This is a genomic window from Mesorhizobium sp. LjRoot246 (genome assembly GCF_964254115.1).
In the GTDB taxonomy this organism is placed as follows: domain Bacteria; phylum Pseudomonadota; class Alphaproteobacteria; order Rhizobiales; family Rhizobiaceae; genus Mesorhizobium.
The window spans coordinates 1566790-1623444 of sequence record NZ_CAXUSN020000001.1 but is presented as its reverse complement, the minus strand read 5'-3'; the positions used below and the strand labels follow the sequence as shown (position 1 = coordinate 1623444).

Below are 56655 nucleotides of genomic sequence, written 5' to 3'. Positions count from 1 at the left end.
CGCGATGGTCTCGTTGAGGATTTCGACGCCGCGCGCGGCAATCGCCTTGTCGGCGCTCGAAATGTCGCCATCGCGAGGCAATCCGATGCTGATCGCGACGCCGAGGCCAAGATCGGCGATGCGCCTGGCGAGCCCGCCGATGTCGACATTGGCGGGGTCGAGATAAGAGAATTCGATGAGGTCGAAGCCGGCCTCTTTGGTGTTGGCCAGCGTCCGTTCGAGATCGGCCTGTGCCGAGCTCGCCGACCAGACGAAAGAATGGATTCCAACACGCGACATCATCGTCTCCGGCTTCTGCGCATCGGCCCAGAAGCGGAACCGATGCCTGGACAAGACGCGCGGCCGGGGATCCCGGCCGCACGCTGCTGAGGGACGTTTAGCGGGCCGCGGTCCAGCCCTTGTAGTCCTTCAGGTTCTCGGCCGTGATCAGCTTCGGATCGAGCAGCACGGTCGGCTCCGCCGGCTTCTTGCCGGCCAGCAGGTCGGCCGCCATCGTCAGCGACTGGCCAGCCATCACATAAGGATCCTGCGAGGCCGAGGCCTTGATCATCGAAGTGCCGGAGGAGAGTTCCTTCTCGATATCCGGCGCGCCGTCGACGGCGGTGAAGATGAATTCCGAGCGGTTGAGCTGCTTGGCCGCGAGCTGGGCGCCGATCGCCGTCGGATCGTTGATGGCAAACACCGCGTCGATCTTGTCGAAGCGGGTGAGCAGCGACTGGAACACCTTCAGGCCGCCGTCGCGCGAGCCTTCGGCATTCTGGTCGTCGGAGAGGACCTTGATGTCGGGATGCTGCGCCAGCACGTTCTTGCAGCCCTTCACCCGCTCCAGGATCGACGACGATGCCGGCCCGTTGAGGATGACGTAGTCGCCCTTGCCGCCGGTATTGTCGACCAGGTACTGGCAGGCCTCTTCGCCGGCCTTGACGTTGTTGGTCATCACGGTCACGTCGGCGCCCGGCGCCGAAACGTCGAAGGCGGCAACAATGATGCCTGCCGCCTGTGCCTTCTTCACCGCCGGTGCGATCGCCTTGGCGTCGACGGCATTGAGCATGATCACGTCGACGCCGGCGGCGATGAACGAATCGACCTGCGAAACTTGCTTGTTGAGGTCATAGTCGGCCGACACCGAGGTCACCTCGACCTTCGGGTTGATCTTCTTGGCCGCGTCCTCGATGCCCTTGATGGTGGCGACGAAGAAGGGGTTGCCGAGCAGGCCGACCGAGATGCCGACCTTGTTGAGGTCCTTGGCCGAAGCAGGCGCGATGGCGAGCGACGCGAGTGCGACGCCGCAGAGCAGTTTGGCGATGGTCTTCATTGCTTTCCTCCGATTGCCCCGCGCCTCTCACGGTGCGTTACACAAACCGGTCGTTGACGCCGGCGACTAAGGTCAATCACGTTCTTGCTCCGGCCTGGAGCCTGTAGCGGTCGAGGGCGACCGCCACGATGATGACCAATCCCTTGATGATGTACTGCCAGATGTCCGAGACACCGGCCAAGATGAGCCCATTGGAGAGCACCGCGATGATCAGGCCGCCGATCAGCGTGCCCCAGATCGAGCCGACGCCCCCGACGAAGCTGGTGCCGCCGAGAATGACCGCGGCAATGGCGTCGAGTTCGTAGGACTGACCAAGCTGCAGGCCGTTGGCGGCGTAGAGCCGGGCCGCCGACATGGCGCCGCCAAGGCCGGCCAGAAGGCCCGAAACGCCATAGACGAAGAGCAGCACCAGCGGCACCTTGATGCCGGTCAGCCGGGCGGCCTCGGCATTGCCGCCGACGGCATAGATCCAGGTGCCGAGCACGGTGCGCTTGAGCACCAGCCAGGACAGCACAACGACCGACAGCGCGATGATGACCAGCCACGGAATGCCGAACAGCGAACCGTTGCCGATGAAGTCGAACGGCAGGTCCGAGTTGAACACCGTCGTGTCCTGGCCGAGCAGGCGGGCAACACCGCGCACGGCGGTCAGCGAACCCAGCGTGACGATGAAGGGCGGCAGCTTGATGTAGGCGATGAGCAGCCCGTTGATGAGGCCGAAGCCGAGGCCGACCAGAATGGCCGCCGGCACGCCGAGCAGACCCCAATCCGGCACCAGCGACACGATCACCGCCACCATCGCCGAAGCGGCAAGGATGGCGCCGACGGAAAGGTCGATGCCACCGGTCAGGATCACGAAGGTCATGCCGGCCGCCAGCACGATGTTGATCGACGACTGCTGCGTGACGATCAAAAGGTTGGTCTCGGTCAGGAAGCGCGGGTTCAGGAACTGGAAGCCGGCCGCCAGCAGGATCAGCACCGGCAGCATGCCAAGGGCAGCGATTGCGGTGCGCAACCGCCGGCTCGTGCCGGTGGCCTGGCCGCCTGCGCTGATCTCGGTCGCCTTGTCGGTCATCGCTGAGCCGCTCCCGTTGCAAGTTCCATGATTTTCTCCTGGCTGAGCGGTTGGCCTTCGGATGCCGTCACCTCGCCCGATATCGTGCCTTCGCGCATCACCAGCACGCGGTCGGCGACGCCGATAACCTCCGGCAGTTCGCTGGAGATCATCAGGATGGCGATGCCCCGCTTGGCGAGATTGTCGATCAGCCGGTAAATTTCCGATTTCGCCCCGACATCGACGCCCCGGGTTGGCTCGTCGAGGATGACAACCTTCGGCTCGGTCTCCAGCAGGCGGGCGAGCAGCACCTTCTGCTGGTTGCCGCCCGACAGCGATCCGGCATTGGCCTGAACCGAACCGGTGCGGATGGAGAGATCGGCAACAGCCTTGGAAGCGCGTCTCTCGGCGGCCGCGAAGTCGCGCAAGCCGCCGGCGCTCGCATCCCTCGCCAGAACGCCCATGCTGATGTTGTCGGAAATCGACATGTCGAGAAACAGGCCGAGTTCCTTGCGGTCCTCGGTCAGATAGGCGATGCCGGCATCCAGCGCCTCGCGCGGCGAGCCGATGGAAATAGGCTTGCCATCGAGTTCGAGCGTGCCTGACGTGCGCTTGTCGGCGCCGAAGATCAGCCGTGCAAGCTCGGTACGGCCGGAGCCGACAAGGCCAGCCAGCGCCAGCACCTCGCCCTTGTGCAGCTCGAGCGAGCAGTTCTTAAGGAGACGGCCGTCGGACATGCCGCGCACCGAGAGCGCCACCGCGCGCTTCTCGTCCGGCGGCCGGTGGTCCTTCTTGTAGAAAGCTGACAGATCGCGGCCGACCATCATCGAGACGAGGCGCGAGGCGCTGAGCTCGGCGCGCTCGAGCGTGCCGACATAGCCGCTGTCGCGCAGCACGCTGACGCGGTCGGCAAGCTGGTAGACCTCTTCCATGCGGTGGCTGATGTAGATGATCGCGATGCCTTGCGATTTCAGCGTCGCGATGACCTCGAACAGCCGGTCGGTCTCGCGCGAGGTCAGCGACGTCGTCGGCTCGTCCATGACGATGATGCGCGCATTGGTCGACAATGCGCGGGCGATCTCGACCAGCTGGCGCTCGCCGAGCGACAGGCCGGAGACCATGTCGCGGGCCGAGAAGGAGACGCCGAGCCGCTGAATGATCTCCTTGGCGCGGCGAGTGCACTGGTCGCGGTCGACGATGCCGAAGCGTCGCGGCTCGTTGCCGAGGAAGATGTTCTGCGCCACCGTCAAATTGGGCGCCAGCGACAGCTCCTGATAGATCACCGCGACGCCGCTGGCGCGCGCCTTGATCGGATCGCCGGTCGCGGCGGGCGTGCCGTCGATCAGGATCTCGCCGCCGGCATCCGGCCGGTAGGCGCCTGAAAGCACCTTCATCAGCGTCGACTTGCCGGCGCCGTTTTCGCCCATTAAGGCGTGCAGCTCGCCGGCATGGACGCTGAGCGAGACATCCTGCAAGGCACGGATCGCGCCGAACGTCTTGGAGATGTGCCGCATTTCCAGCACCGGCTGGCGCGCCGTCTCGGCCTTGGCAGCCACACTCATCGCACACCTCCCGCCGCGGCACCAGCGATACCTCGGTCCACAGCGAAGGCACGCCAATTGCTTCGATAGCCGGCTAACCCGTTGAAACGCGAAACGCGCACCGGCTCCGGCACCTCGGCGGCAAATTCGCGCCCGACGCTTTCGAAGGCGAGCGCCGCGGCGCCAGTGGCGCTGCCCTCCAGCGTGGCGCCCTGCAGGAAAGCCTGGCCGGGACGCAACTGCGCCAGCAGCCCGGCGAGCAGGCCGCCACTGTTCAGCCCACCATCGACGATCACGGTGTTGTTCGAATGGATGAGGTCGAGCGACAGATCGACCATCAGCGCGACATAGAGCAGCGCCACGGCCGCGCGTTCCTCGGCATCGGGCCTACGCCCGACCAGCCGGCCGGACTGGCCGGACATCGGCCCGCCCGGCGCGAAGCTCGGCAGCGCCATGATGCGGGCGTCGATCACCCGCTGCACCACCGGGCCGGCGATCTCGCCTTGCCAGCCGCCGCTGACGGTTGCGAATTCGCGCCCGCCCATGAAACGGATGGTCGGCACCGGACCGCCGTCGACATCGACATTGACCAGCATGTCGCGATCCCGGTCGAGCGCGTCGAGCGGGCAGTCGGGATTGAGCACGATGACCCATGTGCCGGTTGAAACGACGGTGACCGGGCCAAGCTGCTGCCGGCGATAGGCATGCAGCGCCGCATTCGAGTCGTGGACGCCATTGTGAATGGCGACCGGCCGTGCCGCGCCGCCGAAGTGCCCTTGCCCGATAACGCTGCCGGCGCGCTCGAAGGCAGGCATCCGGTCACGCCAGCCCTGCGCGTCGACCAGCGAGGAAAAATCTTGGCTGCGCGGCGCCCACAGATGCGAATGGCAGCCGAGATAGGACACTTCCGAGACCGCTCGCCCGCCAAGGCGCCAGCTCCAATATTGCGGATAGCCGAGGATCGATTTCGACGCGGTGAATGCGTCGGGATCGACCTCCTGCAGCCACAGCATGTGGCGACCGTAGTTGAAGCCGAGCGGTAGCCGTGGGGAAAATGTCTCGGCAAAGTCCGGAATGCGGCGATCGATCCGCGCGGCAATCTCGGCCGGCGGCTCTTGCTCGTAATCGAGGATCGGATGCGTCAGCGCCGCCTCGTCGGTCAAGGCGAAGGTGCAGCCATGGCCCGACACCATCAGCCCCTCGACACCATGGCTGTCGACCGCATTGGCGACAGCACCGAGTGCCCAATCGTGGAGCGTTGCCTCGTCGAGCACGCTGAAGCCGCCCTGGCGCACCCATTTCGGCTGTGTCCGGCGCTCGTCGAGAATGCGCCCGTCCTGGCCGAAGACGAACAGCTTCGAATTGGTCTTGCCGAAATCGAGGACCGCCACCTTCACTGGATGGCTCCCGAGGCTATCCGCACCATGACGCCGGCGTCCTCCAGCATGCGCGCATCGGTGTCGGAGAGGCCGTCGTCGGTGACCAGCGTCCCGATGCGGGAAAGCGGCAGCGCAACGTTGCGTGCATGGATCGACAGTTTGCGGCTGTCGGCCAGCACCACGATCTGGTCGGCGCAAAGGCTGAGGTCGACGATCGAGCGCACCAGCAGCGGATGCGATTCCAGCACACCTTCCTGGCCAATGCCTTGCGCGCCGAGAAAGAATTTCGAGGCGTAGAAGGGCACGGCCTGGGTGAGCGAATGGATAATGCCGGGCTCGCGATGCAGATCACCCCCCGCAACCGTCAGGCTGCAATGGCCGTGGTCGCTGAGATAGGCCGCCAGCGGCATCGAGTTGGTGTAGAGCCGAATGTTGCGCTCGGCGAGCTTGACCCCGAGATGGAAGCAGGTCGAGCCGCCATGCACGATGACCGCATCGCCGTCGCGCACCATGGTCGCCGCGAGAGCGGCGATCTGCCGCTTGGCCTCGACCGCAAGGTCGCGGTTCTCGTCGTAGGGCCTGGCATAGGCGACACCGGCCTGGGAAGCGCCATCGAGCGCCGAGATGCCGCCATAGACCTTCCGTGCTTCGCCGGCTTCGTCGATCCTATCGATGTCACGCCTGACCGTCGCGGCTGAAACGCCAAGCCGTTCCTGCAGCTCGCGCACCGAGGCGAACGGGCGATCCCGCAGCAGTTCGACGATCTGACGCTGGCGGCCGGAGTCGCTCAACTCTTTCCTCCCGGATGCCCTTTTCCATGGCAATTGGCGCAACTTACTCAACATTAGCCAGATTGCAAGCGAGTTTTGATGATAGTAGATCACTGTTGACGTAGATCACTCGTATCTGCGATATCAGCGCCAATTCGATCCCGGCAACGGGATTTCGCGCAGGACACGGCCGAGCCGTTGGAGGAAAAGCGCCATGGCGACCCAAGCTGACGCGCAGGAACTGGCGGCCTTGCGAGCGCTTTCGGCCAGCATCGGGCAGAGCCCGCATCTGACCCAGGCGGCGGGTGGCAACACCTCGCTGAAAGCTGGCGACACGTTGTGGATCAAGGCCTCCGGCACCTGGCTGAAGGACGCGCTCACCGATGACATCATGGTGCCGGTGGCGATGGCACCGCTGCTCAGGGCTGTCGAGCAGCGCGACCGCGCCGCCGACCAGCCGCAGGGTTTCACCATTGCGGCACTCAACCCGCGCGGCCTGCGTCCGTCGATCGAGACCACGGTGCACACCCTGATGCCGCAGCGCGTGGTTCTGCATGTCCATTGCGTCGACACCATCTCGCTTGCGGTGCAGGCCGATGCCGAGGCGGAGGTCGCCAGGCGGCTCGATGGCATCGAATGGGCCTATGTGCCCTATTTCCGGCCGGGCCTCCCGCTTGCCCGCGGCATTGCCGAGAAACTGCGGCCTGATGTCGATGTGCTGATCCTTGGCAATCACGGGCTGGTCGTCGCCGCCGAAACCGTCGCCGGGGCGGGGCTTCTGCTGAAGCGCGTCAGATCGCTGCTGGCCCGGCCGGCGCGCGCGACCGCCGCGCCCGACCTGGCCGCCTTGACGGCGCTTGCCGGCGACAGCGGTTACAGATTGCCGGCCGATGTCGAAGCACATGCGGTCGCGCTCGACCCGGAGAGCCGCCGCATGGCGCAGGCCGGCAGCCTCTATCCGGACCACGTCATCTTCCTCGGCCAGGGCTCCGTCGTGGCAAGACCCGGCGAGAATGTGGCCGATGTCGTCGCACGACTGGGCACGCCGCCGGCCGCGATCCTGTTTCCCGGCACTGGCGTGCTGATGCGCGGTGACGCCAGCGCCGGCGCCGATGCCATGCAGCGCTGCCTTGCCGATGTGACGGCGCGCATCGACATCGCGGCGCGGCTGAACTATCTCACCGCCGCCGAGAATGACGAGCTGATCAACTGGGACGCCGAGCAGTATCGCCAAAAGCTCAACGCGGCCGGCGGCTAGCAAGGTCAGACCTATGCTGCCACTCGTCATCGGCATCGATATCGGCACATCCGGTGCGCGCGCCGTCGCCATGCGTCCGAATTTCTCCATTGCCGGGCATTCGGCTGTTCCGCTCGACAGGTTTGGCCACGATGGCCGAGACCCAACGACATGGTGGCAAGCGGTCGAGGCGGCGTTGACGGAAGTGCTTTCCGGCATCGACCGCACGGCGGTCCGCGCCATCGCGGTCGACGGCACATCGGGCACGCTGCTGCCGGTCGACGCCGCCGGGCGGCCCTTGGCCGAGCCGCTGATGTACAACGACAAGGTCGCCGACGACGACATTCTTGCCGCGGTCGCCCGCGAGGCGCCGACAGCAAGTGCCGCGCACGGAGCGACATCCGGCCTCGCCAAGGCCCTGCGCTTCCAGAGCGTGCCCGGCATTGCGGCGGTGCTGCACCAAGCCGACTGGATCGCCGGAAACTTCTCCAGCCGCTTCGATGTCAGCGACGAGAACAATGCGCTGAAGACAGGCTATGATGTCGAGGCCCGCCGCTGGCCGGCCTGGATCGCGGCGACCGGAATGCGCATGGATTTGCTGCCGCGCATCGTCGAGCCGGGCGATGTCACCGGCGCCCTCACCGCTGCCGCTGCGGAGCTGTTCGGCTTGCCGCGCGATGTGGCCATTGTCGCCGGCACCACGGATGGCTGCGCCTCGTTCCTGGCGACGGGTGCCATGGCCATCGGCGACGGCGTCACGGCGCTGGGATCCTCGCTCACCATCAAGATCCTGTCCGACCGGCCGATCTCGGCACCGCGCTTCGGCATCTACAGCCATCGGCTTGGCAACGCCTGGCTGGCGGGCGGCGCGTCGAATTCCGGCGGCAAGGTGCTGGCACAGTATTTTCCGCTCGCGCGTATCATCGAACTCAGCGCGGCAATCGACCCGGGGACGCAAACCGGCCTCGATTACTATCCGCTTCCCGCCACGGGCGAACGTTTCCCGATCGCCGATCCAGCGCTCGCGCCACGCCTTGCGCCCCGGCCGGCGGACGACGCCGACTATCTGAAAGCAATCTTCGAAGGCATCGCCGCGATCGAAGCGCTCGGCTACGGCAGGCTTGCCGAGCTCGGCGCGCCCGCGCTGACATCGGTCAGGAGCGTCGGTGGCGGCGCCGCAAACCCGGCCTGGACGGCAATCCGGCAGCGCAGGCTCGGCGTCGATTTCCTGCCCGCACTTTGCGACGAGGCCGCCGCCGGCACGGCGCGGCTGGCGCTGATGGGCGCAAGCCGGGCGGGACTTCTATGAGCGCGAAGGGAGTCGAGCGTCTCGACGGCATCGGGCCGCTTGTAGAGCGCTACGATGTGTTTCTGCTCGACCAGTTCGGCGTGCTGCATGACGGCACGCGGCCCTATCCAGGCGCAGTGGCGGCGCTATCGGCGCTGAAGCGCGCCGGCAAGACCGTGGTGCTGGTTTCGAACTCCGGCAGGCGGGCACAGCCCAATGAAAGCCGGCTCATGAAACTCGGCTTCGAACCGGGAAGCTGGGATCATTTCGTCTCTTCCGGCGAGGTGGCGTGGCGATCTTTTAGTGACATGGCGGCGTTGGGGAAGCTGCGCCCTGGGACAAAATGCCTGCTGATCAGCCGTGACGGCGATCGCTCGGCCATCGACGGCCTGCCTTTTGTGCTGACCGGGTCCGGCGATGAGGCCGAGCTGGTCCTGATCTCGGCCAGCGAGGGTGATCGCTACGATCTCGACCATTATCACAGGCTGTTTGTGCCGGCAGCAGCGCGGCAAGTGCCGTGCTTCTGCACCAATCCTGACACCATCATGCTAACGGCCAAAGGCCCTCGCTTCGGCGCCGGCCGTCTTGCCGACCTCTATGAGAGACTGGGCGGCAGCGTTACCCGCATCGGCAAGCCCGACAAGGCGATTTTCGACGCCGCACTGGCGCTGGCCGGTGAGCCGGACCGTGGCACCGTGGTCTGCGTCGGCGACAGTGTCGAGCATGACATATCGGGAGGAAACAGCGCCGGCGTCGCCACGGCGTTGGTGCTGAGCGGAATCCTCGCAGATACGCCCGATCTCGCCGCTGTCTTCGACGAACAGCGGGCCTGGCCGAACTACATCACGGATAGCTTCAGCTTCCGCTGACCGCGTCCAGCATGCGCCGCGCGCTCTCCTCGTCGGTGATCAGGATGGTCGGAGCGATCAGAGTCATGGCGCCGAGCAGCGCCTCGGTCTTCTCCTCCCCACCAGAGGTGAGGATGCGGATTGGCGCCTTGCGCAGACGGTCGACATCCACCGACATCACGTGGCTGTTGACGGGATGGTCGACCAGATCGCCGTTGCGGTCGAAGAAATGGAACAGAAGGTCGCCGACGGCGCCACGCGCAAGCAAGGCCTCCCGATCCGCTTCCTTGAGAAAACCGCCTCGAGAGAAGGTGGTGGCCGAGGCGATGCCGCCGACGCTCAGCAGGACGGCATCGAGCACGTTGGCCATTTCAAAAACCTCTTGCAGACCGCAGCGCTCGACCAGCGCGATCTTGGTCTCGACGCTGTCGACAACGGCCGGCGTCGGGATCAGATAGCCGTCGCCCTGGAAGATTTGGGCGAAACGCCAGGCGAACTCGGCCGGGTTGAAGCGGCGCACGACGCCGACACCGCCAAGCAGCGAAATCACCTTGAAGTCGGTAAGCGACTTGGCGCTGATGAAGGGCAGGCTCGAGAACAGTGTCTGACCCCAGCCGACGCCGACCCGCATGCCGGACTTCATCGTGTCCGACAGGAAACTGCCGGTCTTGGCGCTGATCGCTGGTATCGGATCGGCATTGGGCGCGGAAAGAGGCGCCACCAGCGCCTGCTGCAGCCCGAATGTCTTCTCCAGCGCGCGCTCCAGCCGCACGATTTCCGACAATTCGCTCTCGATGGTGATCTTCACTTCGTTGCGCGCCCGGGCGTCCGCCAGCATGCGCACGATGGTGACGCGGCCGACGCCGAGCACGTCGGCGATCTCGTTCTGCGTCATCTGTTCGACGAAATACATCCAGGCGGCGCGGATCCTGAGGCGATCCGTCCGGCTTTCGCTGGCGACCTGCTCGGTTGCCTCGCCGCCGCCTCGACGGTCTTCGCTTTCGCCCTGTCGTCGTCTGCCCACGCCTATCTCTCCCCCTGCGGCGACGGACGAGCGCGCCGCTGCCGATTCTGCATGCTGGTCTAGTATCGCCTATTGATCTACCTATCGATAGGAACAATGTAGAGGTGGTGGCCGCTCCTGTTGGCGGCCATCCGCAGCAAATTTCAAGGCGATCCGCGATGCTCCGACAAATCTCCGAAGATGTCCGCGTCAATCTGAAGGACCGGCTGCGGGAAGTCCGCGAAATCATCCGCCAGAGCCGCCATGACGGCAGCGGCGATGCCAGCATCCTGCGCGAAGCAACCAGCCATCTGCCGCCGTTTCCAGGCAAGGGCATCGAAGGCCTGCTCAGCCATGCCGCGAGTGCCGTCGACGAAGCGCTGTCGATCGCTGAATCTCTCGTCCCGCATGAGCGCCCGATCAAGGTGGACGGCACAACGGTAAAGGGTCTCGGCACCTATTTCCCGACCGGCAACGAGGATCGCCAGCTGAGCGCGGAGCGCCTGTTCCGACGCGATATGTATTATCTGACCAAGACGGTGCTTGCCGGCCTGAACATCGACAATGCCCGCATACACGAAGCCGATTTCGCCGCCGTCCATGCCACGATGCGCAAGCGGCATGGCGATCTGCTGGCTGCCTTGGCCGCGCCAGGTGCCGGATTGCAGGCAATCGCGGCCATTTGTTCGGCGCTGCTGGTCGAGTGCCTCAGCCAGCGTCCCGTTCGTTTTGCCGAAACCACGCAGGAAACGCCTGCGATGGCGGACGGCCGGGCGCTCGACATCAGCTGCCTGGCGCCGCTCGCTTTGGCCTGCGGCCTGGCGACCACCGGCAGCGACGGCGCACCGGAGCCGGATATGCTGGAGATCGCGATCCTGGCGGCAGATATCCGCCACGACCGCATTGTTCAGGCCTGTGCCAAGGCCAGCCCGATCAGTGAATTGACGCCCGTTTTCGCCACTTTGCTTGCGCATCTGCCGTAATTATCGGGACTTCGGCTAGCCCTCAGCGGCCATCGCCATGATCGCTTTCTTGGCGCGCTGGATCGAAGCCGGGCTCATCGAGAGTTCGGTCAGCCCCATCTTCACGAAAGTCGCAATAAGATCCGGCCGGCCAGCGGCCTCACCGCACATACCGACCATGATGCCGGCATCGACGCCGGCTTTTGCCGTCATTTCGATCGCCGACATGACGGCCGGATTGGTGACATCGTTGAGCCTCGCCACGGTCGGGTTGAGCCGGTCGGCGGCCATAATGTACTGGGTGAGGTCATTGGTGCCGATCGAGAAGAAAGCCACCTCCTTGGCCAGCGCCGGGGCGATCAGCACGGCGGCCGGGGTCTCGATCATCACGCCGAGATCGAACGTTGCATGCGGCACGCCTTCGGCTTTCAGCTCCGCCGCGCATTCTGCAACCAGAACCCGCGTCTGCCTGATCTCTGATATGTCAGAGACCATCGGCAGCATCACCTTGATGTTGCCGTGCACGGCGGCCCGCAGCAGCGCCCGCAGTTGGCGTTTGAAGATGTCGGGCCGGTCGAGGCACATGCGAATGCCGCGCCAGCCGAGGAAGGGGTTCTCCTCGTCGGGAAATTCGATGCCGGCAATCGGCTTGTCGCCGCCAATGTCGAGCGTGCGCACGATGACCGGATATGGCGCAAATGCCTTGGCCAGCGCCGCATAGGTCTCCGCCTGCATGTCCTCCGAGGGCAAGTGCATATGGCGCATGAACAGAAGCTCGGTGCGGAACAGGCCGACACCCATCGCGCCGGCCTCCTGTGCCGCCTCGATTTCCTCAAGCGAGCCGATATTGGCCGCGACCTCGATTGTCCTGCCGTCGGCGAGCTTCGGCGTCACCGTCTTGAAGACGGTCAAGCTGGCGCGCTCCTTTGCCGCCGCTTCGACGCGGCCGGCGAAATCGGCGCGGGTCGCCTCGTCGGGGTCGACGATCACATGACCGCCATTGCCGTCGAGTGCGACTTCTCGCGCAGTGCGCAAGGCATTGACCTGACCGCCGAGGCCGAGCACCGCCGGAATGCCGTGTGAGCGGGCGATGATGGCGATGTGCGATGTAGCGCCGCCATGGCCGCACACCACTCCGCCGATGCGCTTCAGCGGCGCGCGCGCCAGGTCCCAGGCGCCGATGTCGTCGGCAATCAGGATGGCCCCTTCGGGGATGTTTTCGAGGCTGAAATCGTCCTGCCCAAGCAGCACCAGGCAAATCTGCCGCCCCACCGCATGAACGTCGTCCGCCCGCGCGTTGAGATAGTGATCGTCGACGGCGCTGAAATCGGCGGCGATGGTGGAGGCGGCCGTGATGACCGCCGAGATCGCGTCGTTGCCGCCCTTGATCAAGGTCTCGGCTTCGCTGGTCAGGCTGTCGTCCGCGGCGATGTCACGGAGCGCGGCGACGATGCCGCGGTCTCCAGCCGACAGGCTGTCCTGCGCCAACGCATGATCCATGCGGGCCTGGACCGCGCTGACCGCTGCGCGGAACCTGTCGATCTCGCCCCCTATCTCCTCGGCCTGCAACACCCGGCCCTGTCCGGCGATATCAGGCGGGAAATGAGCGAAGGCCGGGCCGATGGCGAACCCTTCGCTTGCGGCGACGCCGCGCAAGCCGGTTGCTCCCCCAGGTGCCGCCGGCGCGGATGCCGCTTGCTGGCCGACATCATTCGCCGGGCTCTGCGACTCAGCTTCGTCATCCAGGCCAGCCCTCGGATTTTCGAGATAGCCGATCAGCGCCTCGATCGCCTCGATAGCGTCGGCGCCGTTAGCCCGCACTGTGACTTCCTGGTTCTCCTTGACCGCCAGCAGCATCAGCTTGACCGAACTCTTGGCGCTGACCGCCTTGCCGTCCTTGACCAGTTCGACATCGGATTCGAAACCCTTGGCGAGCTTCACGAACCGCGTCGCGGGACGGGCATGCAAACCTTCATGCACTCTGACGATGGTCGAGCGTTCCATGGCAAATACTCTGGTCTTGGGCGCCATTCCCAACATAGGCCGTGGCGCGAATACTGTCAGGCGGCGATGGTGATGATCGCGCCCGTTTTCAGGGCGGCCACAAGCGCTTGCGGGTCGACTTGCGATGCGCAGATTTCGCCCGGCCTCTCGGCCTCCGTGGCGCCGTTGAATGAGATGACGACATGGCCCATTTCCAGCACCTTGCTCCAGGCGCTGGAGCCTACCGCCGTTATAACAGCGGCAACCGGGCCGAGGGTGATCGACGCGCCCTTTTCAGGCGCGCCGTCGCTGGGTCCGTGCTCCGTCTTGTGAAGCACGGAGACCTCGGCAAGCTCCGGCGGCGAGCCATCCGCAAACAGGATGACCACGCCCCCTTCGGCAAGGTCCGCCACTTCGGGTCCGATGGCAGTGACCCGTGTTCTCAGAAGAACCGTCATATGGCGAACCTCATTTTTCAATTGTCTTAGAACACGATCAGGCTGACGATCCAGGCGATCAGCACCGAGACCGGACCCATGATCTGGCGGCTGATGAGCACCGCCGGAACGCCGATTTCGATTGTCTTCGGCTTGGCTTCACCGAGCGCCAGGCCGACGGGGACGAAGTCGCAACCCACCTGGGTATTGTAGGCAAACAGCGCCGGCAACGCCATCGCCGGCGAAATCGTGCCATTGGCGATCTGCGGGCCGATGATGGCGACGCCGATGACCTGCGCGATGACAGCGCCTGGCCCGAGGATGGGCGACAGGAATGGCAGGCCGCAGATCGCCGAGATGATCAGCAGTCCGACGATGTTGTTGGCCAGCGGACCCATCGGCTGGGCCAGCACATCGCCGATGCCAGTGTACAGGATCAGACCGATAAGCATGGTCACGAAGGCCATGAACGGCAGCACGTTGCGGATGACCTGATCGATGGTGCGGCGGCCGGCATTGAAGAAGATGCCGACGATACGACCCATGACGCGACCGATCGTGCTGATGAGGCCGATCAGCCCGCCCTCGCTTGGCAGCGGCTGTGGTGCCGCGGCCGCATTGTTGTTGCCTAGACTCATCGCTGCTGCTCCCCCTGCAGTCGTGATCGTTTCGGATCCGTCCGCCATTGTGATGTTGGCCGGCTTCACGCCCGAAACATAGATGTCCTCGGTGATGAACTGGGCCAGCGGCCCGGACTGGCCGACCGGCGTCAGATTGACGGTCGGGATGCGCTTGCGCGGATAGACGCCGCATCGTGCGGTGCCGCCGCAGTCGACGACGACAACCGCCATCTCGCTTTCGATCGGCGGCGCCCTGAAGCCGTCGACGGCTTCGGCGCCGGTCATGTCGGCGATCAGCTGTGCCACTGGGTGAATGCCACCGCCGGTCACCGAAACAACCTTGTTTCGCTGCGCGGTCGGCTCGATGACCAGCGGGCCACCCCAGCCGGTTTTGCCCTGGGAAATCCTTACGGCTTTGTATGTCTTTGCCATGATGTCCTCCCCGCCCCTACAGCTCGACGCCCTGGCGGCGTGCCATGATGGCGGTGATGCGTTCGGTCAGCATGCCCTTGAGCAGGATGACGACGAGGCCGACGATGGCGTACCAGATCGCCACCTTGACGTGGTAGCCGGCGACAACGACACCCTTCTTCTCCAACTCCAGCAAAGCGACGAGAATGCCGCCCCAGACGAAATATTCGCCGGGATTGATGTGCGGGAACAGGCCGAGCGGCGGGTGCACATAGGATACGGCCGCGTCGTAGAAGGCCGGCTTGTGCTTTTCTTCCAGGAACGATCCGAACGTATAGGCCATCGGATTGGTGAGGAAGAACACCGCCAGGAGTGGCAAAAGCGTGTAGCGCGTCAATGCGATCCGGCCGGCGCCGCGCGCCAGGCCATGCACGCGCTCTTCGCCGACCAGTTCGGTGACGGCGTAGAAGGCCGTCATCAGCACCACCAACGTCGGAATGATGCCGGTGACGAAGCCGGCGAAGACCTCGCCGCCCTTCTGGAAGATACCGATGAAGTACTTGCCGATGGCGGTCAGCCAGCCGAGCTGCTCTTCCTGCTGGACGTCCTTGAGCTTTTCCTTGAACTGATCGACGGTGATCGGTCCGCTGTCCGCCTGTGCGAGGACAACGAGATGGTCAGAGGCATGCTCAACGGCGAGCTTGCCATGCAATGCAGCATCCGAAACCATGGCACCTGCGACATGCAGATTGTGCACGGCCATGTCGGCATGCTGCGCCAACAACGAAAATACAGACATTTCTCCTCCTTATGCCGCCCGCCGGTTGATCCCAGTCGGTGCGCGGCGTCCTCTCGTCCTCTAGGCCCTTGCTATGTTCAAGCCGGACAGACCCGGCTTCTTTCCCGGCTCCGACCGTGTTTTGTCGATCTGTTCGATCGCCCGCTTCACGGCCTCGGCCACACCGGGTTCCCCCTCCCCCATGATTGCAGGGTTGGACCGGAGTCGATCGAGGGGAACACCCTCGAACTCTTCATGTCTTTTGAATTTGGTGAACACGGAACGGCCGCTCATCACCATCAGGCGGCGCACGACCAGATCGGGTGTCACCACGACGAGCGCGATGGTGCCCTTGGCCAATCGACCGCGAAAATTGCCGGCTCCGACAAAGCCATCCTTGTACTGGTCGGTGACGCCCCGGAAGACATCCGAATAGTGCCGCATCTGCAGCCAGACGCCGAGCGACTGCAGCGCCCACACGATAACGAGCAGAAGCAGTCCCCACTGCCAAATCGCCATTCGGTTCTCCTCCCGAAGCCTCAGTTGGACCGCACCTTGGACTGACGCGTGCCAACAGCAAAGTGAGAACATTTGTTTCCGAGAATGTCAATATGTATGATATTAGCCTTGGCTGCCGTCATCCACAGGACGCTGACAGATTTCGGCGGCGGCGCCGTTGTGCTAGCCTGACCGGGAAACAGGATACGAGGAACATGGAGCTGCCCTTCAGGGACGAACTGGCCTTGATGCCCGACCTCCGCCATCGGTTGCGGCAGTTGCGCTGGTTCCGCGCCACCTTTCGCGGCAGCGCCAGGGTGGTCTCGGACACGTTCGGCGTGCGCTTCGAGATCGACGAGGCGAAGCTCACCAGGGCCTTTCTCGACTGGGTCGAGGTCATGGAGGCGCAAAAACGCTTCGCCGCGATCGACCGCGCCGACTTCATCGTCTTTGCCGCCGGCCTCGTGCTGCGCGAACTGATCAAACAGGCGCCGGCAAGGGAAATCTCCGGCCTCACGCAGCTGATCGAGACGGATGCGAATGCCGGCACGCTGGAAATCGTCCGCTTCTGGCCGGAGGGTTTCCTCTACACCAACTACTGCGTCTCGGTGATTTCGGCGATCCACGAGCAGGAATTCGGCACGGCACCGGGCATCGATAAATGCGCCGACGATTTGCGCACCTGGTGGTCCTATCGCGAGAATGTGACCGAGATGCCGGCCTATGCCGTGGCCTTCCTCGACCGCTTCCTCGGCGCCGAACCGAACTGGATCACGCCGGATCGCGCGCAGTCCCGGCAAGCCATGCAAAGGGCGCTCGGGTCCACGCGCGCGAGCGACGCATTGCGCCAGCTTTGAGCCCGCCGGCTTTGCGCGCCAACACCCCGCTATTGAACATTTGATTTTTTGACGATAGCGATGTGCGAAATTGACTCGGGAGGCAAGCGCGTGGCGCGATCAAGACCTATCATTTTCGATTGCGACGGCGTTCTTGTCGACAGCGAGCCGCTGGCCGCCCGCGCCTACGAGCGCGTCTACGAAAAGCACGGCATGCCCGGCGTTCATGGCGGCATCATCGCCCAATGCATCGGCATGAAGCAGTCCGACATCATCGCCAAGATCAAGGAATTGACCGGCCACCAGTTTCCAGCGGTGGCGGACGGCGACATCTGGGCCGAGACCAAGGTGCTGTTCTCCGAGGAGTTGAAGCCGACACCGGGAATTACCGCATTTCTGCAGGCACTTGCCGGCGACCGCTGCGTTGCCTCGTCATCCTCCGTCGAGCGCATAAACCACAGCCTGGCCGTGACCGGGCTGGCGCGATTCTTCGACGATGCGATCTACAGCTCCTCGATGGTCAAGAACGGCAAGCCGGCGCCGGACATCTTCCTGTTCGCCGCCGAGAAAATGGACGCCAACCCCGCCGACTGCATCGTGGTCGAGGATTCGCCCTTCGGCATCCAGGGCGCGGTCGCCGCCGGCATGACGGCGATCGGCTACATCGGTGGCGGCCACACCTATGCCGGGCACAGCGCGCGGCTGACAGCGGCCGGTGCCGATTTCGTCTGCGCCGACTGGCATGACGTTAGCCGGCAATTGGCCGGGCTCGGCGTCCCCGCCTAGGCTCTTAGCGAACAGGCAGCCCAAGGCGGACCCATTGGTCGGGTGGTATCACAGGCCCGACACGGAAATTGAAGGACAACACCCTGGTCGCATCGGTGTCGACCTCGCACCGGAAACCCAGATGGTACCATGTGGTTGTGGTGCGGAAAGCTACGTCCGGGGCGTCGAGGATATTGCCGGCCTTCAGCGGAACACTCGGGATCAACTCGGGAAAATAGGAGGCGTCCAGCAATTGCTGCTGCAATGCGCTGGCGCAAAGTTGGGCAGCCCGCTTGCCGCGAGGCACACCGGCCATCGAGGTCGCGGCCAATGCATCGCCGGTAGCGCCCTGCGAGTAAAGCTTGCGGACGCCCGGGAGGCCCGAATATAGCCGCGATTTAGCAATGGCCACGTCCGTCGAGCTTGGATTCCCGGCGCTCCCGCTTCCAGATTTGGACACCTTTGAAGGGCCGGATTTCGGCGCATTTGCAGGTTTAGGCTTCGGCGCTTCTGCTGACATCGGAAGCTCGATCTCACCTTCGTCCGCAGCCAATGGCGCTGGTGACGCTTCCGGCTCTTGTTTGTCGGCGTTGTGCGCTTCCGGCTTTTGTTTGTCTGCCTGCTGTTTATCCATCTCCTCGGTTGAAGTTGCCTGCTTCTCCGCATCCGGTGTGAGCTCGGCCGATTTGTTCTCTGCCTGCTTCGGCTCAGCAGGCGGCTTCGACGTGTCATCCTTGGCCGGCGACGGCGAGCTGTCCTGAGCGCTGGCCCCATCCAGGGATTTCCTCGGGCCGGCGTCCTTCTCGCCGAACTGAAAAACAGGCTTCAGGACTTCGATTGGCGGAGATTTCTGAGCCTGCTTTTCCGGCGGAGGTGGTTTTTCAACTCTCTGCTCGGGCGGTTTTTCAACCTTCGGTTCCGGCGGCTTTTCGGCTTTCTTTGGCGGCGGCGCAGGAGCAGGTTTCGGTTTCGGCTGATCGGGCGGAGGCACGAGCGCGACATTGACAGGCTGCTCCTCCTGCGGCTGCTGGGGAGGCACCGGCAGGCCATAGACCAGGAACGCCGCGATGAGCGCATGCAGGACCAGCGATGCGGGCAAAGCCCACAGCAGATGCCGCCGCCGTTCTCCTGTCTCGCTCTTCATACTGATCGATGTGGAATGAAATAGCGGCGGCTTCAAGCATAGGTAGTGGATTGGCTTAATTTAACCACTGACAGGTTGCTGATCGGATGACGATGCGCAGAGCAGCGCCAGTCAGGCACGGTGCGACTCAACCAACTCTACGATCGATTCAAAATCTGAGATCAGCCAGTTTGCCGTTGGCTCGAAATCCCATCCAGAAACCGTTCGTCCAGCCGCGTTTCGCCAAACCAGTTCAGCCGGTTGATGCTGACGAAGCCGGCATCGATCGCCTCATTCTCGTCACCCGGCTGGCTCGCATGGGCGCGGCCTCGGGGAATGGTGATGACCGTGCGCTCGCCATCGCTCTCCACGATCTCGGCCGTGCGGGCGATTTTGTCGCGGCCGACGCGCGGCTGGCGGATTTCGGCCGGCAGCGCGGTGGGTAGATTGACGCTGAGCCAATGCCCCTCCGCCCCCCAGTCGACGCGCGATCGCCACAGGGACGCGATCAGCGCACCAAGCCATTGGTCGTCGCCGCCGGTGAAATCGGGATTTTTCACGCGCGAGAAGCCGATGGCCGGCAGACTCCAGAAAGTCGCCTCCCGCGCAATGCCGAGCGTGCCGGAATAAGCAAGGTCTTCCGCAACATTGCGGCCATCATTGACGCCCGACAGCACCAGATCCGGTTTCTGCGCATCGGCAAACAGCCACGTCATCGCGCTCACCACGCAATCTGCCGGTGTGCCGGAACAGGAGTACCAGTTCGGTTCGACGCGCCGCATCGTCAAGGGCCTGGCGATCGTCAATGACGAGCCGGCAGCGGTGCGCTTGCCGTCGGGCGCGACCACCCAGACATCGTCGCTCAACACACTGGCAGCGTTGACGAGACGAGCAAGCCCCGGTGCTTCGATGCCGTCATCGTTGCAGATCAGAATTCTCATGGCTTTCTTGCCTCCGGCACGGTGATGCGCTGGCCGGTGCGGCATTGCGTGCGCAGCGACGGGATGTGGTTCTGCAGATCGCCGAGAAGCTCGGCCGCGCAGGAGTGGCCGAGTGCCGCGGGACGCCCGGCCTTCTCCCAGATATCGACATTGCCCGGCAGTGTCGGATGGGTCGGCATGCGCACCCAGTCCGCCCGCCCGGCCTTGTGCAGCAGATCGCCCGGGGAGCCTGACGGCAGATGCCCTGTGAGCAGCACCGGAAAACCAGCCTGGTCGGCACGCGGCAAGAGGCGCGACGATGGGCCGGCCTCACCCATGCCGTCATCCGCCAGCAACGGCATGGACGGCAGGGAATCGGCATCGGTCCAGTCGGCGGCATCCTGCAAGCGGGTAAGCAGGAGCTCGGAAACGCCTGGCAGCAAGGCTGCCGTAGCGCCGATCTGCGCTTCCAGGGACGAACGCATGCCGGCATGGACGGCAAACGGCCCCGGCAAGGCCGCGATCAGTTCCAACGACCGCCCTGAGAGCGGCGTCGGCAAGAGACATCCGTCTGAATGCCTCGCCACCCATTGCGAGATTTCGCGCGCCCGGACCGCCCCCGGCACCGGATCGGCACCGTAGGAAGCGTCGAGAACAAGAAGATCGCACTCGGGAATCGTTTCCATGACGAAGACATTGCTGTCCGGCACCACATCGGCGGAATAGGCAACGCGGCTTTCGCCGTCGTCGACCGCAAACCAGACGCCGCCGACGACATGCCCCGACCGTCCCGTCCGGATTGAGAGATTGCCGCTCTTCAGCGTATCGCCGGGTTCGAACAATTCGATGCGGTCTTCGGGGAAAGGGAACCACCTTAAATCCTCCGGATCGGCATAGCCGGCAAGCGTGGCCGGAGCCTCGTCGCGGGTCTCGGCCGTCATGTAGATCGGGCCGGCATAGCCGCGCGCCAGAAGCCAGCTCAGCGCACCGACATGATCCTCATGCGCATGCGAGACGAACAGCGCGTCGATGTCGGCGATCGAACCATCCAGCGCCGGATAGTAGTCCGCCCCCGAGGCGCCGACCTTGATGCCGACGTCGAGCAGGATGCGGTCTTTGCCGCTGCTGACAGCGAGGCTTGTGCGGCCCTTTTCGCCAAAACCGCCGAGCAGGTCGAGCATCATCACGATGCCGCCCCCGCCGCCGGGATCAACCAGCCGGACCGTATCCGCAGACGCGCCTTGGTTCCGCTTTCCAGCACGACCGGGTCGGGCTGCTCGAAATGCAAGGTGAGGCCGGGACCGGCGGAAGGCGTAAATTCGATTCGCGCCGAGCCACCCTGATAGATCACCCGCTTGACCAGGCCATCGAAGCCAGGGCCATCGGGCGACACGTCGAGATCCGCCGACCGGCAGCAGATCTTCGCACCGGCCCTCGGCCGCTCGCCAGGCCGGCAGCGGACAACCAGTTCAGCCCCGAGAACCCGGACCTTGCAGTGGCCTCTTTCCTCAGCACTCAACACATCGGCGGGCAGCAAAATGCCTTGCGAAATGAAGGACGCCACCATTTCATTTGCCGGCTCATGATAGAGTTCGCGCGGCGTCGCGAGCTGGTCAAGGCGTCCGCCGTCCATCACCGCGATACGATCGGCCAGCGCCATCGCCTCCGCCTGGTCATGGGTGATGTAGACGATGGTCGTGCCGGTGCGTTTGTGGAAGGACGCGAACTCGTCCTCCATCGAGGCCCTCAGATGCACGTCGAGATTGGCGAGCGGCTCATCGAACAGCACCAGCGAGGGCGCGGCGACAAGGCAGCGCGCCAGCGCCACGCGCTGACGCTGGCCGCCGGAAAGATTGGCCGGTCGGCGCTCGCCCAGCCCTTGCAGATTGACCAGGGCGAGTGCGTCTTCGACCTTCTGGCGCGCGACGGCCTTGTCGAGCTTCGCCACCTTCAGTGAATAGCCGATGTTCTCGGCCACCGTCATATGCGGCCAGAGCGCATAGTTCTGGAAGACGATGCCGACGCGCCGCTTTTCCGGCGCGACGCTGCCGCCCTTGCCCGACACGACCTCGCTGCCGATGCGGATTTCGCCCGAGGTCACTTTCTCGAACCCGGCGACGAGCCGCAGCAACGTCGTCTTGCCGCAGCCGGAGGGGCCGAGCACTGCCAGGAACTCGCCGTCGGCGACGTCGATCGACACGTCCTTGACGGCATCGAAATTGGCGAAGCTCTTGGTCACATTGTCCAGGTTCAATCGCGCCATGGCAGCACTCCGCTGGGAAGGTAGGGGGCAAGCAGATTGGTCACCAGCATCAGCGCGAAGGTGACCGCGACCGTGATGACGGACATCGCCGCCGCATAGTTGGAATCGCCGCCCTGCTCGAAGGAAAACATCACCACGCCGATCGTTTCCGACCCCGACGACCACAGCAGCGCCGAAACGGTGAGTTCGCTGAGCGCCGTCATGAAGATCAAAAGGCCGCCGGCGATCGCCGCCGGTGCCACCAAGGGAAGGATAATCGTGCGCATGCGCGTGAACAGCCCGGCGCCCGCCACCTGGGCTGCCTCCTCCAGCGCCCGGTCGATCTGGTGATAGCCGCTGATGGTCGGCCGCAGAGCCAGCACCAGGAAGCGGGCGAGATAGGCGTAGAGGATGATCCAGACGGTGTTATAGAGTTGGATGCCTGTCAGCGGGATCGGCCGCAGGAACAACAGCAGCGAGGCGATCGCCAGCACCACGCCGGGCAAGGCATAGGGCAGTTCGACCGATAGATTGAGCAGCCGCACCCAGCGCTGTTTGCCCCAGGCGATCAGGTAGCCGATTGGCACGGCGATCATGACCGCGAAGAAGGCGGCGGCGATCGACAGCCGGAAGCTGTTGAAGAACGCGCGGCTGGCCGCGTCATGCTCGAACAGCACGAAGCGGTAATTGTCGAGCGTCGCCGTCTTGGCGGTGAGCGCAATGCCGTAGCCCGGCACCAGCGATGTCAGCACCAGCCCGAACAGCGGCAAGACCAGGACCACGATAATCAGCAGCCACATGCCGGCCTGGACCGCAGGCCGCCAGCGGCCGAGCTCGTAAGGCTCGGCTGAAAGCGACGTGGAACTGATGCGATAGTCGCGGCGGCGGCTCATGACCTCCTGGGCAAGAATGCCAGCCATGGCAATGACGCCGATCAGCACCGACAGGAACGCGGTTTCGCCCAGCACGGCAGGACCGCCACCAGCCAATTTCTGATAGATCAGCGTTGGCAGCACCAGATAGTTGGCCGGAATGCCGAGAAAGGCCGGAATGCCGAAATTGCCGACGCAGGACACGAAGGCGAGTGCCGCGGCCGCCATGATCGACGGCGTCATCAGCGGCAGCACGATGGTGACCAGCACGGTGAACCAGCCAGCGCCGCCGGCGCGCGCCGCCTCGACCAGTTCGCGCGGCAGCTTGCGCAGGCCGGCGCGCACCAGCAGGAAGACCAGCGGGCCATACTGCACGCCGAGCAGCAGGATGATGCCCGATGTGGAATAGAGCGGGTTTTTGGTGCCGAGCGGCGGTGCCGCGCCGAACAGCTTGAGGAACGGGCTTGCCGGGCCGAACAATTGCAGCCAGGCGAGCGCCGTCACCTGCGGCGCGATCATCAACGGCATGACGTAGCAAAGCACCAGGGCGCCGCGGCGACGAATGTCGGTCAGCGTGATGAGGACGGCCACCAGCGTCCCCGACAGCACCGCAAGCAGGGTGCCGCCGACGCCGACGACCAGAGTATGCCAGGTCGCGATCCAGGTCGCCGGGCTGGCGAGCCCGGTCTTTATCGCGACGGTCGACAGCGTGCCGCCGGGTGCCACGATCTCCTTGATGAGACGCAGCATCGGCAGCAGCGAAAGCAGGACGATGACGATGGCTACCGCCGCCGTCAGGGCCATTTCCTGGCCCCGGCTTTGCCTGATCCGTGTTGACATGATTGCGCTTCCTGGGATCGATCGGGTTTCGCCCGAAGCGGTCTGGGATGCCGTTGAAACGGCACCCCGCCGAGATTGCCGGCTCAGCCGCCGAACAGCTCCGAGAACTTCGCCTTGTCGGCGTCGGTCTTTGCAACGATTGCCTTGGTGTCGAACGGCATCAGCTTGACCTTGACGCCTTCCGGCAGCCATTCGGGGCGGCCGACCGAAGCACGCGCCGGCAGATAGCCCATCGACAGGGCCAACTTCTGGCCCTCATCCGAGAGAATGAAGTCGACGAACTTCTTGGCGCCGTCGACATTCTTGGCGGTCTTCATGATGGCAACCGGTTCGGTCACCGCCGGCACGCCTTCGCTGGGGAACACGAACTCGATCGGCGAGCCCTTCTTCTTGGCGTTCATGGCCATGAAATCAACCAGGATGCCATAGGGCTTCTCGCCTGATGCCACCGACTTCAGCACCGCGCCATTGCCGCGCACGCTGACGGTGTTGTTGGTCTTCAGCTTCTGGAAGAAATCCCAGCCATAATTGGCGTCGCCGACGAAGCCCGAAAGCAGGTAGGCGGCCGCACCCGAATAAAGCGGGCTCGGCATGACCAGGCCGTCAGCATAGGCCGGCTTGGCGAGATCGGCCCAATGCTCCGGCTTTTCGGCCGCAGCGGTGTTGTAGACGATGCCGGTGGTGATCAGTTTGCTGCCGAAATAGGTCTTATCGGCGTCATAGGCATCCGCCTCGATGCCATCGAGCTTGGCCTCGGGATAAGGCAGCAGCCGGTCGTCCTTCTTCAACAACTCCATGCTGACCGCGTCGGCGATCAGAAGCACGTCGGCCTGCGGGCTGCCGGCGGCGAATTCGACCGCCATCTTGGTGAGGATGTCGCTCGTTCCCGAACGATAGATGGTCACGTCGATGCCGGGTTGCGCCTTCTTGAAGGCGTCCACGGTCTTGGCCGCGTCGGCTTCCGGCTGTGATGTATAGAGCGTCAGTGTTTCGGCGTTTGCCGCGCCGGCAAACAAAGTTGCCGCGAGCGCCAGCTGGCTGGCCAGCAGCTTGATGAAGTGCGTCTTCATGAGACCTCCTATCTTTCTGTGCATGACCGGTCCGGCTCCTGGCCGGCTCCCGTCTCTTCCTCCCTGCACGGCGCATATGACTGGTGGATGACACAGCGCGTGCCCGGCCCGATCAGGCAACGGCTTCGCGCGAAATGCGCTCACGCACAACAATGCCGGCCTGCGGAACCAGTGCTCCGCGAGCCTCATGGTGGTCGGCGATTCTTCGACGCAACGGTTGCCGAACTGCCATCGGCACTCGAAGACTCCGGTGTCTCGGGCAGGGGGTCCTACACGAGCATGTCCATCGGGTTTTCGATCAGGCGCTTGAAGGCGACCAGCAGTTCAGCACCCAGCGCACCGTCGACGGCGCGATGGTCGGTCGACAGCGTCACCGACATCACAGTCGCGATTTTGATCTCGCCATTCTTGACCACCGCCCGCTCGTCGCCGGCGCCGACCGCCAGGATCGTCGCATGCGGCGGATTGATGACGGCGGCAAAGTCCTTGATGCCGAACATGCCGAGATTGGACACCGCCGTGGTGCCGCCCTGATACTCGTCCGGCTTCAGCTTGCGGCTGCGGGCACGGCTGGCCAGATCCTTCATCTCGTTGGAAATGGTGGACAGCGTCTTTTCGTCCGCATGCTGGATGATCGGCGTGATCAGCCCACCGGGGATCGACACGGCTACGCCGACATCGGCATGCTTGTGCTTGACCATGGCGCTTTCGGTCCATGAGGCATTAGCATCCGGCACCGCCTTCAGCGCCATGGCCATCGCCTTGATCACCATGTCGTTGACCGACAGCTTGTAGGCCGGTGCATCACCCTTGTCGGTCTTCTTGACCGGAGCTGCCGCATTGATCTGCGTGCGCAGCGCCAACAGCGCATCGAGCTCGCAGTCGAGCGTCAGGTAGAAATGCGGGATGGTGGTCTTGGCCTCGACCAGGCGGCGCGCGATGGTCTTGCGCATATTGTCATGCGGGATGAGGTCATAGGAGCCTTCCTCGAACAGACGAAGCACGTCCCCCTCCCCCTTGAGGGGAGGGTGGCCGGCCGCAGGCCGGTCGGGTGGGGTCGGCTCGACTGGACTCGGCGGCGGGGCAATGCTGGGCTGGGCGGTGCCTTCTGAGGCGACCCCCTCCGTCCGCTTCGCGGACACCTCCCCCTCAAGGGGGGAGGAAAGTGCGGCGTCGATATCGGCCTTTACAACGCGGCCGTATGGGCCTGTGCCGGATACGGTCGAGAGGTTCAGGCCAACCTCCCGAGCCAAACGTCGGGCAAGCGGTGTCGCACGTGCGCCCGACGGCGATTGGCCGATCTCCCCCCTTGAGGGGGAGATGCCCGGCAGGGCAGAGGGGGGCGTGACAGAATGCGACGTTGGCGGGGCAGCGCCCCCCTCTGTCGGCTTCGCCGACATCTCCCCCTCAAGGGGGGAGATCGGCGCCGCGTCCTGCTTGGCCCCATAAGCCTCGCCGTCAGCATAAATCCACGCAACGGCCGCGCCGACCGCAATATCGACACCCTCCTTGCCAGTAACGTCGCGCAGCACGCCGCTGGCCGGGGCGTCGATCTCCATTGCCGCCTTGTCGGTTTCGATCTCGAACAGCACATCGCCTTTCTTGACGTGCGCGCCTTCCTCGGCGAACCAGCGCGAGATCTGTCCGGTCGCCATATCCATGTCGACCTTGGGAAGAATGACTTCGGTCGGCATTTTTCAGCGAACCCCTTTCACGAGGTCGCGCGCGGCGGTGATGATGTCGGGAACCTGCGGCACCGTCGCCTTCTCCAGCTCCGGATTGTAGGGGATAGGCGTCTCCGCACCGCCCAGCCGCACGATCGGTGCATCAAGGTAATCGAATGCCTCGCTCTCGGCGATCATGGCGCTGACCTCGGCCCCGATGCCCAGCGTCTTGACCGCCTCGTAGACGCACATCATCCGCGACGTCTTTTTGACGCTGTCGATGACGGTCTGCTTGTCCATCGGCCGGATGGTTCGGAGATCGACGACTTCGATGTCTATGCCTTCGCTCTCCAGCGCGGCCGCAGCGTCGAGCGCCTTCTGCACCATGATCGAGGTGGCGACGATGGTGAGATCCCGGCCCTCGCGGCGGATATCGGCCTTGCCGATCGGCACGGTGTAATAGCCTTCGGGCACCGGGCCTTTCATCTTGTAGAGCAACTTGTGCTCGAAGATCATGACCGGATCTGGATCGGCGACCGCCGCCAAAAGCATGCCCTTGGCATCATAGGGTGTCGCCGGCTGGATGACTTTCAGGCCTGGCACATGGCCGAGCCAGGCCTCGAGGCTCTGGCTGTGCTGCGCCGCCGCGCCGGTGCCGGAACCGGCGGGAAAGCGCATCACCACCGGAACCGAAACCTCGCCGCCCAGCATGAAGCGCATCTTCGCCGCCTGGTTGACGATCTGCTCCATGGCCAGCGTAGCGAAATCGGAAAACTGGAATTCGAAGATCGGCCGCATTCCGGTGAGAGCGGCACCGACCGCGACGCCCGCACCGCCCAACTCCGAAATCGGCGTGTCGATCACCCGCTCGGCGCCGTAACGCTCGACCAGATCGCCGGTGACCTGGAAGGCGCCGCCATAGACGCCGATATCCTCGCCCATCAGGAAGACGCGTTCGTCCATATCCATGGCGATCGCCATGGCTTCCTGGATCGCCTGGGCGTAGCTCAGTTCACGCACCATCGCGTCCATCAAGCCTGCTCCGTATAGACATAATTGCCGGTGTCGCGGATATCCGGAGACGGGCTCGCCTTGGCGAACTCGATACCGTCGGCGATCTCTTGTGCCACGGCGTCGCGAATGGCCTCGATGGCCTTGTCGTCGATGAAACCGAATTCTCTGAGCTCGCTTTCGAACAGCGTGATTGGGTCGCGGTTCGACATCCAGTCCTCGATCTCCTCCTTGGTGCGATAGCGGTTGCGGTCGCTCTTGGAATGGCCGCGATGGCGATAGGTCTTGGATTCGATCAGCGTCGGCCCCTCTCCCGCGCGGGCTCGGGTGACAGCCTGATGAGAGGCCTCCGCGACCTCGGAGAAGATGTTGCCGTTGACGATGACGCCCGGCATCGAATAGGCGGCGGCGCGCTCGGCGATGTTCTTGACGGCGGTCGAACGGGCGGTCGATGTCGACATGCCGTAGCCGTTGTTCTCGCAGACGAAAATGACAGGCAGCTTCCAGACCGCCGCCATGTTGAGCGCCTCGTGGAAAGCGCCTTCATTGTTGGCGCCATCGCCGAAGAAGGAGACCACGACCTTGCCGGTCTTCATCATCTTGGAGGAAAGCGCTGCCCCGACGGCGATCGGAATGCCGCCGCCGACGATGCCGTTGGCACCGAGATTGCCCTTGCCGACATCGGCGATGTGCATCGAGCCGCCACGGCCCTTGCAGTAGCCTGACGTCTTGCCGAAGAACTCGGCGAACATGCGCTTGACCTCGGCGCCCTTGGCGATGCAGTGGCCATGGCCTCGATGCGTCGAGGTGATCTGGTCATCCTCGGCAAGCGGCATACAGATGCCCATGGCGCTGGCTTCCTGGCCGATCGACAGGTGCATGGTGCCGTGGATGAGGCCGCGCGTGTAGCATTCTTCCGCGCCCTCTTCGAAGCGGCGGATGAGGTACATCTTGTGGAGCACCTCCCTGAGCTGCTCGGCGCTGTACTGGCGGTAGACGAAGGGCAGGTTGGCGCGACTATCAGTGGCGGCTTTGCTGGCTCCGGCCATGATCAGGCTCCCACGGACCCGTAGACGAGTTTGTCCTGGCGGGCGCGCAGCTCGGCTATCTTGGAACCCGGCATTGGCGCTGCGTTTGCGTAGGTGATGAGCTCGCCCTTCTTGATCGGCTGGATCACCGAACCGCCCTGCAGCAGGCCACAGGGAATGGCCTTGGCGGCATGCGCTTCCGGCGCCGTCATGATCCAGGCTCGGTAGCAATATTCGCCGATCGCATCGAGCTTCTCGCCGGGCTTCATGTCCTTCTTGGCCACCGCGCAGACCTCGGCCACGGGTTTGGCCAGCGGCACCATGTCGGCCTTGCCGTAGAGCACGACGCGGGCGCAGGTCAGCGGCACTTCGAGCGAGGTCAGGTGATAGGGACGGTGGAAAGTGAAGTAAGGGCCTTTGCCCATCTTCAGATCTTCCATGCGCTCGGAGATGCGCGGATGCGACATGTCGGCGACGACGAAGACGCCGGGCGCGACACCCTTGCCGATCGAATAGTCGACGACGCCGACCTTCGACAGCACGCCGCCATCCTTCTGCGGCACCAGCACCTTGGACAATTCGCCAAGCGTCGCGGCCGGACCATGCATGCCCGGCTTGTCGGGCACCAGCCCGGTGGCGTTGGCGATCGCCGCCATCTCGACCATGGTTTTCGAGCCATCGACGAATTCAACCAGCATGCGCACATTCATGTGCCGGCGCTTGGCCTCCTCCTCATAATCGGGGGGGATGGCATCGATGTTGAGCGGATTGTTCTTGCCCTTGCCGGCGGCCACGATCGGATGCCCCATGGCCGAGACGAATTCGATCAACTCCATGCAGGAAGACGGCTCGTCGCCCGCACCCAGCGAATAGGTGACGCCGAGCCGGTCGGCCTCGCTCTTCAGATAGGCGCCGATGGTGACATCGGCCTCGACATTCATCATCACCAGATGCTTGCCATGTTCCATGGCGCGCAGCCCGATCTCGGCGCCGACGGCGGGAACACCGGTGGCGTCGATGACGACGTCGATCAGATCATTGTCGATGACAAGGCTGGCATCATTGGTGACCGCGACCTTGCCGGCCTCCATCGCCGCCGTCATCGCCGAAGCGTTCGAGACCTCGCGCGCATGGCCGGTTTCCTGGAAGGCGATGTCGACCGCCTTGCTGGCCGCGGGCAGGTTCAGTTCGGAAATGGCGCCGATCTCGATGCCCGACATATGGGCGACGCGGGTGACGATGTCGGTTCCCATCTCGCCGGAGCCGATCAGGCCGATGCGGATAGGCTTGCCCGACTTGGCGCGTTCCTCGAGATCGCGGGCAAGACCCGTCAACGAAACATTGGAAGCCATACCGCTTATTCCTCCCACATTGCAGGCTTGTTCGATTGCCTGACGGGTATTGAACATCTGTATTTCTGTCAAGACTAATGTCCAAATTCGCGTACGTTTTGGACACTTCCTCGTAGTCCGACGGGACGAAAAAGAGGCTGGAAAACCTGATGCCGCGCAGCCGCCCTCAGTGCGCGGATGGGCATCGGTTGAGGCTGTTCGGCTCGGCAAGGGTGCAGTCTGTTGCGCTGCCGTGCAATAGGCCGGCGCATGCGACTGGCGGCATGTTGGCTCTCGCGGGAAGTCCTACTCAGTGTTCCTCGAAGCCGGCCGGCGACGGGCTACCCCGCCGCGCCGATCGGAAAATCGTGAAAATGCACGACCACGCCATCCGCATCGATGAAGATCACAGCGTAGGCGGGAGGCTCGTGACCCAGACTCCAGCTCTGCGAGAAATCGAGCGCGGTCTGGTGATTGGTGCTGCGCAGCGTGCTGACCGGAATGCCGCGCCAGCTGCCGGCGATCAGCCGATGGACATGTCCGGCGAAGATGTGGCGGACATTGCCGTGGCGCAGCAGAACATCGTGCAACGTATCGGCGTCGGCGAGCATGACACGGTCAAGCTCGGGGATGTGAATCCTGAACGGCGGATGGTGCATGAACAGGAAGACCGGCTGGTCGCGGGCCTCCTGTAACCTCTCGTCGAGCCAGTCGAGGCGCGCCTCGCACAGCCTGCCCTCGTCATATCCGCTGTCCAGCGTGTCGAGCAAGATCAGGCGCCCCTCGCCGCTGTCGACGACGCTCTGGACGAACCCCGTTTCCGCAGCCGCTTCCGGAAACATCTCAAGAAACAGCGCCCGATCGTCATGGTTGCCGAGCATCAGCCGGCAAGGCGGAACCAACCCTGCCAGTCTTTCTTTCAGCGCGCCGTAGGCGGCCCGTTCACCGGCATTGGTGAGGTCGCCGGAGATCACCACCAATTCGGCGTCGACATGGTTTGTGCCGATATCGGCAAGACAGGCTTCCAACCGGGAGAGTGGATCTGAGCCGTACAGAAGACCACCTGGCGCAAGCAGGTGAGGATCCGATACCTGGATGATTTTCATGCCCTGACCGAAGTGCTTTCCTGCTGGCGCCCGGCGGCACCAGCCGGCAAACGGAACGCTTGGATTACCCTCTACTGTGCCGTCCAGCCGCCGTCCATCGGCAACGTCGTGCCGGTGATCTGCTTGGCCGCATCAGAGCACAGGAATAGCGTCAGCGCGGCAAGCTCGTCGACGGTGACGAATTCTTTCGTCGGCTGTGCCGCCAGCAGCACATCGTGCTTGACCTGCTCTTCGGTCAGGCCGCGCGCCTTTATCGTGTCTGGAATCTGCTTTTCGACCAGTGGCGTCCAGACATAGCCCGGCGCGATCGCGTTGACTGTGACGCCGTCAAGCGCCGCTTCCAGCGCCACCGTCTTGGTCAGGCCTGATATCCCGTGCTTGGCCGACACATAGGCCGATTTGAACGGCGAGGCGACCAGCGCATGCGCCGAGGCGGTGTTGATGATACGGCCCCATTTGCGCGCTTTCATACCCGGCAGTGCCGCCTTGATCGCGTAGAACGCGGCGAGCAGGTTGATGCGGATGATGGCTTCCCATTTGTCGTCGGGGAATTCCTCGATCGGCGCGACATGCTGAATGCCGGCATTGTTGACCAGGATGTCGAGACTGCCGAACGCGACCTCGGCCTCATGCACCATGGCGCTCACCGCCGCACCGTCCATCATGTTGGCACCGGAGTAGCGGCATTTGACGCCGAAATCCTTCTCGATGCCGGCCCGTTCCTGCTCGATCGCAGCCGCATCGCCAAGACCATTGATGGTGACATTGGCACCTTCGGCGGCAAAGGCGCGGGCGATGGCCAGGCCAATGCCGCTGGTCGAGCCCGTCACGAGGGCGTTCTTTGAAGACAGGAAACCCATGATGATCTCGCAAGAGGTGGGAGGGAATGAACGGGCGGCTTTGTGCGCCGCACCATGACACTGCCACAGCCATATGTCGGTGCGATTACAGGGTTGCGACGGCGTCGACGGGCCTCTTGGACGGGCTGTCAGGCGGCTGACACGGCACTGTCATGGTGCCGTGCAACATAATCCGAAGCGCATTCGCGCAGTCATTCCTGAACCGATGGGGCACCCGCCTTGCAAATCGCCGATGTCGTGAAGCGCGCCTATGCGATGCCGCTGACCAACCCCTCCTTTCCGCCCGGCCCGTACCGTTTCTTCAACCGCGAATATGTCATCATCACCTACCGCACGACACGCGAGGCGCTCGAGGCTGTCGTGCCGGAGCCGCTGGAAATCGACGAGCCGCTGGTCAAATACGAGTTCATCCGCATGCCTGACTCGACCGGTTTCGGCGACTACACCGAGACCGGCCAGGTCATCCCCGTGCGCTACAAGGGCGAGCACGGCGCCTACGTTCATTCGATGTATCTCGACGATGACGCGCCGATCGCCGGCGGCCGCGAGCTTTGGGGCTTTCCCAAGAAGCTCGCCAACCCCAAGATCGTGCATGAGGGCGAGGTGATCGTCGGCACGCTGCACTATGGCAGCGTGCTGTGCGCCACCGGCACGATGGGCTACAAGCACAAGGCCGCCGATCACGGCTCCGTCCTCGCTTCGCTGGCGGCGCCCAATTTCCTGATCAAGATCATCCCGCATGTCGACGGCACGCCGCGCATTTGCGAACTGGTCCGCTACCACCTCACCGACATCACGCTGAAGGAAGCCTGGACGGCGCCCGCCGCGCTCGATTTGCGGCCGCATGTCATGGCCGACGTGGCGCGGCTGCCGGTGCTCGACATCGTATCCGCCGTCCACTTCACCGCCGATCTGACGCTTGGCCTGGGCGAGGTGGTTCACGACTATCTGGCCGACCGCAATCTGTCCGAAATCAGCGCAACCCAGCCGGAGAAAATTCGTGCTTGAACGCAATCGCAAGAAGGAGGCCACTGCCACCATCGCGGAAATCTCGGCGCAGTATGACCGCATCGCACTGGTGTTTCAGGGTGGCGGCGCGCTCGGCGCCTATCAGGCCGGTGTTTACCAGGCGCTGGCCGACGCCGGCTGCGAGCCGAGCTGGCTTTCCGGCGTGTCGATCGGCGCCATCAATGCGGCGATCATCGCCGGCAATGAATCAAGCCGCCGGCTTCAGCGGCTCGAGCAATTCTGGCAGACGATTTCGGGCCGCAAGATCTGGGCCTATACGCCCGAGGGCGACATCTACCGCGACATCCGCAACCGCACCAGCTCGTGGATGACCATGGTCATGGGGCAGCCGGGCTTCTTCAAGCCGCGCAGTCCCAATCCGTGGATGGAGCAACCGGGCGCCGAGGGCGCCACCAGTTTCTACGACACCGCGGAATTGAAGGAGACGTTGGAAAGCCTGATCGACTTCGACATCCTCAACGATGGCAAGAAGCGGCTGAGCGTCGGCGCGGTCAATGTCAGGACCGGCAACTTCGTCTATTTTGACACCGACAAGGTCCGCATCGAACCGGAGCACATCATGGCCAGCGGCGCGCTGCCGCCCGCCTTCCCGTCGATCCGCATCGAAGGCGAATATTACTGGGACGGCGGCATCGTCTCCAACACGCCGCTGCAATATCTGCTCGACCAGGAAGAGGACCGTTCCTCGCTGGTCTTCCAGGTCGACCTGTTCAGCGCGCGTGGCGTGCTGCCGCGCAGCATGCCGGACGTACTGTCGCGTCACAAGGACATCATGTATTCGAGCAGGACACGGCAGAACACCGACAATTTCAAACGCATCCATGGTCTCAAGATGCGCCTGCTCGATGCGCTGAAGCGGGTGCCTAGGGAGTTGCGGACCCCGGCCGAGGAAGCGCTGATCGAGGACTATTCGGACGCCGGCACTGTCAACATCGTGCACCTGATCTACCAGCACAAAGGCTATGAGGGTCACGCCAAGGACTATGAATTCTCCGGCACCTCGATGCGCGAGCATTGGGAGACAGGCCTGGAAGACACGCAGCGCACCTTGCGCCATCGCCAGTGGCTGACCATGCCGACCAATGTCGACGGCGTCGCCATCCACGATCTGCATCGCGAAGATCCGACTTAAGGGTCAGGCCTCTCCTGTATTGATCATCTGACGCCGAGTTCCCTCACACCCCCCTCTGTCCTGCCGGACATCTCCCCCGCAAGGGGGGAGATTGGCAGCTCCACTGCCGGCGCCTCTCTTTCAGTATTGGTGATTGGCGAAAGCCGGCGTGACATCCGATCTCCCTCCTTGCGGGGGAGATGTCCGGCAGGACAGAGGGGGTGCTGTCCCGCTAGCGCTCGGAATAGCCATAAAGAAAAAAAGCAGCGCCGATCGTCGGCGCTGCCTTTATTTGGACGCTTATACGCTCCGCTCAGAACACCTGGCGGAAGACGATAAACAGCACGAAGGCGAGGGTGATCGAGCACGGCAGCGTCAGCACCCAGGCAAGCAGCAAATTGCGCACCGTCGACCATTGCAGTCCCGAGCCGTTGGCGGCCATCGTTCCGGCCACACCTGACGACAGCACATGGGTCGTCGACACAGGCAGTCCGAGCCGATCGGCCATGCCGATGGTTACCATCGCGACGAGTTCGGCCGCCGCGCCCTGGCCATATGTCAAATGACTCTTGCCGATCTTCTCGCCGACCGTGACGACAATGCGTTTCCAGCCGACCATTGTGCCGAGGCCGAGCGCCAGGGCGACGGCGACCTTCACCCAGGTCGGGATGAACTTCGTCGCATTGTCGACCGCCTTGTGATAGTCGGTGACCGCTTTCAGGTCGGCAGCCTCCATCGGCAGCAGCTTCTTTTTGTCGATCAGCTTCAACGCCTCGCCGATCAGATAGATGTCGTTGCGGGCGTTGCTGACCAGGTCGGTCGGCACCGTTTCGACCGAGGCATAGGGCTGCAGGCCCGCCGTCGTGTTGTGGATGTAGGTCTGCAGAGCAACCGTCGTCTGGTCGCTCCAGGTCCTGGTGCGCACGGCATCCTGGACGGCTGCCTTGGCATCCGTGACGGTGACGCCGGGCTTGGCATATTTGCCCAGCGCCGTCTCGACGCTGACCGAAGCCGACTTGTAGGCTTCGAGGTAGTTGATGTCGGGCGTACGGTTGAGCGCGTAGGCTGTCGGCACGACGCCGATGAGGATCAGCATGATCAGGCCCATGCCCTTCTGTCCGTCATTGGAGCCGTGCGCGAAGCTGACGCCGGTGCAGGTGAAGATCAGCAGGCCACGGATCCACCATGGCGGCGGTGTGTTGCCTTTCGGTGCCTCGTAGAGCGCCGGATTGCGCACCAGCAGCTTCATCGCATAGAGCAGGATCGCCGCGGCGAAGAAACCAATGATCGGCGATACCAGCAAGGTCACGCCGACATTGGTCGCTTGCGACCAGTCGACGCCGCTGGTGGCGCTGCCGGCAGGCGCCATGAACTGGTTGGCGAGACCAACGCCGATGATCGAGCCGACCATGGTGTGCGAGCTCGACGCCGGCAGGCCGAGGAACCAGGTGCCGAGATTCCACAGGATCGCCGCGACGAGGAGTGCGAACACCATGGCAAAGCCGGAGGACGAGCCGACCTGCAGGATCAGTTCCACCGGCAGCAGCGACAGGATGCCGAAGGCGACCGCGCCGCTGGAGGTGAGGACCCCGAGGAAATTGAAGGCGCCCGACCACATGACCGCGAATTCGGCCGGCATCGAGCGTGTGTAGATGACCGTGGCCACTGCATTGGCGGTGTCGTGGAAGCCGTTGACGAACTCGAAGCCGAGCGCGATCAGCAAGGCGATGCCGAGCAGGATCCACGGCACGGTCTTGGCCACGGCGAGATCCTGGCTGAGCGCGTAGCCGACATAGACGATGCCGACCAGCACCAGCACGCCGAAGGCCGGCAGGAACCACTTGGCGCTGCCCGATTGATCCAGCGGATGATCCGGTCTCGGAATGCCCGCCTCGCTAGAAACTATATCCACCATGTCCCACTCCAGATGCATTGCAGCAAAGAACTGGGATGAACGCTATGTCCGCACGATGAACCCTGTATGACGCCGGCGAATGCCGCATCCGCGAAAGGCCCGGCCGACACAGCGGGGTGGTCGACGTCTATTTGGCAATATCGAGCAAGGACGATACCAGCAGCTCGCGCTCGTCTTTCGACAGCACATCCGCATCGAAGAGATTCATGCTGCGCAATCCCTCTATGGCCAGGTAGCAGACCAGCAGCGATTTGAGGTCCGGCGTCTCGCCCTTCAGCCGCTCGAAAAGCTGCCTCTTGAATGTCTTTATCGGTGTCATGAAATCGGGATCCTCAGCGATCGCCGAGAAGATCCAGGACGCCGACGGCTGCTTTTCCTCGCAATCGTTGGCCGACAGTCTGATGTAGACGGCCAGCGGATTTTCGTCCTTGTCATTCGAGCGGGCGGCTTCCAGCGCCTGCTCAAACTCGCGCAGATAGCCTTCGACCAGCCCCTGCATCAATTTGGCCTTGGTCGGGAAGTTATAGAGCAGCCCGCCCTTTGACACGCCGGCGCGGCTGGCGACGGCATCCAGCGACAGGCTACCGGGTCCCGAATCCCGTGCGACATCGGCCGCCGCGGCGAGAATCTTCTCGCGCGAATTCGATCTTTGGGCTCTCATGGCGCCTCCCATCGCAAGCTTAGGCCCAATTGACAAGACCGTCCAGCCGGTACAGTAAGACCGCCATTATTTGAAATCGGGACCCACAGTCGATATGTGTCCCGATGTCCGCGCTTCGCGCCGGATTTCGACTGAGGGGACTTCCTTGTTCAAGCGCATACTCCGTATCGTTATCATCGTTCTGGTTCTGGCCATGCTCGTCGTCGTGGTCGGCGGCATCGTCGGCTTCAACTTCCTGCGCGACAACGGGATCAAGCAGTATTTCGCTTCGATGAAGCCGCCGGCGGCAACCGTGTCGACGACCATCGCCAAGCCGTCGAGCTGGACGCCGGGCGTCGAGGCGATCGGTACGGTCAAGGCGGTGCGCGGTGTCGACCTGACGGTCGAGACCACCGGCATCGTCAAGGACATCCTTTTCCATGCCAATCAGAAGGTGGCGGACAATGCGGTTCTGCTGCAGCTCGACGACGCCGTAGAGCGCGCCGATCTCGAAGCCCAGAAAGCGCAAGCCGCGCTCGATCAGACATCGCTGGCCCGCGCCATCGAACTAACGAAGCGTGGCGTCGGTTCCGACTCGACGCTGGACACGGCGCGTGCGGCGGCCTCGGCCTCGGCATCCCAGGTCACCAAGCTGCAGGCCGTGCTCGACCAGAAGCAACTGACGGCGCCTTTCGGCGGCACGGTGGGCATTCCGAAGATCGATATCGGCCAGTATCTGGCGCCCGGCACCGCCGTGGTGACGCTGCAGGATCTCGACACGATGCGGGTCGATTTCTCGGTTCCCGAACAGCAACTCGCCTTGCTCAAGATCGGCCAGACGGTTCGGCTGGGTTTCGGCGGCGAAGACAGGCCGTTTGCCGGCGCCATTCGCGGCATCGACCCGAAGATCGACTCGTCCAGCCGGCTGGTGAACATCAGGGCGGAAGTCGCCAATCCCGACGGCAAGCTGACCCCTGGCCAGTTCGTGCAGGTGCGTGTCGAACTGCCCGAAGAGCAGAACGTGCTAACGCTGCCGCAGACAGCACTGACGACAAGCCTCTATGGCGATTTCATCTTCGTGGTGCAGCCGGCCAAGCCCGCCGAGGCTACCCCGGCTCAAGCTGCCAAGCCGGAGGAAAAACCTGCCGCGCCGGCGGCCGACAAATCGGCTGATGCCAAGCCTGCAGACGCCAAGCCGGCCGATGCCATGAAGCCAGCGGCTGATGCAGCCAAGCCTGCCGCCGATGAGACAAAGCCAGCTGACAAGGCTGCCGATACGGCCAAGCCCGCGGCGGAAGGTGACAAACCCGCGCTCGTGCTGTCGCAGGTGTTCGTCAAGCCCGGCCGACGCAATCAAGGCATGGTCGAGATCGTCGAGGGGCTGAAGGCCGGCGACGAGGTCGTCACCGCCGGTCAGAATCGCCTCTTCAACGGCATGTCCGTCGCTGTAGACAACACCATCGACCCGAACAAATCGGCGAACAAACAGGCCGACCAGCAATGAGCATTTCCGATCTCTTCATTCGCCGGCCTGTCCTTTCGACGGTCCTTGCCTGCATGATCCTGCTCCTGGGTTTCCAAGGCATCTTCAACCTGTCGATCCGGCAGTATCCGAAGGTAGACGAAACGGCGATCACCATCACGACGGCCTATCCAGGCGCCAGCGCCGATCTGATCCAGGGCTTCATTTCCGCCCCGATCGCCCGCGCCGTCGCCTCGACCGAAAACATCGACTACGTCACCTCGTCGAGCCGCCCGTCTTCCAGCACCGTGACGGTGCAGATGAAGCTCGGCTCCAACCCCGACGTCGCGCTGACCGAAGTGCTGTCGAAGGTCCAGGGCGTGCGCGGCACCTTGCCCGACGCCTCGAAGGACCCTGTCATCGTCAAGGGCACCGGACAGCAGTTCGCGATGATGTACATCTCGATGCAGAATCCGAACATGACGAAGGAGCAACTGACGGAGTATATCGAGCGCGTCATCAGGCCGCGCATGTCAACGGTCGAAGGCGTCGCCGACGTGCAGATCTTCGGCGCCCAGGAATACTCGATGCGCGTCTGGATCGATCCGGTCAAGCTTGCAGCGCGCGGCGTAACGGCCTCCGAACTGCTGACGGCGATCAACAATTCCAACTTCCTGTCGGCGCCCGGCAACACCGAGAACGAGTATGTCGTCTCGTCGATCACCGTTCGCTCGACATTGCAGACGCCGGAGGCATTCGCCGAACTGCCGCTGCGCTCGACCGACGGCAACGTGGTACGGCTGCGCGACGTGGCTCGCGTCGAACTCGGCGCCGAGAACACCGACACCAGGGTCAGCTTCAACGGCAAGCCCGGTACCTTCCTCGCTATCTTCCCGACGCCGGCGGCCAATCCGCTGACCACGGCGGCGGCGCTCACCAAGCTGGTGCCGCAGATTCAGGAGACGCTGCCGAAAGGCATGACGATCGAGGTCGTCTACGACGCAACCGGGCAGATCAGCGCCTCGATCGACGAGGTGTTCAAGACCATAGGCGAGGCGGTTGCCATCGTCGTCGTCGTCATTCTTCTGTTCCTTGGCTCCTTCCGTTCGGTGATGATGCCTATCGTCACCATCCCGCTGTCGCTGATCGGCGTCTGTTTCCTTTTGTTTGCGGTGGGCTATTCGATCAACCTCCTGTCGTTGCTGGCCATGGTGCTGGCGATCGGCCTGGTCGTCGACGACGCCATCGTGGTGGTGGAGAACATCCATCGCCATATGGAAGAAGACCACATGACGCCGATGCAGGCCGCGTTCAGCGGTATGCGCGAAATATCGTCGGCCATCATTGCCATGACCATGACGCTTGCCGCCGTGTTCGCGCCGCTGGCCTTCACTGGCGGCCTGACCGGCGCGTTGTTCCGTGAATTCGCGGTCACACTCGCCGGCTCGGTGGTGCTGTCGGGCGTCATCGCCATCACCATCACCCCGATGATGTCGGCACGCCTCCTGAAGTCCGGCACGCCGGGCCGTTTCCAGCGCATTGTCGACGGCACCTTCGCGCGCGTCGAGCATGTCTATGAACGCGCCGTCACCGGATCGCTGAACTATCGCCCATTGACGCTGATCATCGTGCTTGCGCTTGTCGGCGTCACCGGCTTCATGTTCACCAAGACCTCGAGCGAACTTGCGCCGGAAGAGGACCAGGGCTTTCTGCTCTCGATTGTGACAGGGCCACGTTATGCGACCTCCGATTACACCGAGACATACGTCAACCAGATCCTCGGTTTGGTGAAGGATATTCCCGAAACACGGGCGCAGTTCTCGGCCGTCGCCTTCGGCGGCACGACAAACAGCGCCTTCGTCGGCTATGCCTTCAAGGACTGGGCGGAACGCAAGCGCAATTCGAAGGAACTGCAGGCCGACATTACGGCCCGCATCGCCAAAGTGGCCGGTGTCGAGGCCTTCGTCTTCGCACCGCCGACGCTGCCGGGCTCCGGCGGCGGCCTGCCCATTTCCATGGTGGTGCGATCGACCGGGGCTTCCTCGGAAGTGTACGAAGTCGCCGAGCAGATCAAGAACAAGGCGCAGGCCTCCGGCCGCTTCATCGTCGTGCAGAATTCGATGGCCTATGACGCACCTGAGGTGACGGTGACCATCGACCGTGACCGCGCCGCGGCGCTGAACCTGCCGATCGCCGATATCGGCCGCACGCTGACATTACTGGTCGGTGGCGCCGAAGTGGCGCAATTCGACCGCGACTCCAACAGCTACGACATCATCCCGCAGGTGCCGCAGGAGTTTCGCGACAACCCCGATAAGCTCGGCGAATACTTCGTGCGCAGTGTGACGGGCGAGATGGTGCCGCTATCGGCTGTGGTCAAGATTTCGACCAATGCGGCGCCGGCGGCAATCGAGCAGTTCAACCAGCTGAATTCGTCGACGATTTCGGCGCTTCCGCTGCCCGGCGTCACCACTGGCGACGGGCTGAAGGCGCTGGAGGACATCGCCAAGGAGAGCCTGCCCGACACGTTCTTCCTCGACTATTCCGGCCAGTCGAGACAGGAAAAGGAACAGGGCAACACCATCCTGATCGCTTTCGCGGCGGCCGTTGTCGTCATCTATCTGGTGCTGGCGGCGCAGTTCGAAAGCTTCCGCGATCCTCTGATCATCATGATGGCGGTGCCGTTATCGATCTTCGGCGCCATCGTGCCGCTCAATCTGGGCCTCGGAACGCTTAACATCTATACGCAGGTCGGCCTGATCACACTGATTGGTCTGATCACCAAGCACGGCATTCTGCTGGTCGAGTTCGCCAACCAGCAGCGCGAAATCCATGGCATGCGGCGGCATGACGCCATCATCGCCTCGGCCAAGGTGCGCCTGCGGCCGATCCTGATGACGACGGCGGCGATGGCGCTTGGCGTGGTGCCGCTGATCACGTCCAGCGGCGCTGGTGCGGCGGCCCGCTATTCGATGGGCCTGGTGATCTTCACCGGCATCCTGGTCGGCACCATGTTCACGCTCTTCGTCGTGCCCATGTTCTACACCTTCATCGCCAGCAAGGACCTGCCTCATCTGGCCGAGAAACCGGATCCCAAGCTGATGCCGGCGCTGCCGAGCTAGGTCCGAGAAAGTACCTCACGGTTTTCCCGCGAGAAGCGCATAGCGCCTTCCCTCAGGAACTGCGCAAACCGAATAGATGGAAACAAAAGAAAAGAGGCTGGAAATTTCCGGCCTCTTTTCTTTCTGGCTGGGCTCGATACCGCCGGTTTGCGCTGTACTCAATACCGCAGCGTTTTCCGGCGGGAGCCTTGAACAAGGCGCGGCAGCATGCTGACACGCCGTCGGTCGCAGCCTGCTACTTGACGATGACGATGCTGGTGTTGGTCGCCCCGAAGGTTTCGACGAGCTGGTAGAAATCGGCGGCGTTGTCGGGATGCAGCCGAACGCAGCCATGCGAAGCCGGCTGGCCGAGACGCTTGATCGCATAGGTCGCATGCACCGCGTAGCCGCCGCTGAAGAAGACCGAGTGCGGCATTGGCGCGTTGTCGTATTTCTTCGAATACCACATCTCATGCATGCGCGTCGGCTTGAACGAGCCGGTCGGCGTCACATGCGCCCGGTCACCGGTAGAAACCTTCCAGGCGAAGGTCGGGCGTCCGTCGACAGAGACTTCCATGACCTGCTGCGAAAGCGAAACACGAGCCACGATCTTGTTGGCGGCATGCGCCGCACCCGAGCCGAACAGCAGTGCGGCACCGGTCAGCGCCGCGGCGGCGATGTTGATGAGCTTGGCGGAAATGGCGGTATGCATGAAGAAAATCCCCTCTCTCTGCCGGTCCAGCCGGCTCCAATTCGATGGCTGCTTATCCCAACGTCATGTTTCGAGCAGATTTCGCAAAACACTCGTTTGTGTTTCGAATCTGTTTCCACTGGTTAACAAACGCCACCCTCCCATAGAGCCCTCGGTGGCCCGCCAGCGAGACCAAGGTCAGGAACATGGGTATCCGCCGCTAAACGAAAGTGCGAATTAGCAGAATTCGAAAGAACGGTCGTAGATCTCGAAACCGAACTGCAACAAAACGCGGCTTTGTGCGGCATGATCCGGATACGGGCCGCAAGCAAAGTTGACGCAACGAAAACAGCCGGTAACGAAACATGGGAACGAAATCGAACACGCTGTCCTGGCTTCTCAGGATCAGCATCGCGGCAGTGGTCATCGGTGGCGTCGGCACGGTTGCCGGCACCCCGCTGACAAGCCTCGGTGCGATGACTTCAGGCGAGATTTCCACGCTTCATGCCGCACTATTTTTCGCCACGGTCTGGATTGTTTCCAGCCTGCGCATCGCCCGGCTAAAGGCCCTCTGGCGGGTCGGCCTTAGGCTGACGGGTTTGCGCGGCGCCTCCGGCAACTTGCTGCCGAGAGGACCGAAGGCCCGCGCCGCGACGGGGGGCTCCGTGGGCGGCGCGGGCGCTTCGGGGGTATCCTGAAGCGACCCGCAACAAACCATTTTGGGGATTGGTACGATGAAAACGAAATTTGCCGCTTCGGTGCTGTCCGCACTGCTTTACGCTCAGGGCCTGCTCGGCTTTGCCGGCCTTGCCACCGTGCTGCTCAGGGACCGCGCCCACGCAGGCGAGCTGGCCATGAACAGTGACATGCCAGTCGGTCCATCGCTTCTGCTGGTACGCTGAGCGCCAGGAGCGTCGGGGCCGGAGATGGAAAATCCGATGCCCGACACAAGAGGCTGCGTCAGCGCCCGGCGATCAGTCGGCGAATTGCCGCGGCGGATCGAACCGGTAGCCGGCGCCACGTATGGTGGTGATGGTTTCGGTGTCGAGTTTGCGGCGCAGCCGCACGATGCGCGAATCGATCGAGCGATCGAAGGCATCGGCGTTTTCGGCCGGTGCCGCGGCAATGATGTCGTCGCGCGTCAAAACCTTGCGCGGACTGGCCAGGAACAGCCTGAGCAGCGCCACCTGACCGGGCGAAAGCTGTTCCTCCGTGCCGGAGCGATGCATGACCATCGCCGATCTCAGATCGACGGTGGCATTCTCCAGCACGATCAGTTCCTGGCTGCCCCTGCCGCGTCGCGAAAGCAAGCCGCCGACACGGGCGGCCAGTTCCCTGACATTGAGCGGGCTCTCGACGACGTCGGCCGCACCAAGTTCGAGCGCCAGCACCTTGTCAACGAGATCGACCGGACGGCAGATCAGGATGAAATCCGGTCCGCCTTCGCCGCCATGCCGGCGCAGCAGGTCCCGCCCCTCCGCCTGGCTGAGGCTGTCGCCAACGACGACGACGTCGATGCCTCTTCCCGACAGCAGCGATTCGGCCTCCCAGGGCTGGCGCGCCTGATGCACATCGTGGCCGCGCCGCTCGAGATGGTCGGCGAGTTCGGTCGCGACCACTTCGGCTACCGAAACGAGCGCAATGACGGATCGTGCAGCCATGTTTTCCAACCGTTCCCTGGCAACCCGGATATGAGTGCTGGACATGATGTTTATACCCAATCTACTTTCCACTGAAAGTGGGAGCGAAAGCATCGTGCGGGCAAGAATTGTCATCGTTGAGGATGAGCCCGATCTGAGGGACGCAGTCGCCGAATATCTTGGCGCCTCCGGCTATGACGTGGCCACCGCTGAAAGCGCTGCCGCAGCGCGCAGCCTCGTTGAAACGCAATCGTTCCATCTCGCCATCCTCGACATCGCCATGCCCGGCGAGGACGGCCTCTCGCTCGGCCGCTGGCTGCGCTCGAAACTGCCGATCGGCATCATCTATGCAACAGCCGCCGGCACCGCCCTCGACCGCATCGTCGGGCTGGAGCTCGGCGCCGACGACTACATCGTCAAGCCCTACGAATTGCGCGAAGTGTTGGCCAGGGTCCGCTGCGTGTTGCGCCGGGTTCCCCAGCCGCAGGAGCTCCACGACAAGAAGGCCGGGACGGATCGCCGTTCCGTTGCCTTCGGCCCCTTCCAGGCCGATCTCGACGGCAGGCTGGTCACCGGCGCCAATGGCGCGGTCATCGACATGGCCAAGAGCGAATTCGACGTGCTGGAGATTTTCCTCACCCGCGCCAACCGGCTGCTGACCCGCGCCGCGATCTCCGAAGCGATCGGCTTTACCGAGGATCCGGAATCGTCGCGCGCGGTCGACATTCGCATCATGCGGCTGCGCAAGAAGATCGAGACCGATCCGGCCAATCCGAAATTCCTGCGCACCGTGCGCGGCGAGGGCTATATCTTCTCGCTGCCGACCGGCGACGGCAACTGAGCATCGGAGCCGAAGGGTTCGGATTCGCAGCTATTGCCCGCCGATCGAATTGGCACGACTCCGATGGTGACGGCACAAGATGATCGCTGAAGCAGCAAGCACGGATATGCAAGGGTTCAGGCAGGGTGCCGCGATGGCGGCGGTGCGTATCGTTCGCCGGCTGCGTGAGGCCGGCGACTGGCAACGCGAGATGGACGGTATCCTGGAAACGCTCTGCCGGGCCATGGATTGCCAGCGCGGCATCCTGTTTCGCTTGCGCGAACTGCCCGGCCAAGGCTTCGCCCAATCCGTCGCCGCCTACTGGATAGACCCTATTTTCGGCGGCGAACTGGCGTCGCCGACCGTGATCATGCAATCGATCGTCAATTCGGACCCGCTGCTGGAGCGGCTGGCCGAGGACGAACGGCAAGGCAAGATCTTCGCTGGGCACACGCGCGATCTCGAAGGTTTTCTGAGGACCGACTTCGAAAAGCAGAACATCAAGTCGTTCCTGTCGGTCTCGGTCTTCGCGCATGGCCACCTGTGGGGCACGCTGGCGGTCAATGACTGCGTCGACGAACGCGAATGGACCGACGAGGAAGAGGCGACGCTGCACATCATCGCGCTCGCCATCGGCGATGCCATCGAGCGCTCGCCGTCCGACGCCCATGCCAGCGAGGTCATTCGCCGCACCATGCTGCAGGCCTCGCTGGACGCCATCGTCGTCATAGACGAGACCGGCTCCATCATCGAATTCAATCCCGCCGCCGAGAAGATGTTCGGCTTCCAGCGCAGCGACATACTCGGCAAGGACCTGCTCGACACCATCGTGCCGATCTACTACCGGAAGGGCTATGCTTCCGGGGCCGAGTACATGTCCGGCCGCGGCGCGCCAATGGTCGGCCAGCGACTCGAGACGGTAACCCAGAACGCCGCCGGCGAAGTGTTCCCGATCGAGCTGACGGCGACCGAGATGCGGGTCGCCGACCGCCGCCTGATCTTCGGCTCCATCCGCGACCTGCGCGACAAATTGCGCGCCGAGGAGGAAATCGGCCGCCAGCGCGAGAAGCTGCACCAGAACGAAAAGATGGCGGCGATGGGTTCGTTGCTGGCCGGCGTCTCGCACGAGCTCAACAACCCGCTGGCCGTGGTGGTGGCGCAATCGACGCTGCTGCATGAATTCGCCTCCGATCCGCAGACCAAGGTGCGGGCCGAGAAGGTGCGTGCGGCCGCCGAGCGCTGCGGCCGCATCGTCAAGAGCTTCCTGTCGATGGTGCGCCTTCATCCCGCCGCACAAGCCGAGACCGACCTCAACCAGGTGATCCGGGCGGCACTCGAAGTGACCGCCTATGGCGCGCGCTCCAGCGGCATCATCATCGACACCGATTTCGCCGCCGGCCCGCTGCTGGCCATGGCCGACGCCGACCATGTGACGCAAGTGGCCGCCAATTTCCTCATCAACAGCCAGCATGCGCTGGCCGGTATCGCCGGCGACCGGCTGATCAAGGTGCGGACGTTCCGCAGCGACCGCGCTCACCCATGCTTCTCGGTCGAGGACAATGGACCCGGCGTGCCGGAAGCGATCCGCAGCCGCATCTTCGAATCCTATTTCACCACCAAGCCGGTCGGCGTCGGTACCGGTATCGGCCTGTCGATCTCGAAATCGATCATCGAGCGACACAATGGCAATGTCTGGTTCGAGGAAGTGAACCCGAGAGGCGCGCGTTTCGTCGTCCAGCTGCCGGCCATCGTGGCCGGCCTCGCCACCGCCGGCGACAACCAGCCGCGTTCGAGCGGCCTGCGCCATGCCCTGATCATCGATGACGAGCCGGATGTCGCCGGCTCGCTCTCCGACATTCTCGAACTGATGGGCATCAAGTCGCGGATCGTGCCGGTCTGGGAATCGGGTGCCGCCACCTTGAGCGGCCACATGCCGCCGGACATCGTTTTTTCAGACCTGCGCATGCCCGGCGTCAGCGGCATTTCGATCTATCGTGAACTGCTCGCTGAAAAGCCCGATTTGGCGCGGCGTTTCGTGCTGGTCACCGGAGACCTGATCGGTGCCAAAGCCGAAATCGAAGCCTTGCCAGCGCACCAGCGACCGCAGATTCTGGAAAAGCCGTTCAGCACGCTGGATGTGCGCAGCGTGCTCTCCGCCATCGCCGAACAGGCGGCCTTGAAAGGATAAAAAAGAGGCCCCCGGGGGCGGGAGCCAAAAGGAGCGCACTGGAGGGGGCGCTCGGGGAGGTCAGAGCATGATCCACAAAACGGGAACGGTTTTCGGGATCATGCTTCGACGGAAATCAGAAAATATTCGGCGTGCCGGTCAACGGCGCGGCATTGGCGATCATGCGGATCGCGCGGCTTTTGTGTGTTCCGGACTGTTCGGCGATAGCGCGCAGGCAATCCATGCTCTCGGCGCCCCAGGCCTGGCCTTTGCAGGCGAAGTCGGTCACCGGCATCGGTAGGCGCGCCGTCCTGGTCGTCGTCTGTGCGCCCTCGACGAGGTTGACCGGCGGATTCAACGAAGCGAAGGCCGGCCCGATTGTCGGCGTGAACGCCATGCCGACGAAGGCGCAAGCAGCCAGCACCATGAACATCGCCATGGGGTGGTCGCTGGCCCGCTGGCGCAGCGCCAGTTTCGGACGGCGGTCATTGCGCTCTGGAGCCTGAAAGCGGCTCTCGCTGCGGATCGTGTGGATTTTCGCATGCATTGCCTTCCCCTTCGCTGAGTTTCTTTTTGGTGATGAAACGAATTTAGCCGCACCTTGTAACGGCGCTGAGGTGGCGCATGATTGCTAATGTAACGGGTTTGAAACAGCATTTCGGGCAAAATCGGTCATAATCGGGCATGGCTACGCCGCCTATTCGCCAATGGGCGATTGTCTGCCGCCCTTTTGACCGAATGGCCCAAGTCGGCGCAGCGCGCACAACCGACTGGCAAGGCGGTCTTTTCTCCGCGGAAAAGGCTCGCTTCTTCCCTTCGCCGTTCGCGCGGCAAAGTCTGGTCGCGACACCGCTTCCGAAACTCGACTAACATCCGGATTCTCTGGGGTTTTCCGGGCCTGCAGTGGAGCAGATTCTGGTCGTGAACGGCGCGTGGATTCAGTCACGAAATCCTTCGAATTTTCACAAGCCATTGCATTTCAATGAGAAATATGCTTTTATTGAATGATTATTCAATAAAAAGAAGAGCCGTTTTATGAACCCGCACCTCCGTGACGTGGCGATCCCCAACGATTGGGACCGGCGGGGATTGCCGGGCTGGAGTTACCATTCCGATGCCCTTCTCGAGCTCGAGAAGGAGCACGTCTTCCGCAACCACTGGCAGATCGTCGGACATGTCTCCGATATTCCAAATGCCGGCGACTACCTGACCATGGACGTGGTTGGCGAACGTGCCTTGATCGTACGCGGCAAGGATGGCGTCGTGCGCGGCTTCAACAACATGTGCCGTCATCGCGGCAGCCGCGTCGTCGCCGACAGCCAGGGCAATTGCAAGAACGCGCTTGTGTGCCCGTTCCATGGCTGGGTCTACAATCTCGACGGCACGTTGCGCGGTGCCGCACGCCCGCGTTCCTTCCCCGATCTCGACAAGACCGAGTTCGGCTTGATGCCGCTCGACCTGGAAATCTGGATGGGCTTCATCTTCATCCGCTTCCGCAATGGCGGGCCGCAGCCCTCGGTCGCAGAACTGATGAAACCGATCGAGCCAGAATTCGCGCATTACGACGCCGCCGACATGGTGCCTTCCTGGGGCATCTGGAACCAGAAGACCCCGGTCAACTGGAAGTCCGTGCGCGATGTCGACAATGAGGGCTACCACGTCGCCATGGCGCATCCCGCCTTGCAGGATCTCTATGGCGCGACCTATTTCGACGAACCTTTCATCAACGGCGTGTCGCGCTCCTTCGCCACCTATAACCCGCATGCGGGCCGCCGATGGAGCGTCAAGAACTACGTCAAGATCGCCCCCGAGCCGCAGCACCTTCCGGCCTATCTGAAGAAGGCCTGGGTCTATTACGGCATCTTCCCCAATGCGGTCATTTCGGTGATGCCGGAATCGGTGCAGTTCTATCAGGAGTTTCCGCTGTCGACGGGTGAGACGCTGCTGCGCGGCGCCATCTATCGCTACCGCGACGAAAGCCGCGAGCAGGCCGCCGCCCGCTACCTCTCCTTCCGCATCGACCGCGACACCATGTCGGAAGATGTGCAGCTGTCGGTGTGGTCGAACGAATCCATGCTGTCTGAAGCCTTCGAGGGCTTTTATCTCTCCGACCTCGAATATGGCGTGCGCACCCACCACGACCATCTGCGCAAGATGTTGCCGGTACTGGGCCTGGAGACCGCGCCCGAGGAGAAGGACATGTGGAATTTGAACGACGCGCTCAGATCGCGGTCTTAGGAGCGAACGGCGAGGTGGCTCGGTTCAAAACAGATGCGGATGTCATGCCAAGCGGGGCACCAGTAGCTTCAGGGTTTTGTTCGGCGGGCTAGATGTTCATACGTGATTTTCCAAGGGTCGCTTTCGGAAGATCTTTCCTCGCCGATCCAATGGAAGCTGTTGGCGGTTATTTCAGTGAAGCACCATCGCGTTTTCAGACCGCGCGAATCATTGCCGAGCTGGACGATGTCCTTACCCTCGGCCCGCCCGATCTGGCGCGAGTGGTCTCGGTTGAGCGGGTCGTTCCATATGATGTGCCAGCCATCGATCCCAGGATCGAAGATGCGCAAGGTCGTACCATACATCGTCGACGGTGCAGGGCGCTTGGGCCTGATCCAGATATCCTGAATCGCGCGGCCTTCGAGCACCCAGCCAAAATGGCATTCTCCATCCCATTTCTGGATCGTGCCGTCGTCCAGGTGGTGGACCGTGTCCATTTCCCAGCTTCCAATGAGCCAACCGTATAGCTCCATGTCTTTCGCGAGGTCGGCTGGGGGACCTTCGGATCCGAGAGCGGTGAGAAACGGAGAAATCGCCATCGTTATACTGCCTTTCGTTTCCAGACAGACGAAATCAACTGACCAGCGCAGCCGGTGGCCCATGTCGCGTCCCGCAAGCGCCCCTTGTGGAATTTTGCGACGGAAGCCCCTTTCGACGCCGGAACCACCACAACTTGCAGCGTTGCGGTGTCCCGGGCTTGGGGAAAATTGCTATAATCGCTGGGGTCAACGTTACTCTGAGGGACGACATTCTTGACCGGATCTATGAGGTCGTGCCGCCGGCACCGATACCGGGGCGATCGAGACGGCCTACAACCCGGCGATCCTGAAGGGACCTGCACCGCTGGCCGCTGGCCGCTCGCCAGGCGAGCGGCTGCTGACCGGGCAACATCGCCCGGCGCCGCCCCTTATCCGCCTGCCGACACCTTCTCGTACGGGAAAGGCATTTACCCCTGCCACACACCTTCCCGGCGCAAATCATCCATCGTCCGCGAAATGCCTTCGCGCAGGATGCCGACCATCTCGTCGATCTGCTCGCGGGTGATGATCAGCGGCGGCGACATCACACACATGTTGATCAGCGGCCGGACCAGCAGGCCAAGTTCGTGGCAATGCGCGTCGATGCGTTTTCCGACATCCTTGTCGAGCTGCAGCGGATCCTTGCTTTCGCGGTCCGCCACGCATTCGACGCAGCCCATCAGCCCGAGGCCCCGCACCTCGCCGACCAGCGGCAGTTCTTCCAGCGTCTTAAGCTGCGCCTGGAAATAGGGCGCGACTTGCTGCGTGTGGGCAAGCACGCCCTCCTCCAGCAGGTCGAGGTTTTTCAGCGCAACGGCGCAGCCGACGGGATGGCTGGTGTAGGTCAGGCCGTGGCCGAACATCGCGTCGGGATGGTTCGAGCGCCGCAGCTCTTCCAGCAACCGTTCCGAGATGATGACGCCACCAAGCGGGAAATAGCCCGAGGTGACGCCCTTGGCGAAGGTGATCATGTCGGGATCGATGCCGAACACATCGCCGGAGGCAAAGACATGACCGAGCCGGCCGAAGGCCGTCACCACCTCGTCGGAGACATAAAGGATGTCGTTGTCGCGGCAGATCTCGCGGATGCGCTTGAGGTAGCCGTCGGGCGACACGACGACACCGCCGGATGCCTGCACCGGCTCGCCGACGAAGGCGCCGATCCGCTCGGCGCCGACGCGGGCGACCGTATCGCGGAACTGATCGACGAGGAAATCGGTGAAAGCAGCCAGGCTCATGCCGTGCGGACGGCGGAACGGATCGGGCGACGACAGCTTGATCACCAGCTCATCGGCGCCGTCCATCCAGTCGCGGTCACGCGGGCGGCCGTTGAGCGAGGCCGACAGATAGGTTGAACCGTGATAGGCGCCGCCGCGGCTCAGGATCAGCTTCTTCTCCGGCCGGCCGCGCACATTGTTGTAGAACTGCATGAAGCGCAGCGCCGTCTCGACGGCGGAGGAACCGCCGGTGGTGTAGAAGACGTGACTGAGATCGCCCGGCGCGTGGCTGGCGATGCGCATAGCGAGTTCCGCTGACGGCGCGTTCATCGTGTACCACGGCGTGTTGTAGGACAGCGCCATCGCCTGATCGTACATCACCTTGGCGAGCTCCTCGCGACGGTGGCCGACATTGACGCACCACATGCCGGCCGGCCCGTCGATCAGCCGCTTGCCGGTGCCGTCGGTGATGTAGATGCCGTCGCCTTCACCGATCAGCGCGCGCGCTTCCGCACCGACCGAACCGGCGAACGGCCAGGGCTGGATAAGATGGCGCTTGGCCAGTTCGACTGCATCGTCGCCGGGCTCCGCGCCGGCCATCTCGGTCGCCTTCAGGTCTCTTGCCGCAGCCATCGTCGCCTCACATTGCTTCACAGATTTTCATCGGACACGAAGTGAGATGCCCCGCGTTGGAAACAGCCGCTTTCTTCACTTCATTTTGAATGTCCGTTCAATCAATATTGCAGAATTGGCGCTTGATTTCAATCCAAGGATGCGCGCATGATGAAAGAAAGCCGGCAAGGGGAACGAGCCGCCGGCACCAGCACAGTGGGATGCCGCATGGCGGGACAGTCCAGGCCAGCAACCGCGATCACAGCCGGAGCCCTGCAATGACGGCGGCCGCGGAAGGGTCGCCCCCGTTGCGCATGACGCGGGCCAGACGAAATGCCCTTCTGCAGTCCGAACCCGTACAGGGTCTTGCCCTGATCAGCCCGACCTTCATCTACGCGCTTATCCTTCTGGTCCTGCCGATCCTGGTGGTCATTGCGCACTCGTTCTGGACGCAGCACTACCTAACCATCGACCGCACCTTTACGCTGGAAAACTACCGCGTCGCACTGACCGAGCCGATCTACCGCGATCTCCTCTGGCGCTCGCTGTACATCTCGCTGACGGTCAGCCTGCTCACCGTCCTTCTGGCCTATCCGATCGCTTACTTCATTTCGTTCCATGGCGGCCGCCACAAGAGCCTTTGGCTGTTCCTCATCACCATCCCGTTCTGGACCAGCTATCTGCTGCGGGTGATGTCGTGGAAGGTCATCCTTGGCTACAACGGCGTGCTCAATTCCGGCCTGATGGGCCTCGGCATCATCGACGAGCCGTCGACCGCGCTGCTCTACAATTCGAGCGCCGTCATCATCACGCTCACCCATGCCTGGGCGGCCTTCGCCATCCTGCCGATCTTCGTCTCGCTGGAAAAGGTCGACCGCACGCTGGTCGAAGCAGCCACCGATCTCGGCGATGGCCCGCTACGCTCGTTCCTGCGCGTGACCTTGCCGCTGTCGGCGCCGGGCGTCATCTCGGCGGCACTGATCGTCATGATCCCAACCGTCGGCGACTACGTCACGCCGAAGCTGGTCGGCGGCAAGGACGGCGTCATGATCGCCAATGCCATCCAGGCGCAGTTCGGCAAGGCCTCCAACTGGCCGCTGGGTGCCGCCCTTTCCGTCACCACCATGCTGATCGTGACGCTGATGGCGGGCGCCACGGTTCTGATCATCCGCGCTGTCCAGAGGCTGGCGCGATGATTGCGGTGCGGCGTTTCCTGACCGGCGGCTGGCTGGGGGCCTATGCGTTCCTCTACGTCGTCTTCCTCTACCTCCCGGTGATTTTCCTGCCGATCTTCTCGGTCAACACGGCGGCGACACCAAAGTTTCCGCTCACCGGATTCACCTTGCATTGGTACGAGGATTTGCCGCGCACGCCGGCCCTGCTCGACGCCGCCTGGAACAGCATGATCGTCGGCGTGTCGGCCGCCGTCCTGTCCACCGTGCTCGGCATCCTCGCCGCTCGCTCGATCACCCGCTATCGCTATCCCGGCCGCCGCACCATTCACGGCCTGATCATGGCGCCGCTGGTTCTGCCCGAGGTGATCGTCGCCATCTCGATGCTGCTGGTGATGCTGCAACTCGGCTTGAGCCTGTCGCTGTTCACCGTCGTGCTCGGCCATGTGCTGGTCTGCATTCCCTATTCGATGACGGTGCTGACCTCCGGCTTCGAAGGCTTCGACCGCAGCCTGGAAGAGGCCTCCGCCGACCTCGGGGAGAGCGCCTTCGGCACCTTCCGGCGGGTGACGCTGCCGATGGTGGCGCCGGCCATCATCTCCAGCCTGCTGGTCTGCTTCACCATCTCGCTCGACGAGTTCATCATCGCCTTCTTCCTGACCGGGACCGAAGCGACGCTGCCGATCTACATCTGGGGCCAGTTGCGCTTCGCGGCCAAATTGCCGGGCGTGCTGGCACTGGGCACACTGCTATTGGTCGCCTCATTCTTGCTGATGACAATTGCCGAAATCCTGCGTCGCCGCGCGGCCAGACGCACCCAGAACGAGGGAGGCCTCTATGCCTGAGCAGCCCCAAATCTCGCGCCCCCAATCCGACCGATCCATGATCGAGATCCAGAACGTCACCCGCAGCTATGGGACGTTCAAAGCACTCGACGACGCCTCGCTGACCATCCGTGAAGGCGAGTTCTTCTCGCTGCTCGGCCCGTCCGGTTGCGGCAAGACCACGCTGCTGCGCATGATCGCCGGCTTCGACAATCCGACCAGCGGCTCGATCTCGGTCGGCGGTCAGCCGATGGAAGGCATCCCGGCCAATCGCCGACCGACCAACATGGTGTTCCAGAGCTACGCGATCTTCCCGCATCTCAATGTCGAGCAGAACGTCGCCTATGGGCTGAAGCGGCTGAAGCTGCAGGGCGGCGAGGAAAAGCGCCGCGTCGAGGAGGCGTTGGCGCAGGTCTCGCTGACCGGCCTCGGCAAGCGCCTGGCGACGGAACTGTCCGGTGGCCAGCGGCAGCGCGTGGCGCTGGCGCGCGCGCTGGTGATGCGGCCCAAGGTGTTGCTGCTCGACGAGCCGCTTTCAGCGCTGGACAAGAAATTGCGCGAGCAGATGCAGGTCGAATTGCGCCGCCTGCAGCAGGCGGTCGGCATCACCTTCGTGCTCGTCACCCACGACCAGTACGAGGCGCTCGCCATGTCCGACCGCATCGCCGTTATGTTCGGCGGCAGGATCGCGCAGGTCGCCTCGCCCAAGGAGATCTACCAGCGGCCGGTCACCCGCCAGGTCGCCGACTTCCTCGGCGGCATGAATTTCGTCAAGGCTCAGATCGTCGAGGAGAACGGTGCCTCGCTGGTCGTCGACACGCTGGGCTTCGGCCGCATCAAGACCGACAAGCCGAAGGCTTTCGTGCGCAATGGCGGCGGCGCCACGCTCGGCATAAGACCGGAGCGGCTGCGCGTCCTGTGGGACAATGCAACGGCCAAATTCGAGGTCGCCGGCAAGGTGGTGGAACGCCACTATTTCGGCGAGATCACCCATTTGATCGTCGAGATACCGGGTCTGGAAAAGCCGCTGTCGGTGACCGAAACCAACGATTTCGGTGCCGACGACATCCCGGTCGGCACCTCGATCCGCCTCGCCTACGATCCCGAAGCGCTGGTGGCGATGGCGGATTGAAGCCCGGCGATGATCCTGCGCGCCGCGATGCGCCCGACAATGATGGCGCCTTCGACATACCCTGGGAATGACGGCGACAGTTCCGACGCGGCAAAATACACCGGCGGCACGCCGGCCAGGATTGTCGGCTCTGCGTTCGTGGCCGTGACATTGGTGACGAGGTCGCTATACGCGCCGCCGCTCCACCGATCATCCGTCCAATCGCGATAGCTCAGATCGAGGATGCCGGCCGCTTCCGGACCAAGCGCTTCCACCAGCCGCCCGGTCACTTCGGCGCGCAGTGCCGCATCGCGGAGTTGGCACCAGCGCAGGGCCAGCGGCCCGCCGACGAAGACGACAAGCGCGGCATGCTCCTCATCCCTGCTGGCGTCACAGGCAAATAGCCCCGGCAGATCGCGCCACATCACCATGCCGCTCAGACCGCGGTCGCGCCAGAAGGGTGTAGGGTAGCGCACCAGCAGCTTGATCACCGCACCGCTGTCCCAAACGTCTAGCGCCTTGGCAAGCGTTGCCGGCAAGGCAGGGGAGAAATCGAGCCTGGAGGCCGTCGCCGGAGGCACCGCAATCAGCGCCGCGCGTGCCTCGATGACGCCGTTGGGCGAGACGGCGCGAGCGCCATACGGCCCATGTTCGATGCGCGTGACCGGCTCGCCGAGCCGCAGCCGGCCGCCGAGATCACCGGCCAGGTCCTCGGCCAGCGACTGCATGGTCTCGCGCAGGAAATATTGCAGCTCTGGTACCTCATTGGTGATGCGCCGGTCATTGTCGATAAGATGCCAGAGAGGCACCCGTTCCAGCGCCAGGCACCACAGACCCTCGATCATCGATCGGAAGCCCGCCTTGGCATCGACCGAATCGTGCTGGTGTCCGAGCCAGTCGGCAACGGTCAGCCCGGCAATCGAGGCATCGTCCGGATCGATCCGGTTCATGCGTTCACGGATCGCCATCGCAGCATGGTAGGTCCGCTCAGCCTGTTGCACGGGCATCGCCGGATGGGTGATGAAATCGCCATGGACATAGGTTTCGATCAACGTCTTGCCGCGTGCCGCGACCAGGGCCATCAATTCCGGCATGTCCTCACAGAGGAACTGGCCGCCACTGTCGATGCGTTCGCCAAGCCCGTTCTTTCGGGATTCGACGCGCCCGCCGACACGGTCGCGTGCTTCGAGCAACAGAAAGTCGATGCCCGCTTTCTTCAGCTCAAGTGCCGCCGACAGACCGGTGAAGCCGGCGCCAACGATAACGACATCGGTTCTTTCGCTCTTCAATAGCCAGCCTTGATCTTCTCGAACTCGGCCACCATGCGCTGCTTGAGTTCCGGCGCCACCGGCTGCTGGAACAGCGTCTTATCGAGAAACTTGTCGAGGTTGTCGAAGCCGCGATCGGTCAGCACGGTGTGGTCGATGGCAGCCATGCCGGCGCCATTGCCGTGGCCATAGCCGAAGGTCTTGACCAGGTAGTCCGAGACGGCGGGCGCGTTGACGGCGCTGAGGAAATCATAGGCTTGATCGAGCTTGCCGGGCGCATCCTTCATCAGCACATAGCCGCACACCCAGGTCGAGATGCCTTCCTTGGTGTCGCGGTTCATGGCGATCGGCATGCCTTGCCCCTTCAGCGTCACAAAGGTCTCGTTCCAGCCCCAGACGAGGTCGACCTCGTTGCCGATAAAGGCCTGGTTGAGGTCGGTGTCGTCGGTCCAGTAGAAGCGGATGTTCTTGTGCACGTCGCGCAGAAAGGCGGATGCCTCCTGGAACTGCGCGTCGGTCATCTTGGTCCAATCCTTCAGCCCGATCACCAGGCTCGCCAGCGCGTAGGCATCATCGACATTGTCGCCGATGGTGACGCGGCCCTTGAATTTCGGATCGGCGAAAATCCTGAGCGATTGCGCCTCTTCAGCGGACACCTTGTCGGTGCGGTAGAGCAGCGAGGTGTTGCCCCAGTCGAACGGCATGAACCAGGCTTTGCCGTCGGCCGTGACGGCGAGATCCTTCATCGCCATGATGCCGGGATTGAGGTCCTTCCAGCCTGATATCCTGGAGGTGTCGAGTGGCTGCAGCATGCCGGCCTCGCGCCACTTGACCACGCTTTGCGAGCAGGGGTGCGCGATATCGGCCTTGAAGCCTGCCCGCATCTTCTCGAACGCTTCGTCCTCGTCGCCGAAGAAAGCGAAGGTCGGCTCGGCGCCATGTTTGGCCGCGTAGGCTGGATGCAGCAGCGGATCCTCATAGCCCGACCAGTCGAACACCACGAGATCGCCGCCGCCTTCGGCAAAGGCATAGACCGCACCGGCGCCGATCATGCACGCGGCGGCAAGGGCAAGGCGGCGTAGCACTGACTTCATGGCGCGAAACTCCCCCGTCGCGAAAAAAGCTGCTGCGACGTTAAGAGAATTCGACCGCTTTGGCGAGCCCGCCCGCCCCTCGTGCGGGTGGACGAACGGGCAGTCGCGACAGGCTTAATAGCCGGCTTTGATCTTCTCGAATTCGGCGATCATCTTGAGCTTGAGGTCGGAGGGTACCGGCGACTGGAACAGCG

52 protein-coding genes (2 of these 52 cut by a window edge) are annotated in these 56655 nt (G+C 63.4%); 18 read left to right on the top strand and 34 right to left on the bottom strand.

Annotation, left to right across the window (positions count from 1 at the left end):
• The 6 genes from ACSQ3L_RS07735 to ACSQ3L_RS07710 all read right to left on the bottom strand — a co-directional run.
• Positions 1 to 279 carry the start of a sugar phosphate isomerase/epimerase family protein gene (locus ACSQ3L_RS07735; RefSeq protein ID WP_436159403.1) on the bottom strand. The gene continues 615 nt to the left of window position 1, outside the view, so 279 of the gene's 894 nt are visible here — the first part of the coding sequence; the start codon lies at positions 277 to 279; its stop codon lies off the left edge, out of view.
• 97 nt (positions 280 to 376) lie between these two features.
• Positions 377 to 1315, bottom strand: coding sequence for an ABC transporter substrate-binding protein (locus ACSQ3L_RS07730; protein ID WP_292187614.1), 939 nt, complete (start codon positions 1313 to 1315; stop codon positions 377 to 379).
• A 76-nt stretch (positions 1316 to 1391) separates the two neighbouring features.
• Positions 1392 to 2390 carry an ABC transporter permease subunit gene (locus ACSQ3L_RS07725; protein WP_436159402.1) on the bottom strand — a complete coding sequence of 333 codons (999 nt, stop codon included), beginning with the start codon at positions 2388 to 2390 and terminating at the stop codon, positions 1392 to 1394.
• Positions 2387 to 3931 (bottom strand): sugar ABC transporter ATP-binding protein, encoded by a 1545-nt coding sequence (locus ACSQ3L_RS07720; RefSeq protein ID WP_436159401.1) that lies wholly within the window; start codon positions 3929 to 3931, stop codon positions 2387 to 2389. Before ACSQ3L_RS07720 ends, ACSQ3L_RS07725 begins: the two co-directional genes overlap by 4 nt.
• Positions 3928 to 5307 (bottom strand): FGGY-family carbohydrate kinase, encoded by a 1380-nt coding sequence (locus tag ACSQ3L_RS07715; protein WP_436159400.1) that lies wholly within the window; start codon positions 5305 to 5307, stop codon positions 3928 to 3930. Before ACSQ3L_RS07715 ends, ACSQ3L_RS07720 begins: the two co-directional genes overlap by 4 nt.
• Complete coding sequence (locus tag ACSQ3L_RS07710; protein ID WP_436159399.1) at positions 5304 to 6080, bottom strand: DeoR/GlpR family DNA-binding transcription regulator; 777 nt, start codon at positions 6078 to 6080, stop codon at positions 5304 to 5306. Before ACSQ3L_RS07710 ends, ACSQ3L_RS07715 begins: the two co-directional genes overlap by 4 nt.
• A 193-nt stretch (positions 6081 to 6273) precedes the next feature.
• On the opposite strand from ACSQ3L_RS07710, the gene ACSQ3L_RS07705 reads away from it, so the two are divergent.
• Genes ACSQ3L_RS07705 through ACSQ3L_RS07695 form a run of 3 tightly spaced genes read left to right on the top strand, consistent with a single transcriptional unit; the run spans position 6274 to position 9453 of the window.
• Positions 6274 to 7317: a class II aldolase/adducin family protein gene (locus tag ACSQ3L_RS07705; protein ID WP_436159398.1), complete on the top strand. Its 1044-nt coding sequence runs from the start codon at positions 6274 to 6276 to the stop codon at positions 7315 to 7317.
• A 13-nt stretch (positions 7318 to 7330) separates the two neighbouring features.
• Positions 7331 to 8605 (top strand): FGGY-family carbohydrate kinase, encoded by a 1275-nt coding sequence (locus ACSQ3L_RS07700; RefSeq protein ID WP_436159397.1) that lies wholly within the window; start codon positions 7331 to 7333, stop codon positions 8603 to 8605.
• Positions 8602 to 9453, top strand: coding sequence for a TIGR01459 family HAD-type hydrolase (locus ACSQ3L_RS07695; protein ID WP_436159396.1), 852 nt, complete (start codon positions 8602 to 8604; stop codon positions 9451 to 9453). The genes ACSQ3L_RS07700 and ACSQ3L_RS07695 overlap by 4 nt, the downstream gene beginning before the upstream one ends.
• Here ACSQ3L_RS07695 and ACSQ3L_RS07690 read toward each other — a convergent pair.
• Positions 9440 to 10456: a sugar-binding transcriptional regulator gene (locus tag ACSQ3L_RS07690; protein WP_436159395.1), complete on the bottom strand. Its 1017-nt coding sequence runs from the start codon at positions 10454 to 10456 to the stop codon at positions 9440 to 9442. The genes ACSQ3L_RS07695 and ACSQ3L_RS07690 overlap by 14 nt on opposite strands.
• Before the next feature lie 158 nt (positions 10457 to 10614).
• Here ACSQ3L_RS07690 and ACSQ3L_RS07685 point away from each other — a divergent pair, with 158 nt between their 5' ends.
• On the top strand, positions 10615 to 11418 hold the full coding sequence (locus ACSQ3L_RS07685; protein WP_436159394.1) for a hypothetical protein: 804 nt from the start codon (positions 10615 to 10617) through the stop codon (positions 11416 to 11418).
• Positions 11419 to 11433: 15 nt separating this feature from the next.
• Here ACSQ3L_RS07685 and ptsP read toward each other — a convergent pair whose 3' ends face one another.
• From ptsP to ACSQ3L_RS07660, 5 genes are read right to left on the bottom strand one after another with little or no spacing between them, the layout of a single operon-like run.
• The gene (gene ptsP / locus ACSQ3L_RS07680; protein WP_436159393.1) at positions 11434 to 13401 is read right to left on the bottom strand and encodes a phosphoenolpyruvate--protein phosphotransferase; all 1968 of its coding nucleotides are present in this window, start codon (positions 13399 to 13401) and stop codon (positions 11434 to 11436) included.
• Positions 13402 to 13457: 56 nt separating this feature from the next.
• Positions 13458 to 13838, bottom strand: coding sequence for a PTS glucitol/sorbitol transporter subunit IIA (locus ACSQ3L_RS07675; RefSeq protein ID WP_436159392.1), 381 nt, complete (start codon positions 13836 to 13838; stop codon positions 13458 to 13460).
• A gap of 26 nt (positions 13839 to 13864) precedes the next feature.
• Positions 13865 to 14869 carry a PTS glucitol/sorbitol transporter subunit IIB gene (srlE, locus tag ACSQ3L_RS07670; RefSeq protein WP_436159391.1) on the bottom strand — a complete coding sequence of 335 codons (1005 nt, stop codon included), beginning with the start codon at positions 14867 to 14869 and terminating at the stop codon, positions 13865 to 13867.
• Positions 14870 to 14885: 16 nt separating this feature from the next.
• The gene (gene srlA, locus ACSQ3L_RS07665) at positions 14886 to 15647 is read right to left on the bottom strand and encodes a PTS glucitol/sorbitol transporter subunit IIC (protein ID WP_013529328.1); all 762 of its coding nucleotides are present in this window, start codon (positions 15645 to 15647) and stop codon (positions 14886 to 14888) included.
• Between the two features lie 60 nt (positions 15648 to 15707).
• Positions 15708 to 16145 (bottom strand): transcriptional regulator GutM, encoded by a 438-nt coding sequence (locus ACSQ3L_RS07660; protein WP_352582022.1) that lies wholly within the window; start codon positions 16143 to 16145, stop codon positions 15708 to 15710.
• A gap of 194 nt (positions 16146 to 16339) precedes the next feature.
• Between ACSQ3L_RS07660 and ACSQ3L_RS07655 the strand changes: the two genes are divergently transcribed.
• Both ACSQ3L_RS07655 and ACSQ3L_RS07650 read left to right on the top strand, forming a co-directional pair.
• A complete protein-coding gene (locus ACSQ3L_RS07655; protein WP_436159390.1) occupies positions 16340 to 16981 on the top strand; it encodes a hypothetical protein in 642 nt (213 codons plus the stop codon).
• A 90-nt stretch (positions 16982 to 17071) separates the two neighbouring features.
• Positions 17072 to 17746 (top strand): HAD family hydrolase, encoded by a 675-nt coding sequence (locus ACSQ3L_RS07650; RefSeq protein WP_436159389.1) that lies wholly within the window; start codon positions 17072 to 17074, stop codon positions 17744 to 17746.
• A 4-nt stretch (positions 17747 to 17750) separates the two neighbouring features.
• On the opposite strand, the gene ACSQ3L_RS07645 is transcribed toward ACSQ3L_RS07650, so the two are convergent.
• The 12 genes from ACSQ3L_RS07645 to ACSQ3L_RS07590 form a co-directional block, all read right to left on the bottom strand.
• Positions 17751 to 18869 (bottom strand): DUF930 domain-containing protein, encoded by a 1119-nt coding sequence (locus tag ACSQ3L_RS07645; RefSeq protein ID WP_436159388.1) that lies wholly within the window; start codon positions 18867 to 18869, stop codon positions 17751 to 17753.
• Positions 18870 to 19030: 161 nt separating this feature from the next.
• On the bottom strand, positions 19031 to 19789 hold the full coding sequence (locus tag ACSQ3L_RS07640) for a 5'/3'-nucleotidase SurE (protein ID WP_436159387.1): 759 nt from the start codon (positions 19787 to 19789) through the stop codon (positions 19031 to 19033).
• On the bottom strand, positions 19786 to 20952 hold the full coding sequence (locus ACSQ3L_RS07635) for an MBL fold metallo-hydrolase (protein WP_436163392.1): 1167 nt from the start codon (positions 20950 to 20952) through the stop codon (positions 19786 to 19788). The genes ACSQ3L_RS07640 and ACSQ3L_RS07635 overlap by 4 nt, the downstream gene beginning before the upstream one ends.
• Positions 20952 to 22031 carry an ABC transporter ATP-binding protein gene (locus tag ACSQ3L_RS07630; protein WP_436159386.1) on the bottom strand — a complete coding sequence of 360 codons (1080 nt, stop codon included), beginning with the start codon at positions 22029 to 22031 and terminating at the stop codon, positions 20952 to 20954. The genes ACSQ3L_RS07635 and ACSQ3L_RS07630 overlap by 1 nt, the downstream gene beginning before the upstream one ends.
• Positions 22019 to 23722, bottom strand: coding sequence for an ABC transporter permease (locus ACSQ3L_RS07625; protein ID WP_436159385.1), 1704 nt, complete (start codon positions 23720 to 23722; stop codon positions 22019 to 22021). Before ACSQ3L_RS07625 ends, ACSQ3L_RS07630 begins: the two co-directional genes overlap by 13 nt.
• Before the next feature lie 83 nt (positions 23723 to 23805).
• Positions 23806 to 24792: an ABC transporter substrate-binding protein gene (locus ACSQ3L_RS07620; RefSeq protein WP_436159384.1), complete on the bottom strand. Its 987-nt coding sequence runs from the start codon at positions 24790 to 24792 to the stop codon at positions 23806 to 23808.
• A 269-nt stretch (positions 24793 to 25061) separates the two neighbouring features.
• Positions 25062 to 26486, bottom strand: coding sequence for a pyruvate dehydrogenase complex dihydrolipoamide acetyltransferase (locus tag ACSQ3L_RS07615; protein ID WP_436159383.1), 1425 nt, complete (start codon positions 26484 to 26486; stop codon positions 25062 to 25064).
• Between the two features lie 3 nt (positions 26487 to 26489).
• The gene (locus ACSQ3L_RS07610) at positions 26490 to 27488 is read right to left on the bottom strand and encodes an alpha-ketoacid dehydrogenase subunit beta (protein ID WP_436159382.1); all 999 of its coding nucleotides are present in this window, start codon (positions 27486 to 27488) and stop codon (positions 26490 to 26492) included.
• Positions 27488 to 28516, bottom strand: a complete 1029-nt coding sequence (locus ACSQ3L_RS07605; RefSeq protein ID WP_436159381.1) for a thiamine pyrophosphate-dependent dehydrogenase E1 component subunit alpha — start codon at positions 28514 to 28516, stop codon at positions 27488 to 27490. Before ACSQ3L_RS07605 ends, ACSQ3L_RS07610 begins: the two co-directional genes overlap by 1 nt.
• Positions 28517 to 28518: 2 nt before the next feature.
• Positions 28519 to 29847 (bottom strand): NAD(P)H-dependent oxidoreductase, encoded by a 1329-nt coding sequence (locus ACSQ3L_RS07600; RefSeq protein WP_436159380.1) that lies wholly within the window; start codon positions 29845 to 29847, stop codon positions 28519 to 28521.
• A 320-nt stretch (positions 29848 to 30167) separates the two neighbouring features.
• A complete protein-coding gene (locus ACSQ3L_RS07595) occupies positions 30168 to 30932 on the bottom strand; it encodes a phosphodiesterase (protein WP_436159379.1) in 765 nt (254 codons plus the stop codon).
• Positions 30933 to 31003: 71 nt separating this feature from the next.
• Positions 31004 to 31792 (bottom strand): 3-hydroxybutyrate dehydrogenase, encoded by a 789-nt coding sequence (locus tag ACSQ3L_RS07590; RefSeq protein WP_436159378.1) that lies wholly within the window; start codon positions 31790 to 31792, stop codon positions 31004 to 31006.
• 219 nt (positions 31793 to 32011) lie between these two features.
• Here ACSQ3L_RS07590 and ACSQ3L_RS07585 point away from each other — a divergent pair, with 219 nt between their 5' ends.
• Together ACSQ3L_RS07585 and ACSQ3L_RS07580 are read left to right on the top strand one after the other, a co-directional pair.
• Positions 32012 to 32800, top strand: a complete 789-nt coding sequence (locus ACSQ3L_RS07585) for an acetoacetate decarboxylase (protein WP_436159377.1) — start codon at positions 32012 to 32014, stop codon at positions 32798 to 32800.
• A complete protein-coding gene (locus ACSQ3L_RS07580; protein ID WP_436159376.1) occupies positions 32793 to 33953 on the top strand; it encodes a patatin-like phospholipase family protein in 1161 nt (386 codons plus the stop codon). Before ACSQ3L_RS07585 ends, ACSQ3L_RS07580 begins: the two co-directional genes overlap by 8 nt.
• A gap of 292 nt (positions 33954 to 34245) precedes the next feature.
• On the opposite strand, the gene ACSQ3L_RS07575 is transcribed toward ACSQ3L_RS07580, so the two are convergent.
• Both ACSQ3L_RS07575 and ACSQ3L_RS07570 read right to left on the bottom strand, forming a co-directional pair.
• Positions 34246 to 35847 (bottom strand): inorganic phosphate transporter, encoded by a 1602-nt coding sequence (locus ACSQ3L_RS07575; protein WP_436159375.1) that lies wholly within the window; start codon positions 35845 to 35847, stop codon positions 34246 to 34248.
• A gap of 127 nt (positions 35848 to 35974) precedes the next feature.
• Positions 35975 to 36508 (bottom strand): TetR/AcrR family transcriptional regulator, encoded by a 534-nt coding sequence (locus ACSQ3L_RS07570; protein WP_436159374.1) that lies wholly within the window; start codon positions 36506 to 36508, stop codon positions 35975 to 35977.
• Positions 36509 to 36653: 145 nt separating this feature from the next.
• On the opposite strand from ACSQ3L_RS07570, the gene ACSQ3L_RS07565 reads away from it, so the two are divergent.
• Together ACSQ3L_RS07565 and ACSQ3L_RS07560 are read left to right on the top strand one after the other, a co-directional pair.
• Positions 36654 to 37991 carry an efflux RND transporter periplasmic adaptor subunit gene (locus tag ACSQ3L_RS07565; protein WP_436159373.1) on the top strand — a complete coding sequence of 446 codons (1338 nt, stop codon included), beginning with the start codon at positions 36654 to 36656 and terminating at the stop codon, positions 37989 to 37991.
• Complete coding sequence (locus ACSQ3L_RS07560) at positions 37988 to 41071, top strand: efflux RND transporter permease subunit (RefSeq protein WP_436159372.1); 3084 nt, start codon at positions 37988 to 37990, stop codon at positions 41069 to 41071. Before ACSQ3L_RS07565 ends, ACSQ3L_RS07560 begins: the two co-directional genes overlap by 4 nt.
• Before the next feature lie 235 nt (positions 41072 to 41306).
• Here the strand turns inward: ACSQ3L_RS07560 and ACSQ3L_RS07555 are convergent, their stop codons facing one another.
• Entirely contained in the window at positions 41307 to 41762 is a 456-nt protein-coding gene (locus tag ACSQ3L_RS07555; protein ID WP_436159371.1) for a L,D-transpeptidase, read from the bottom strand.
• Between the two features lie 344 nt (positions 41763 to 42106).
• On the opposite strand from ACSQ3L_RS07555, the gene ACSQ3L_RS07550 reads away from it, so the two are divergent.
• Both ACSQ3L_RS07550 and ACSQ3L_RS07545 read left to right on the top strand, forming a co-directional pair.
• Positions 42107 to 42439, top strand: a complete 333-nt coding sequence (locus tag ACSQ3L_RS07550) for a hypothetical protein (protein ID WP_436159370.1) — start codon at positions 42107 to 42109, stop codon at positions 42437 to 42439.
• A gap of 36 nt (positions 42440 to 42475) precedes the next feature.
• Positions 42476 to 42643, top strand: coding sequence for a hypothetical protein (locus tag ACSQ3L_RS07545; RefSeq protein WP_436159369.1), 168 nt, complete (start codon positions 42476 to 42478; stop codon positions 42641 to 42643).
• Between the two features lie 72 nt (positions 42644 to 42715).
• On the opposite strand, the gene ACSQ3L_RS07540 is transcribed toward ACSQ3L_RS07545, so the two are convergent.
• On the bottom strand, positions 42716 to 43402 hold the full coding sequence (locus ACSQ3L_RS07540; protein WP_436159368.1) for a winged helix-turn-helix domain-containing protein: 687 nt from the start codon (positions 43400 to 43402) through the stop codon (positions 42716 to 42718).
• Between the two features lie 46 nt (positions 43403 to 43448).
• Between ACSQ3L_RS07540 and ACSQ3L_RS07535 the strand changes: the two genes are divergently transcribed.
• Positions 43449 to 44222: a response regulator gene (locus ACSQ3L_RS07535; protein ID WP_436163391.1), complete on the top strand. Its 774-nt coding sequence runs from the start codon at positions 43449 to 43451 to the stop codon at positions 44220 to 44222.
• Positions 44223 to 44301: 79 nt separating this feature from the next.
• Positions 44302 to 46389 (top strand): ATP-binding protein, encoded by a 2088-nt coding sequence (locus tag ACSQ3L_RS07530; protein ID WP_436159367.1) that lies wholly within the window; start codon positions 44302 to 44304, stop codon positions 46387 to 46389.
• A 115-nt stretch (positions 46390 to 46504) separates the two neighbouring features.
• Here the strand turns inward: ACSQ3L_RS07530 and ACSQ3L_RS07525 are convergent, their stop codons facing one another.
• Positions 46505 to 46915, bottom strand: a complete 411-nt coding sequence (locus ACSQ3L_RS07525) for a hypothetical protein (protein WP_436159366.1) — start codon at positions 46913 to 46915, stop codon at positions 46505 to 46507.
• Between the two features lie 488 nt (positions 46916 to 47403).
• Here ACSQ3L_RS07525 and ACSQ3L_RS07520 point away from each other — a divergent pair, with 488 nt between their 5' ends.
• Positions 47404 to 48606 (top strand): aromatic ring-hydroxylating oxygenase subunit alpha, encoded by a 1203-nt coding sequence (locus ACSQ3L_RS07520; protein WP_436159365.1) that lies wholly within the window; start codon positions 47404 to 47406, stop codon positions 48604 to 48606.
• 68 nt (positions 48607 to 48674) lie between these two features.
• Here the strand turns inward: ACSQ3L_RS07520 and ACSQ3L_RS07515 are convergent, their stop codons facing one another.
• Together ACSQ3L_RS07515 and ACSQ3L_RS07510 are read right to left on the bottom strand one after the other, a co-directional pair.
• Positions 48675 to 49247 (bottom strand): hypothetical protein, encoded by a 573-nt coding sequence (locus ACSQ3L_RS07515; protein ID WP_436159364.1) that lies wholly within the window; start codon positions 49245 to 49247, stop codon positions 48675 to 48677.
• Positions 49248 to 49591: 344 nt separating this feature from the next.
• Positions 49592 to 51013 (bottom strand): aminotransferase, encoded by a 1422-nt coding sequence (locus ACSQ3L_RS07510; RefSeq protein WP_436159363.1) that lies wholly within the window; start codon positions 51011 to 51013, stop codon positions 49592 to 49594.
• A gap of 257 nt (positions 51014 to 51270) precedes the next feature.
• Here ACSQ3L_RS07510 and ACSQ3L_RS07505 point away from each other — a divergent pair, with 257 nt between their 5' ends.
• From ACSQ3L_RS07505 to ACSQ3L_RS07495, 3 genes are read left to right on the top strand one after another with little or no spacing between them, the layout of a single operon-like run.
• Positions 51271 to 52188 (top strand): ABC transporter permease, encoded by a 918-nt coding sequence (locus ACSQ3L_RS07505; protein ID WP_109665225.1) that lies wholly within the window; start codon positions 51271 to 51273, stop codon positions 52186 to 52188.
• Positions 52185 to 53009, top strand: coding sequence for an ABC transporter permease (locus ACSQ3L_RS07500; protein WP_436159362.1), 825 nt, complete (start codon positions 52185 to 52187; stop codon positions 53007 to 53009). Before ACSQ3L_RS07505 ends, ACSQ3L_RS07500 begins: the two co-directional genes overlap by 4 nt.
• A gap of 37 nt (positions 53010 to 53046) precedes the next feature.
• A complete protein-coding gene (locus ACSQ3L_RS07495; protein WP_436159361.1) occupies positions 53047 to 54120 on the top strand; it encodes an ABC transporter ATP-binding protein in 1074 nt (357 codons plus the stop codon).
• Here the strand turns inward: ACSQ3L_RS07495 and ACSQ3L_RS07490 are convergent.
• The 3 genes from ACSQ3L_RS07490 to ACSQ3L_RS07480 form a co-directional block, all read right to left on the bottom strand.
• A complete protein-coding gene (locus tag ACSQ3L_RS07490; protein ID WP_436159360.1) occupies positions 54084 to 55388 on the bottom strand; it encodes a flavin monoamine oxidase family protein in 1305 nt (434 codons plus the stop codon). The two genes, ACSQ3L_RS07495 and ACSQ3L_RS07490, sit on opposite strands and share 37 nt — an antisense overlap.
• Positions 55385 to 56461 (bottom strand): extracellular solute-binding protein, encoded by a 1077-nt coding sequence (locus tag ACSQ3L_RS07485; protein ID WP_436159359.1) that lies wholly within the window; start codon positions 56459 to 56461, stop codon positions 55385 to 55387. Before ACSQ3L_RS07485 ends, ACSQ3L_RS07490 begins: the two co-directional genes overlap by 4 nt.
• Positions 56462 to 56575: 114 nt before the next feature.
• Positions 56576 to 56655, bottom strand: the 3' end of a protein-coding gene (locus ACSQ3L_RS07480; RefSeq protein WP_436159358.1) for an ABC transporter substrate-binding protein. The gene runs 1003 nt beyond the window's last position; only the last 80 of its 1083 coding nucleotides appear in the window; its start codon lies beyond the right edge, outside the window — the gene reads right to left on this strand; it ends in the stop codon at positions 56576 to 56578.

Coding starts and splice junctions, on each gene's coding strand:
- ACSQ3L_RS07510 (WP_436159363.1), bottom strand. CDS start 51,013: ATGGCTGCGGCAAGAGACCTGAAGGCGACCGAGATGGCCGGCGCGGAG.
- ACSQ3L_RS07590 (WP_436159378.1), bottom strand. CDS start 31,792: ATGGGTTTCCTGTCTTCAAAGAACGCCCTCGTGACGGGCTCGACCAGC.
- srlE (WP_436159391.1), bottom strand. CDS start 14,869: ATGGCAAAGACATACAAAGCCGTAAGGATTTCCCAGGGCAAAACCGGC.
- ACSQ3L_RS07610 (WP_436159382.1), bottom strand. CDS start 27,488: ATGGACGCGATGGTGCGTGAACTGAGCTACGCCCAGGCGATCCAGGAA.
- ACSQ3L_RS07645 (WP_436159388.1), bottom strand. CDS start 18,869: ATGAAGAGCGAGACAGGAGAACGGCGGCGGCATCTGCTGTGGGCTTTG.
- ACSQ3L_RS07530 (WP_436159367.1), top strand. CDS start 44,302: ATGATCGCTGAAGCAGCAAGCACGGATATGCAAGGGTTCAGGCAGGGT.
- ACSQ3L_RS07720 (WP_436159401.1), bottom strand. CDS start 3,931: ATGAGTGTGGCTGCCAAGGCCGAGACGGCGCGCCAGCCGGTGCTGGAA.
- ACSQ3L_RS07685 (WP_436159394.1), top strand. CDS start 10,615: ATGCTCCGACAAATCTCCGAAGATGTCCGCGTCAATCTGAAGGACCGG.
- ACSQ3L_RS07560 (WP_436159372.1), top strand. CDS start 37,988: ATGAGCATTTCCGATCTCTTCATTCGCCGGCCTGTCCTTTCGACGGTC.
- ACSQ3L_RS07535 (WP_436163391.1), top strand. CDS start 43,449: ATGTTTATACCCAATCTACTTTCCACTGAAAGTGGGAGCGAAAGCATC.
- ACSQ3L_RS07570 (WP_436159374.1), bottom strand. CDS start 36,508: ATGAGAGCCCAAAGATCGAATTCGCGCGAGAAGATTCTCGCCGCGGCG.
- ACSQ3L_RS07500 (WP_436159362.1), top strand. CDS start 52,185: ATGATTGCGGTGCGGCGTTTCCTGACCGGCGGCTGGCTGGGGGCCTAT.
- ACSQ3L_RS07730 (WP_292187614.1), bottom strand. CDS start 1,315: ATGAAGACCATCGCCAAACTGCTCTGCGGCGTCGCACTCGCGTCGCTC.
- ACSQ3L_RS07635 (WP_436163392.1), bottom strand. CDS start 20,952: ATGATGCTCGACCTGCTCGGCGGTTTTGGCGAAAAGGGCCGCACAAGC.
- ACSQ3L_RS07725 (WP_436159402.1), bottom strand. CDS start 2,390: ATGACCGACAAGGCGACCGAGATCAGCGCAGGCGGCCAGGCCACCGGC.
- srlA (WP_013529328.1), bottom strand. CDS start 15,647: ATGTCTGTATTTTCGTTGTTGGCGCAGCATGCCGACATGGCCGTGCAC.
- ACSQ3L_RS07555 (WP_436159371.1), bottom strand. CDS start 41,762: ATGCATACCGCCATTTCCGCCAAGCTCATCAACATCGCCGCCGCGGCG.
- ACSQ3L_RS07525 (WP_436159366.1), bottom strand. CDS start 46,915: ATGCATGCGAAAATCCACACGATCCGCAGCGAGAGCCGCTTTCAGGCT.
- ACSQ3L_RS07595 (WP_436159379.1), bottom strand. CDS start 30,932: ATGAAAATCATCCAGGTATCGGATCCTCACCTGCTTGCGCCAGGTGGT.
- ACSQ3L_RS07700 (WP_436159397.1), top strand. CDS start 7,331: ATGCTGCCACTCGTCATCGGCATCGATATCGGCACATCCGGTGCGCGC.
- ptsP (WP_436159393.1), bottom strand. CDS start 13,401: ATGGAACGCTCGACCATCGTCAGAGTGCATGAAGGTTTGCATGCCCGT.
- ACSQ3L_RS07600 (WP_436159380.1), bottom strand. CDS start 29,847: ATGGCTTCCAATGTTTCGTTGACGGGTCTTGCCCGCGATCTCGAGGAA.
- ACSQ3L_RS07550 (WP_436159370.1), top strand. CDS start 42,107: ATGGGAACGAAATCGAACACGCTGTCCTGGCTTCTCAGGATCAGCATC.
- ACSQ3L_RS07485 (WP_436159359.1), bottom strand. CDS start 56,461: ATGAAGTCAGTGCTACGCCGCCTTGCCCTTGCCGCCGCGTGCATGATC.
- ACSQ3L_RS07505 (WP_109665225.1), top strand. CDS start 51,271: ATGACGGCGGCCGCGGAAGGGTCGCCCCCGTTGCGCATGACGCGGGCC.
- ACSQ3L_RS07540 (WP_436159368.1), bottom strand. CDS start 43,402: ATGGCTGCACGATCCGTCATTGCGCTCGTTTCGGTAGCCGAAGTGGTC.
- ACSQ3L_RS07705 (WP_436159398.1), top strand. CDS start 6,274: ATGGCGACCCAAGCTGACGCGCAGGAACTGGCGGCCTTGCGAGCGCTT.
- ACSQ3L_RS07640 (WP_436159387.1), bottom strand. CDS start 19,789: ATGAGAATTCTGATCTGCAACGATGACGGCATCGAAGCACCGGGGCTT.
- ACSQ3L_RS07630 (WP_436159386.1), bottom strand. CDS start 22,031: ATGGCGCGATTGAACCTGGACAATGTGACCAAGAGCTTCGCCAATTTC.
- ACSQ3L_RS07520 (WP_436159365.1), top strand. CDS start 47,404: ATGAACCCGCACCTCCGTGACGTGGCGATCCCCAACGATTGGGACCGG.
- ACSQ3L_RS07625 (WP_436159385.1), bottom strand. CDS start 23,722: ATGTCAACACGGATCAGGCAAAGCCGGGGCCAGGAAATGGCCCTGACG.
- ACSQ3L_RS07615 (WP_436159383.1), bottom strand. CDS start 26,486: ATGCCGACCGAAGTCATTCTTCCCAAGGTCGACATGGATATGGCGACC.
- ACSQ3L_RS07675 (WP_436159392.1), bottom strand. CDS start 13,838: ATGACGGTTCTTCTGAGAACACGGGTCACTGCCATCGGACCCGAAGTG.
- ACSQ3L_RS07495 (WP_436159361.1), top strand. CDS start 53,047: ATGATCGAGATCCAGAACGTCACCCGCAGCTATGGGACGTTCAAAGCA.
- ACSQ3L_RS07575 (WP_436159375.1), bottom strand. CDS start 35,847: ATGGTGGATATAGTTTCTAGCGAGGCGGGCATTCCGAGACCGGATCAT.
- ACSQ3L_RS07515 (WP_436159364.1), bottom strand. CDS start 49,247: ATGGGCCACCGGCTGCGCTGGTCAGTTGATTTCGTCTGTCTGGAAACG.
- ACSQ3L_RS07660 (WP_352582022.1), bottom strand. CDS start 16,145: ATGGCGATTTGGCAGTGGGGACTGCTTCTGCTCGTTATCGTGTGGGCG.
- ACSQ3L_RS07620 (WP_436159384.1), bottom strand. CDS start 24,792: ATGAAGACGCACTTCATCAAGCTGCTGGCCAGCCAGCTGGCGCTCGCG.
- ACSQ3L_RS07655 (WP_436159390.1), top strand. CDS start 16,340: ATGGAGCTGCCCTTCAGGGACGAACTGGCCTTGATGCCCGACCTCCGC.
- ACSQ3L_RS07605 (WP_436159381.1), bottom strand. CDS start 28,516: ATGGCCGGAGCCAGCAAAGCCGCCACTGATAGTCGCGCCAACCTGCCC.
- ACSQ3L_RS07695 (WP_436159396.1), top strand. CDS start 8,602: ATGAGCGCGAAGGGAGTCGAGCGTCTCGACGGCATCGGGCCGCTTGTA.
- ACSQ3L_RS07545 (WP_436159369.1), top strand. CDS start 42,476: ATGAAAACGAAATTTGCCGCTTCGGTGCTGTCCGCACTGCTTTACGCT.